This window comes from Acinetobacter sp. GG2 (assembly GCF_000292385.1).
Taxonomy (GTDB): Bacteria; Pseudomonadota; Gammaproteobacteria; order Pseudomonadales; family Moraxellaceae; genus Acinetobacter; species Acinetobacter seifertii.
The window spans coordinates 1-57,671 of sequence record NZ_ALOW01000038.1 but is presented as its reverse complement, the minus strand read 5'-3'; the positions used below and the strand labels follow the sequence as shown (position 1 = coordinate 57,671).

At 38.5% G+C, this 57,671-nt stretch carries 53 protein-coding genes, 3 tRNA genes and 3 pseudogenes (1 of these 59 running past the window's edge); 33 read left to right on the top strand and 26 right to left on the bottom strand.

The window, feature by feature from the left end; all coding sequences use genetic code 11:
• Both B554_RS0113525 and B554_RS0113520 read right to left on the bottom strand, forming a co-directional pair.
• A protein-coding gene (locus B554_RS0113525; protein WP_019458473.1) for an aldo/keto reductase crosses the window boundary here: on the bottom strand, nt 1–915 show its 5' portion. 87 nt of this gene lie to the left of the window's left edge; 915 of the gene's 1,002 nt are visible here — the first part of the coding sequence; its start codon is at nt 913–915; the stop codon falls past the left edge of the window.
• Nucleotides 916–1,027: 112 nt separating this feature from the next.
• Nucleotides 1,028–1,930, bottom strand: coding sequence for a helix-turn-helix domain-containing protein (locus B554_RS0113520; RefSeq protein ID WP_000447715.1), 903 nt, complete (start codon nt 1,928–1,930; stop codon nt 1,028–1,030).
• A 769-nt stretch (nt 1,931–2,699) separates the two neighbouring features.
• Between B554_RS0113520 and B554_RS0113510 the strand changes: the two genes are divergently transcribed.
• On the top strand, nt 2,700–3,251 hold the full coding sequence (locus B554_RS0113510; protein WP_019458471.1) for a TetR/AcrR family transcriptional regulator: 552 nt from the start codon (nt 2,700–2,702) through the stop codon (nt 3,249–3,251).
• Nucleotides 3,252–3,331: 80 nt separating this feature from the next.
• On the opposite strand, the gene B554_RS0113505 is transcribed toward B554_RS0113510, so the two are convergent.
• The gene (locus tag B554_RS0113505; protein ID WP_019458470.1) at nt 3,332–5,662 is read right to left on the bottom strand and encodes a tetratricopeptide repeat protein; all 2,331 of its coding nucleotides are present in this window, start codon (nt 5,660–5,662) and stop codon (nt 3,332–3,334) included.
• A 174-nt stretch (nt 5,663–5,836) separates the two neighbouring features.
• On the opposite strand from B554_RS0113505, the gene B554_RS0113500 reads away from it, so the two are divergent.
• A complete protein-coding gene (locus tag B554_RS0113500) occupies nt 5,837–6,718 on the top strand; it encodes a hypothetical protein (RefSeq protein WP_019458469.1) in 882 nt (293 codons plus the stop codon).
• Nucleotides 6,719–6,784: 66 nt separating this feature from the next.
• On the opposite strand, the gene B554_RS0113495 is transcribed toward B554_RS0113500, so the two are convergent.
• Both B554_RS0113495 and B554_RS0113490 read right to left on the bottom strand, forming a co-directional pair.
• Nucleotides 6,785–7,003: a DUF6500 family protein gene (locus B554_RS0113495; RefSeq protein WP_019458468.1), complete on the bottom strand. Its 219-nt coding sequence runs from the start codon at nt 7,001–7,003 to the stop codon at nt 6,785–6,787.
• Between the two features lie 27 nt (nt 7,004–7,030).
• Nucleotides 7,031–7,366, bottom strand: coding sequence for a winged helix-turn-helix transcriptional regulator (locus B554_RS0113490; protein WP_005300806.1), 336 nt, complete (start codon nt 7,364–7,366; stop codon nt 7,031–7,033).
• 116 nt (nt 7,367–7,482) lie between these two features.
• On the opposite strand from B554_RS0113490, the gene B554_RS0113485 reads away from it, so the two are divergent.
• From B554_RS0113485 to B554_RS0113475, 3 genes and pseudogenes are all read left to right on the top strand, one after another.
• Nucleotides 7,483–8,040, top strand: coding sequence for an NAD(P)H-dependent oxidoreductase (locus B554_RS0113485; protein WP_019458467.1), 558 nt, complete (start codon nt 7,483–7,485; stop codon nt 8,038–8,040).
• Between the two features lie 141 nt (nt 8,041–8,181).
• A pseudogene (locus tag B554_RS0113480) lies at nt 8,182–8,961 on the top strand (hypothetical protein).
• Between the two features lie 52 nt (nt 8,962–9,013).
• Nucleotides 9,014–9,586, top strand: coding sequence for a hypothetical protein (locus tag B554_RS0113475; protein ID WP_019458465.1), 573 nt, complete (start codon nt 9,014–9,016; stop codon nt 9,584–9,586).
• Nucleotides 9,587–9,651: 65 nt separating this feature from the next.
• Here B554_RS0113475 and B554_RS0113470 read toward each other — a convergent pair.
• Nucleotides 9,652–9,741: transfer RNA gene (locus B554_RS0113470), tRNA-Ser, on the bottom strand.
• A gap of 117 nt (nt 9,742–9,858) precedes the next feature.
• Between B554_RS0113470 and B554_RS0113465 the strand changes: the two genes are divergently transcribed.
• Entirely contained in the window at nt 9,859–11,736 is a 1,878-nt protein-coding gene (locus B554_RS0113465) for a potassium transporter Kup (RefSeq protein WP_004705082.1), read from the top strand.
• A 55-nt stretch (nt 11,737–11,791) separates the two neighbouring features.
• Here B554_RS0113465 and B554_RS0113460 read toward each other — a convergent pair whose 3' ends face one another.
• Entirely contained in the window at nt 11,792–12,211 is a 420-nt protein-coding gene (locus tag B554_RS0113460; protein ID WP_004705086.1) for a hypothetical protein, read from the bottom strand.
• 255 nt (nt 12,212–12,466) lie between these two features.
• Between B554_RS0113460 and B554_RS0113455 the strand changes: the two genes are divergently transcribed.
• From B554_RS0113455 to B554_RS0113445, 3 genes are all read left to right on the top strand, one after another.
• Entirely contained in the window at nt 12,467–13,549 is a 1,083-nt protein-coding gene (locus tag B554_RS0113455) for a DNA/RNA non-specific endonuclease (protein ID WP_019458464.1), read from the top strand.
• 98 nt (nt 13,550–13,647) lie between these two features.
• Nucleotides 13,648–14,247 (top strand): LysE family translocator, encoded by a 600-nt coding sequence (locus B554_RS0113450; protein WP_019458463.1) that lies wholly within the window; start codon nt 13,648–13,650, stop codon nt 14,245–14,247.
• A gap of 44 nt (nt 14,248–14,291) precedes the next feature.
• Nucleotides 14,292–14,534: a hypothetical protein gene (locus tag B554_RS0113445; RefSeq protein ID WP_000476056.1), complete on the top strand. Its 243-nt coding sequence runs from the start codon at nt 14,292–14,294 to the stop codon at nt 14,532–14,534.
• A 222-nt stretch (nt 14,535–14,756) separates the two neighbouring features.
• Here B554_RS0113445 and aqpZ read toward each other — a convergent pair whose 3' ends face one another.
• Entirely contained in the window at nt 14,757–15,446 is a 690-nt protein-coding gene (aqpZ, locus tag B554_RS0113440) for an aquaporin Z (RefSeq protein ID WP_004705093.1), read from the bottom strand.
• 132 nt (nt 15,447–15,578) lie between these two features.
• On the bottom strand, nt 15,579–16,583 hold the full coding sequence (locus B554_RS0113435; RefSeq protein ID WP_019458462.1) for an AraC family transcriptional regulator: 1,005 nt from the start codon (nt 16,581–16,583) through the stop codon (nt 15,579–15,581).
• Nucleotides 16,584–16,692: 109 nt separating this feature from the next.
• Between B554_RS0113435 and B554_RS0113430 the strand changes: the two genes are divergently transcribed.
• Nucleotides 16,693–17,331 carry a hypothetical protein gene (locus tag B554_RS0113430; protein ID WP_019458461.1) on the top strand — a complete coding sequence of 213 codons (639 nt, stop codon included), beginning with the start codon at nt 16,693–16,695 and terminating at the stop codon, nt 17,329–17,331.
• A 41-nt stretch (nt 17,332–17,372) separates the two neighbouring features.
• Here the strand turns inward: B554_RS0113430 and hisF are convergent, their stop codons facing one another.
• Nucleotides 17,373–18,131 (bottom strand): imidazole glycerol phosphate synthase subunit HisF, encoded by a 759-nt coding sequence (gene hisF, locus B554_RS0113425; protein ID WP_000880078.1) that lies wholly within the window; start codon nt 18,129–18,131, stop codon nt 17,373–17,375.
• A gap of 112 nt (nt 18,132–18,243) precedes the next feature.
• Here hisF and B554_RS0113420 point away from each other — a divergent pair, with 112 nt between their 5' ends.
• The 4 genes from B554_RS0113420 to B554_RS0113405 are packed head-to-tail and all read left to right on the top strand — an operon-like array spanning nt 18,244 to nt 20,573.
• Complete coding sequence (locus tag B554_RS0113420; RefSeq protein WP_019458460.1) at nt 18,244–19,194, top strand: homoserine kinase; 951 nt, start codon at nt 18,244–18,246, stop codon at nt 19,192–19,194.
• A gap of 11 nt (nt 19,195–19,205) precedes the next feature.
• Nucleotides 19,206–19,835, top strand: a complete 630-nt coding sequence (locus B554_RS0113415) for a DUF1294 domain-containing protein (protein WP_019458459.1) — start codon at nt 19,206–19,208, stop codon at nt 19,833–19,835.
• Between the two features lie 36 nt (nt 19,836–19,871).
• Nucleotides 19,872–20,264 (top strand): DUF4870 family protein, encoded by a 393-nt coding sequence (locus tag B554_RS0113410; protein ID WP_019458458.1) that lies wholly within the window; start codon nt 19,872–19,874, stop codon nt 20,262–20,264.
• Between the two features lie 3 nt (nt 20,265–20,267).
• Nucleotides 20,268–20,573, top strand: a complete 306-nt coding sequence (locus B554_RS0113405; RefSeq protein WP_019458457.1) for an antibiotic biosynthesis monooxygenase family protein — start codon at nt 20,268–20,270, stop codon at nt 20,571–20,573.
• A 35-nt stretch (nt 20,574–20,608) separates the two neighbouring features.
• On the opposite strand, the gene B554_RS0113400 is transcribed toward B554_RS0113405, so the two are convergent.
• Entirely contained in the window at nt 20,609–21,511 is a 903-nt protein-coding gene (locus B554_RS0113400; RefSeq protein WP_025465220.1) for a DMT family transporter, read from the bottom strand.
• Between the two features lie 98 nt (nt 21,512–21,609).
• Here B554_RS0113400 and B554_RS0113395 point away from each other — a divergent pair, with 98 nt between their 5' ends.
• Together B554_RS0113395 and B554_RS0113390 are read left to right on the top strand one after the other, a co-directional pair.
• Complete coding sequence (locus B554_RS0113395) at nt 21,610–22,161, top strand: helix-turn-helix domain-containing protein (protein WP_025465219.1); 552 nt, start codon at nt 21,610–21,612, stop codon at nt 22,159–22,161.
• Nucleotides 22,162–22,344: 183 nt separating this feature from the next.
• Entirely contained in the window at nt 22,345–24,036 is a 1,692-nt protein-coding gene (locus tag B554_RS0113390) for an ATP-binding cassette domain-containing protein (RefSeq protein WP_019458454.1), read from the top strand.
• Nucleotides 24,037–24,091: 55 nt separating this feature from the next.
• On the opposite strand, the gene hisA is transcribed toward B554_RS0113390, so the two are convergent.
• From hisA to hisB, 5 genes are all read right to left on the bottom strand, one after another.
• Entirely contained in the window at nt 24,092–24,823 is a 732-nt protein-coding gene (gene hisA / locus B554_RS0113385; RefSeq protein ID WP_002052186.1) for a 1-(5-phosphoribosyl)-5-[(5-phosphoribosylamino)methylideneamino]imidazole-4-carboxamide isomerase, read from the bottom strand.
• 94 nt (nt 24,824–24,917) lie between these two features.
• A complete protein-coding gene (locus B554_RS0113380) occupies nt 24,918–25,559 on the bottom strand; it encodes a 3'-5' exonuclease (RefSeq protein WP_019458453.1) in 642 nt (213 codons plus the stop codon).
• An 84-nt stretch (nt 25,560–25,643) separates the two neighbouring features.
• Nucleotides 25,644–26,192: a DUF805 domain-containing protein gene (locus B554_RS0113375; RefSeq protein WP_019458452.1), complete on the bottom strand. Its 549-nt coding sequence runs from the start codon at nt 26,190–26,192 to the stop codon at nt 25,644–25,646.
• A gap of 152 nt (nt 26,193–26,344) precedes the next feature.
• A complete protein-coding gene (gene hisH, locus B554_RS0113370) occupies nt 26,345–26,962 on the bottom strand; it encodes an imidazole glycerol phosphate synthase subunit HisH (protein ID WP_004705110.1) in 618 nt (205 codons plus the stop codon).
• On the bottom strand, nt 26,962–27,555 hold the full coding sequence (gene hisB, locus B554_RS0113365; protein ID WP_002116767.1) for an imidazoleglycerol-phosphate dehydratase HisB: 594 nt from the start codon (nt 27,553–27,555) through the stop codon (nt 26,962–26,964). The genes hisH and hisB overlap by 1 nt, the downstream gene beginning before the upstream one ends.
• Nucleotides 27,556–27,658: 103 nt before the next feature.
• Here hisB and B554_RS0113360 point away from each other — a divergent pair, with 103 nt between their 5' ends.
• From B554_RS0113360 to B554_RS0113350, 3 genes are all read left to right on the top strand, one after another.
• Nucleotides 27,659–28,042 carry a GNAT family N-acetyltransferase gene (locus tag B554_RS0113360; protein ID WP_019458451.1) on the top strand — a complete coding sequence of 128 codons (384 nt, stop codon included), beginning with the start codon at nt 27,659–27,661 and terminating at the stop codon, nt 28,040–28,042.
• Between the two features lie 105 nt (nt 28,043–28,147).
• Nucleotides 28,148–28,223 (top strand) — tRNA-Phe (locus tag B554_RS0113355).
• A gap of 126 nt (nt 28,224–28,349) precedes the next feature.
• Nucleotides 28,350–28,425: transfer RNA gene (locus B554_RS0113350), tRNA-Phe, on the top strand.
• A gap of 171 nt (nt 28,426–28,596) precedes the next feature.
• Here B554_RS0113350 and B554_RS0113345 read toward each other — a convergent pair.
• The 5 genes and pseudogenes from B554_RS0113345 to ompR all read right to left on the bottom strand — a co-directional run bounded on the left by B554_RS0113345 (nt 28,597) and on the right by ompR (nt 33,102).
• Nucleotides 28,597–29,028 (bottom strand): GNAT family acetyltransferase, encoded by a 432-nt coding sequence (locus B554_RS0113345; RefSeq protein WP_019458450.1) that lies wholly within the window; start codon nt 29,026–29,028, stop codon nt 28,597–28,599.
• Between the two features lie 129 nt (nt 29,029–29,157).
• Complete coding sequence (locus tag B554_RS0113340) at nt 29,158–30,672, bottom strand: acetyl-CoA hydrolase/transferase family protein (protein WP_019458449.1); 1,515 nt, start codon at nt 30,670–30,672, stop codon at nt 29,158–29,160.
• A gap of 35 nt (nt 30,673–30,707) precedes the next feature.
• Nucleotides 30,708–30,800, bottom strand: a pseudogene (locus B554_RS19280) (hypothetical protein); the annotation flags it as partial.
• Between the two features lie 62 nt (nt 30,801–30,862).
• Nucleotides 30,863–32,320, bottom strand: coding sequence for an ATP-binding protein (locus tag B554_RS0113335; protein ID WP_019458448.1), 1,458 nt, complete (start codon nt 32,318–32,320; stop codon nt 30,863–30,865).
• 17 nt (nt 32,321–32,337) lie between these two features.
• On the bottom strand, nt 32,338–33,102 hold the full coding sequence (gene ompR / locus B554_RS0113330) for a two-component system response regulator OmpR (RefSeq protein WP_000060753.1): 765 nt from the start codon (nt 33,100–33,102) through the stop codon (nt 32,338–32,340).
• Nucleotides 33,103–33,761: 659 nt separating this feature from the next.
• Between ompR and B554_RS0113325 the strand changes: the two genes are divergently transcribed.
• The 3 genes from B554_RS0113325 to B554_RS0113315 all read left to right on the top strand — a co-directional run bounded on the left by B554_RS0113325 (nt 33,762) and on the right by B554_RS0113315 (nt 39,358).
• Nucleotides 33,762–36,113, top strand: a complete 2,352-nt coding sequence (locus tag B554_RS0113325; protein WP_019458447.1) for a Tex family protein — start codon at nt 33,762–33,764, stop codon at nt 36,111–36,113.
• Nucleotides 36,114–36,190: 77 nt separating this feature from the next.
• Nucleotides 36,191–36,832 (top strand): hypothetical protein, encoded by a 642-nt coding sequence (locus tag B554_RS18325; protein WP_019458446.1) that lies wholly within the window; start codon nt 36,191–36,193, stop codon nt 36,830–36,832.
• Nucleotides 36,833–37,168: 336 nt separating this feature from the next.
• Nucleotides 37,169–39,358, top strand: a complete 2,190-nt coding sequence (locus B554_RS0113315; RefSeq protein ID WP_019458445.1) for a bifunctional SulP family inorganic anion transporter/carbonic anhydrase — start codon at nt 37,169–37,171, stop codon at nt 39,356–39,358.
• Nucleotides 39,359–39,427: 69 nt separating this feature from the next.
• Here B554_RS0113315 and B554_RS0113310 read toward each other — a convergent pair whose 3' ends face one another.
• Together B554_RS0113310 and B554_RS0113305 are read right to left on the bottom strand one after the other, a co-directional pair.
• Nucleotides 39,428–40,318: an SDR family NAD(P)-dependent oxidoreductase gene (locus B554_RS0113310; protein ID WP_004705127.1), complete on the bottom strand. Its 891-nt coding sequence runs from the start codon at nt 40,316–40,318 to the stop codon at nt 39,428–39,430.
• Nucleotides 40,319–40,591: 273 nt separating this feature from the next.
• Nucleotides 40,592–41,875 (bottom strand): O-acetylhomoserine aminocarboxypropyltransferase/cysteine synthase family protein, encoded by a 1,284-nt coding sequence (locus B554_RS0113305; protein ID WP_019458444.1) that lies wholly within the window; start codon nt 41,873–41,875, stop codon nt 40,592–40,594.
• Nucleotides 41,876–42,130: 255 nt separating this feature from the next.
• On the opposite strand from B554_RS0113305, the gene B554_RS0113300 reads away from it, so the two are divergent.
• Together B554_RS0113300 and ettA are read left to right on the top strand one after the other, a co-directional pair.
• Complete coding sequence (locus tag B554_RS0113300) at nt 42,131–43,852, top strand: thiamine pyrophosphate-dependent enzyme (protein ID WP_019458443.1); 1,722 nt, start codon at nt 42,131–42,133, stop codon at nt 43,850–43,852.
• 220 nt (nt 43,853–44,072) lie between these two features.
• Nucleotides 44,073–45,734 carry an energy-dependent translational throttle protein EttA gene (gene ettA, locus B554_RS0113295; RefSeq protein ID WP_004705132.1) on the top strand — a complete coding sequence of 554 codons (1,662 nt, stop codon included), beginning with the start codon at nt 44,073–44,075 and terminating at the stop codon, nt 45,732–45,734.
• Nucleotides 45,735–45,776: 42 nt separating this feature from the next.
• Here ettA and B554_RS0113290 read toward each other — a convergent pair whose 3' ends face one another.
• Nucleotides 45,777–46,157, bottom strand: a complete 381-nt coding sequence (locus B554_RS0113290) for a tetratricopeptide repeat protein (protein ID WP_019458442.1) — start codon at nt 46,155–46,157, stop codon at nt 45,777–45,779.
• Nucleotides 46,158–46,526: 369 nt separating this feature from the next.
• Nucleotides 46,527–46,641, bottom strand: a pseudogene (locus tag B554_RS19160) (hypothetical protein); the annotation flags it as partial.
• 278 nt (nt 46,642–46,919) lie between these two features.
• Between B554_RS19160 and B554_RS0113280 the strand changes: the two are divergent.
• From B554_RS0113280 to B554_RS0113240, 8 genes are all read left to right on the top strand, one after another.
• Complete coding sequence (locus B554_RS0113280; RefSeq protein WP_025465217.1) at nt 46,920–47,318, top strand: cation efflux protein, CzcI-like; 399 nt, start codon at nt 46,920–46,922, stop codon at nt 47,316–47,318.
• Between the two features lie 230 nt (nt 47,319–47,548).
• Complete coding sequence (locus B554_RS0113270; protein WP_019458439.1) at nt 47,549–48,166, top strand: methyltransferase family protein; 618 nt, start codon at nt 47,549–47,551, stop codon at nt 48,164–48,166.
• Nucleotides 48,167–48,304: 138 nt separating this feature from the next.
• Nucleotides 48,305–48,478, top strand: a complete 174-nt coding sequence (locus B554_RS18715; RefSeq protein ID WP_019458438.1) for a hypothetical protein — start codon at nt 48,305–48,307, stop codon at nt 48,476–48,478.
• A gap of 197 nt (nt 48,479–48,675) precedes the next feature.
• Nucleotides 48,676–49,071, top strand: coding sequence for a cation efflux protein, CzcI-like (locus B554_RS0113260; protein WP_025465216.1), 396 nt, complete (start codon nt 48,676–48,678; stop codon nt 49,069–49,071).
• A gap of 57 nt (nt 49,072–49,128) precedes the next feature.
• Nucleotides 49,129–50,538 (top strand): TolC family protein, encoded by a 1,410-nt coding sequence (locus B554_RS0113255; protein ID WP_019458436.1) that lies wholly within the window; start codon nt 49,129–49,131, stop codon nt 50,536–50,538.
• Complete coding sequence (locus B554_RS0113250; protein ID WP_019458435.1) at nt 50,538–51,746, top strand: efflux RND transporter periplasmic adaptor subunit; 1,209 nt, start codon at nt 50,538–50,540, stop codon at nt 51,744–51,746. The genes B554_RS0113255 and B554_RS0113250 overlap by 1 nt, the downstream gene beginning before the upstream one ends.
• Nucleotides 51,736–54,894: an efflux RND transporter permease subunit gene (locus tag B554_RS0113245; RefSeq protein WP_019458434.1), complete on the top strand. Its 3,159-nt coding sequence runs from the start codon at nt 51,736–51,738 to the stop codon at nt 54,892–54,894. Before B554_RS0113250 ends, B554_RS0113245 begins: the two co-directional genes overlap by 11 nt.
• 130 nt (nt 54,895–55,024) lie before the next feature.
• Complete coding sequence (locus B554_RS0113240; protein WP_004705149.1) at nt 55,025–55,981, top strand: cation diffusion facilitator family transporter; 957 nt, start codon at nt 55,025–55,027, stop codon at nt 55,979–55,981.
• A gap of 18 nt (nt 55,982–55,999) precedes the next feature.
• Here B554_RS0113240 and B554_RS0113235 read toward each other — a convergent pair whose 3' ends face one another.
• A complete protein-coding gene (locus B554_RS0113235; RefSeq protein ID WP_019458433.1) occupies nt 56,000–56,338 on the bottom strand; it encodes a membrane protein in 339 nt (112 codons plus the stop codon).
• A 273-nt stretch (nt 56,339–56,611) separates the two neighbouring features.
• Between B554_RS0113235 and B554_RS0113230 the strand changes: the two genes are divergently transcribed.
• The gene (locus tag B554_RS0113230) at nt 56,612–57,559 is read left to right on the top strand and encodes a hypothetical protein (protein WP_019458432.1); all 948 of its coding nucleotides are present in this window, start codon (nt 56,612–56,614) and stop codon (nt 57,557–57,559) included.
• The last annotated feature ends 112 nt before the right edge of the window (nt 57,560–57,671 follow it).

The window sequence follows — 57,671 nt, the reverse complement described above, 5'->3', positions numbered from 1 at the left end:
ATCTGCCGCTGTTAAATGAAGGTCTACAGCACCCGCATTTTCTACAAGGCGCTCGATTTTACGCGTACCCGGAATTGGAATAATGTCGTCACCTTGCGCCAAAATCCAAGCCAAAGCCAATTGAGCCGCAGTCGCATTTTTGCTTTGGGCAAACTCGCTAAATGCTTGCGCCAAGCTTTGGTTATTTTTCCAGTTATCACCTTGATAACGTGGCAACTGACGACGGAAATCGTTTTCGTCTAGGCTGCCCACATCAAGTGTATTGGTAATTAAACCACGTGATAGCGGTGAATACGGCACAAGGCTAATCCCTAACTCGCGAATGGTCTGTAAATGAGTTTGCTCAAACTCACGAGTAAGTAGCGAGTATTCATGTTGAGCCGCTGCAATCGGGTGAATTGCATGCGCTTTACGAATGGTTTCCGCCGACGCTTCACTGAGTCCTAGGTAACGAACTTTACCTTGTTTCACTAAGTCCGCCATTGCACCAATGGTGTCTTCAACTGGAATGTTTGGGTCAATGCGGTGTGCATAATACAAATCGATCACGTCTGTATTTAAGCGTTTTAAACTGTTTTCGACCGCAACTTTAATCCACTCTGGAGAACCGTCGATATAAGACTCTAAAGAGTTTTGTGGGTTAAGGTTGTCTTCTTTATAACGGAAGCCAAATTTGGTCGCCAAGAACACTTTGTCGCGGTTTTTTTCTAAAACTTTTGAGAGCAAAACTTCGTTTGCGCCGTTGCCGTACATGTCGGCGGTATCCCAAAAGTTAATGCCGAGGTCTAATGCTTTTTCTAGAGTGGCAATGCTTTGTGTGTCGTCTGAGGCACCATAGGCAAAGCTCATTCCCATGCAACCTAAACCAAGTGCTGATACTTTTTCGCCTGTTTGTCCTAAAGTTCTATATTTCATTTTTCACACTCTTTTTTGCAAAATCACTTGAGTAGAAAAACTATAAAATGCTTTGGCTCAAACTGACGTATAACATTCAAACCAATAATTATAAAATTCAAACAATCTGTTTTTAGGCTACACAGTCTTCGCGGAACTTTTTAGGCGAAAAGCCGGTATTTTTCTTAAAAAAGTTGGTGAAATACGCTGAATATTCAAATCCTAAGCTATAGGCAATTTCGGAAATATTCCAACTGGTATGTTGTAGTAGCGCTTTGGCTTCTTGCGTAATGCGCGAACTAATATGCTCAGAGGTGGTTTTACCTGTAGCTTCTTTTACAGCGCGGTTTAAATGGTTTACATGCACCGACAGACCATAGGCATAGTCGTTTGCAGTTTTGAGTTTAAGCTGAAAATGGGGCGAGTCGATGGGGAACTGGCGCTCTAATAACTCAAAGAATAAATGGCAAATCCGAACCGCAGCATTACTATGTTTTTCAAACTGTTGGGTCGGTTGCATTTTCATGGCTTCATGCACAATCAGGTGCAAATAATTTCTTAAAACGTTGTATTTATGAATATAGTCTGAATTTATTTCATTCATCATCTTTTTGAAAATAAACGAAATTTCTTCAACTTGTTGGTCGTTTAAAAAATATAGCGGGTCGCCGTCGACTTTAAACAGCGGTGAGTCTTTTAAAAAACTTTGTCTAGATTCTTGGTTTACAAACTCTTCGGTAAATAGACAAAACCAGCCTGCCTGTTCGGGCGAATTAATTTCCCATGCATAGGGCACCATTGGGTTTGAAAACAGTAAAGCAGGGCGGTCGACTCGTATCCAGCGGTTGGCGTAATGAAGTTCACCTGTGCCTAAAACCAGTGAAATTTTATAATAATCGCGGCGGCTATAAGGCGTGAGAAACGAGCAGGCATCGCGTTGGAACACGTTAAAATGTCCAAACGAGGTTGATGGAACCGAGTAATCGCTATCTCTGGTTAAAGAAAAGCGGCGATAAAAATCATGTATGGTTTCCATGTCTTTGCCTGCATGCGTTATCAATTTATTTAAAGTTATAAAATTCAAACTTTATTTACTGTAGCTTTTATTTGTAGCGCGATCAATCGGGTCATTTAAACAGTTTTGAAAATGAACGGTAAATTAATAATGAAATAAGCAGATAAACTAAACTTTAAGAAAATATATTCTTAAATCACTAGGCCAATGAAAAATAAAAATAATCTTTATAAATGAATAGCCAATATCACATTGACACTTAAAAACACGCGGATTATCCTTTGCCTGCTGGCCACATTGCCAGTCGGTTTTAGCAGACCGATGCATATAGCACATCAGATTTATTCCTTCTGAGGGAAAGATCTGTGTGTTAAAACCACCGTTCCCCTGACGTTATGGCAGGGCGGAAGGGGGACACCTTCGGGTGTGCTGGTTCTATATGCCCAGTCTGCTAACCCCTTTTCGTTCTGCCACCATCTTTTAGCAGAGATTGGCAGAAATTTTATGCATATAGGAGTTCGCTCATGCGTACTATTTCATCTCTCTCATTGGCAACCTTTGCCAAAATCTTTGACTCTATACCCAACTGGTCTTTAAAACGGTTTAACCGACTCTAGGTTTTAAGCCATAGGTCATTACGACTAAAAAATCATAGCAACAATAAAACCCGAGATAGGCGAGCACACCATTTATGTGCGGCTTTCGCATGCCTGTATTTAGCGCTCAATTTAAGAGTGACGGCATTTCTATCTCGTTTATTTACAACAAAAAATTATTTTAAGCGGTATACATGAAAAATTTAGACGCTTCACGTAAAGCATTACACGTGATTGATACGGCAACAGATTTATTTAAACAATATGGCTTTAATAAGGTCGGGGTAGACCAAATTATTGCCGAATCTCAAATAAATAAAGGCACCTTTTACAACTACTTTCACTCCAAAGAAAGATTTATTGAAAAGTGTTTGCTCACGCAAAAAGAGCAGTTACAAGACAAAGTGAGTGTGGTGAGTGAGTTTTACCAAAATGCAGATTTGTCCGATCAACTCAGGCAAATTTACCTTTTACATGCTGACTTAAAAAGCGCGTATTACCTGTTGTTTAAGGCGATTTTTGAAATTAAAAAACTTTATCCAAATGCCTACCAAACCGCACTCAGATATAGGCGGTGGCTTAAAAATGAAATTTTCTGCTTGCTCATGGAAACCAAAAAAACAGTTTCCTATGCAGAAGCGGAAATATTTGTATTTATGATGGATGGCACAATTCTGGGGCTGTTAAGTTCAGATGAAGAAAGGGAACGAGATGCTTTGCTTGAGTATTTTTTAAAAAGGGTTTGATAGGGGAAAGGCCTAGCTTTAGGCCTTTTTTTAAGCAAATAATAAGAAAATTTTTAATTTTAAAAAATTTCTGTATAAATTTATTTTTGAAGCCTTAACCAATTACTTAACTCGTCTGCTCGACGCTTTTCAGATGATATAGATGAGCTTTGTTTAATTCGTTTTAAGAAATACTCAGATTTTTTCATATAAGGTCCTAAAGAAGCATGTTTATATTTTTCTGGAATGCTTACAAACAGATTTCGCATTTCCTCTAGTAAATCAAGACATAGCTCAATGTTATTACTTCGCCAAGCTTTTTCAGAAGTTCTATATAAATATTGAACTTTTTGAATAAAGTATTGTTTTTTTGCATAATCATCAAGATTTTCAAAATCAATGAATGTAAATAATCTATTTGCTTCATCAAAATCTTTTTGATACAGATTGGCACGTATTAAGGTAAGAATTATATCAGGAGAAGACTTATCTAGTTCATAAGCTTTTTCTAGAATTTCTAAAGCCTGTTCTGAATTATCTTCATCCAATAAAAATCTGCCATACCAAAAGTAAATCATAGCTGTTTTTGGCGCTAGTTGAATAGCTAACTCATAGCAGTTTATAGCTTCTTGAATATTTTCCTGTTGCTGGTAAAAATACGCATATATTCTATGTATTTCAAAATAGTCAGGTGAGAGAGTTTTTAACTCATCTAAAATTTGTTGAGCTCTTTCAAATTTATTATTTCTGATAAGTTTTACTACGACATTTAACTGTTCAGCAACAACGACATCTTTCTTGTCTCTTATTTTTATTGAGTTTCCTCGATAAACATTAAGCGCCTTTTGATTATAATCATCTGAATCTGATTGTAATTTACTTATACTTTTACGAATATCCTCTCTTAATCTTTTAGATGGTGGATATTTTATAGCTAAGAATTTTTTAGCTAAATCGGATAGTTCATAACTAGATTTAGATGTCCCCATTACAGGTTTTACTTTCTGCTCAAGCATATTAGTTGTTAATAGTTGATTTATACATCCTTGAAGTTTCAATGCATCATAATTACTAAACAATTGTAATTCTGGTAACTCTCTTGCTCCTTGGGCACATAACATAATTTGAGTTAATTTTTTTGTATCATCACTCAGATATTCATAAACATTAGACATACAGAATTCTAGAAATGATTTAGAATTTTGTAGTATTTCTTCAGGCATTTTTCCTGACTGAACACAACTAACAAACCATTTAATATAACTTGGATTAAGGTTCATCCTTTGTACATAATTTTCTAAAGTTGCCTCAGGTAAAGTCTTTAGAACATCAATACCGCGAATTATTGCTAAGCTCCGTAGAAATCTCGTAGCATTTTTTTTATCAATACCGTTTAGCTTTATAGGATGTTCGTATGCTCCAAGACCTATACGAGATGTGAAAATAACTTTACTTCCAAATCCAACAGACTGTACTAAACCCCTTATATTATCATCTAAAATAGTTTCTAAGTTATCAATAAAAAGGGCAATTTTAAAGTTTTCTAAATAATCTTGTATTTCATCTAGTGATTCCTGAAGATTATTGGTTTCTATTCCACTTAATTCTTTAGTAATTTTTTTTAAAATCCCTAAAGAAGAATTTATAGCACCTTTAATTTCTTTTATCTCAATAAGTGAAATTTTCGTAGTTTTTGAAGAAACCCATATTACTGTATCAAAAGGGCTATTAGGATCGTCCAGAAGATCATAAGCTAATTTTAATGCTAAGGCAGTTTTACCAATTCCACCTTCTCCAATTACCGAAATGACTGAAACATTTGGACGATAGCAAAGTTTTCTTAGAGCCTCTTCATCTTTTTCACGGCCAATTAGGCCCGTTTCATCGTAATCTGGAAAAGGTAAATAATGATTTACATGATTATTTTTTTCATCTGGAATTTTATATTTACTAAATACATAGCTTTCATCTTGGTCAATTTGCTTTTTTAGTTGTTTTAGCCCAGACCAAATATTTAATTTATCATCTTCAATTAGCTTTATACAAAGGTCAAAAATATAGTGATAATCACTAAAGCTAATAGGTCGTGAATGCATGACCGCATTTCGTATAGGTATTACTTTTTCTAGGTAAGAGTAGTTTTCATTTATTATATTAATAATATTTTGATTAATACGCGATTTATTTTTCTGTATAATTTGTAGTAAATCACCATAGTCAAAATAATCTACAATATCTCTAAACATTAGATCTCCTACGGAGAAACCTATATCCGTTTTTAATCTTTGAATAGCTCTATCTTTAGCTTCAATTGGCAAGTTTAAGTTATCAATTATCTCTTCGGAAATGTGATCTAGTATATTGTTTTTTAGTGATATTTCCAGTTGAGATATATACGCGTAAGCAGTTATTCTATATAAAGAGTTTTGCATTTATAAACACATTTAAGAAGTCGGTAAATTAATTCATTATAATATCTTAATAAGTAGGTAGATATCACCACTTAATACTAAATGACAAGTACACGGAACTATTTAGAAAAGAATTGGATGTTATTGTAAGTTGGGGAAATAGCAAAGTAGAGTTTAATTTATGGAAAAACAGTAATGACGGCAAAATTTAGACAATATTTCCTAATCTTTATTTTGGGATTTTTGCTTTCCGCTTGTCAGCCAACCGCGAAGAATGATGAAAATTTGACTTTGAATCAGCAGGCCTACACCTTGCATATGGGTGAAAAAGGTATCCAAGATTTTTCAAAGTATAGTGATGGTAATGTCGATAATCACCCAGCTGGCGTTAGCTTTAGAGAACTTCAATTTTCTCCTCCTAACTTAGGAAAATTAACCATAGAGAATGGGCCTAACAGTTTATTAATTGAACATGTTTTTTCAGTATTAGGAACTCAATATGACAAAAATGAAGGGATTCAAGTTTTAGATATCGATGCGGGTCTCACAAAAGAAGAATTTGCGACTCCAGAGCAAGCTTATCAAAGCTATGTAGCTTTAATGAAACGTATTAATCAGGCTGGCTGGAAAAACTATTTCTTTACAGATGCTCCGCGTATCGCTAAAGAAGATAATATTAAGCATCTATCGAAAAGTCGTGATGTTATTGATCCAAGCTATATTTTTAGTTTTGAAGAATGGAAAAATATAATAAATAATATTCCTACAAAATCATTAGGATATCGTCTATATGCTAGTGGAGTTATTTTAGATATAAGTTTAAAAAGAACAGCTAAAAATGAGCGGAATGAAGAGCAATATATGCTTAGATTTAGCTTTCAGAGTGTTCGTTACAATGAAAGAGACTCAATTCCTGACTCTGATAAAATGACACCTAGTGAATTCGAGCAAGCATTTAAAAAGAGATTAATTGAAAATAAAAAATATCGGGAAAAGGAAGAGAGAAAAGCCAAGGCTGAGGGCTATCATATCGATGAAGAATATACAGATCCTGATGTTTGGTCATATGTTAAGTAAATTTTTTGAAATAATAAAAAGGCTTAAATTATTTAAATTTAAGCCTTTTTTAACTAGCTTTAACTTTTACTGCTCACTTAAAACCAACTGTTTAATCTTAATGGCCTTCTCGAAGTGATCTAGCTTATGCTCCATAATCCACCAATGCGCTGCTTCCATGAGTAGCTCAGGGTTATCATTCTTATTTTTAAAAAAAGCATAAAAAGACAGACCAACATTGTCTCCCTTTTTTTCAATTTTATCGTCGCATCCCTTAATAAAAATTTCTCTTAATTCATTTCTCATAATTAGTATCACTTCAAGTCTATAAAACTAAGACGGCTTATTTTGCTCGCCCCATTGGCACATCATATCTAATAAAGGAATTAAAGATTGCCCTTTTTCTGAAAGACGATACTCAACTTTTGGCGGAATTTGAGGATATTCCTTGCGAGTAATCAGCCCATCTCTTTCCAATTCTTTAAGTGTATTACTGAGTGTTCTAAATGAAATGTTGCCAATACAGCGTTGCATCTCATTAAAACGCATGACATTTTTTTCGTACAGCCAATACATGATAATCATTTTATATTTGCCATTAATCAAAGAAAGGGTATAGCCAAAACCCGTATCTTCTAATGGTGTATATGAAGGAATGCACTCAGTCATTTTTAAAATCTACACTATCTTTTAGTATAGTATATAACATAAATTACCGTACTTATATTTAGGAAAGCACACTTCTATAATCGATTTATCTACTTTCCGATAAGAGTGTTTTCATAATGAAAAAGACATTAGTCATTGTTACCCATCCTCACATAGACCAATCTGTTGTAAATAAAAGATGGGTAGAAGAACTAGAAAAACACCCAGAGCAATTTACGGTTCACCAAATTTATCAAGCCTATCCAGACGGGGTGATTGATGTTGCCAAAGAGCAAGCACTAGTCGAAGAACACGAAAATTTAGTATTTCAATTTCCAGTGTATTGGTTTAACTGCCCACCACTTTTGAAGCAATGGATTGATGAGGTTGTGACTTATGGTTGGGGGTATGGTTCAACAGGTGACAAACTTAAAAATAAAAAGTTTATGTTGGCTTTGTCTGCGGGTGTGCAAGAAAAAGTTTATTCAGAGTATGGTGGATATAACCTTTCTTTAGAGCAAATTTTTACTCCATTTAAGCTAACAGCTTTATATGTTGGGGCAGACTATCAACCGCTTCATGCATTTTATGGTATAGACACAAATCCATCAGAAGATGACGATGTGCCGACTCAACAAGACATAGCGGATAATGCGGTTCAGTATGTTCAGAAGTTATTAGCGTTGTCTGAGTAAGTTTTAAGAGGAGGCCTGAACGTGAGAGTTTGGGCTTCTTATATAGAAGATTTTTAAAAAATTACATTAAGGTTTTAAGTTAAATATACAATTTATTTATGATATAAATGTCTGCTAAATATAGATTAAATTTAAAAATTCATGACTATTCTTGATATTAAAGAAAAAGAAAACTCCCTTATAACTGACGATGCTCATGAATTAATATGCTATGCAACAATCAGTGAAATAAACTCATGGAACGATGTCGTTAACTTATATTCAGAAATTAAGCATAAGCATTTACCTAAAAAAGTATTATTACTTTTAGAAGATATTCGGCAATGTGAATACACATCCATGCATGCTTCAATGGGAGATGGTCTTTATTTTGATACTACAGAATTCGTTGAAGATGACAGTGCAGCAAGTTGGGAAAATACTCGACCATTAGAGCTTCAATATCATATTGAACAATTATTAAAGCCAGAAAATTATATAGACTTTAATAACTTGCCTAAAAAACTTAGCTATAGCGATGAAGATCAAGCAACTCTGCTACAGATTAATGCTGAACCCGACAAAATTTTAGATGCCGTTATTCAAGTAAAGTTAGTCAATAGTCCAACTGAAACTCAAAAATTTGCAGCATGCCTCAATGGATATTTTAGTTGTGATTTGAACCCTTTTGAATCTTTTAGCTTGATTGAGCATTTAGATCGAAACTATGGCTTAGAGTATGTGGGTTTAGGGGCAAGCTTATTATTCTTTATGAAAACACCAAAATTTGATGCAAATAAAACGCCTCAATTGCTTAATTAGTTGAGCAACTTTTATCAATTCAATCAAACAACGCATCACCAGCTAGAACAGCATTTATCTCATCATGAATATCTTATTTTGCCTTATGTAGAGTCATTAGAAGTGTTCGATTTGGATTAAGTTAATTCGAGATAACCAATATTTATTTTTTAAAACTTGATGAGATTAAAGTATGAAAAAACTACTCAGTTTAAGTGCATTAGTATTAGTAACTACATTAACAGGGTGTGCAGTTAATTTACCTTATAACAATCGTCTAAACTATACGTCTATTTCAGAATTATCTGCTCTTCCGAAAGTGCAAGATACGGTGTATATCAAATGGAATCCTGATACTTTCCCTCAACGTATTGATATTCAAGGTTCGGATGGTTTTGTAGGAGGCGGTACTAGAACACGTATTCCTACAGGCGTAGCTCTATCGAGTCGTATAGAAGAAGCGATTGCTCAGATAGCAAAACTATCATCAAATGGAAGTCCATTAACAATTACGGTCGAAAAAGCCAGATCTGGCTTTGAATACACTGCTGGTATTTTAAATAGGGCACCAGCCATAGACGTAGCTGATGTAACTCTAGTTGCTACCTTTGAATATAAGGGGCAGAAATGGACAAATACATTTAACTCTAAGCTAAAAGATCCAAAAATGGGCGGCTCATCTCAAACAGGTTTGTTAGATAAAGCATGGGATGATATTGCTGTACAAGTCGCTAAGGATGTTTCTAAACATTTAGCTATTAACTAATCTTTTAATTTTTATTAAAAATAAAAAAGACCTAAATCAAAACGATTAGGTCTTTTTTTGAATTCTGGCGGTGAGAGAGGGATTCGAACCCTCGATACGCGCAAACGTATACACACTTTCCAGGCGTGCTCCTTAAGCCACTCGGACACCTCACCAAGGCGTGCGATAGTAACTAAAAAATCAGGTTCTGCCAAGATTTAAGACGAGCATTACAGAAAAAAAATAATAGAGGTGATAAGATTGCGCTAAAAATCTATTGGTTTAATTACACAATGCAAAATACGGCCAAAAAAGCGACCTTGCCTGCCACGGCTTTGGCAGCTCTTGGGGTGGTCTTTGGAGACATCGGAACGAGTCCGCTCTATGCCTTGAAAGAGTCCTTCCATGCTGCCCATGGTTTGGGAATTCAGCCTGAAAACGTATTAGGAATTTTATCCATTATTTTTTGGTGCTTAATGCTGATTATCAGCATCAAGTATGTCGCAATTGTCATGCGTGCAGACAACAATGGCGAAGGCGGTATCATGGCCTTACTCGCATTGAATTTGCGTAAAGCAAAAATTGCCGACAACAAAAAAATCTACATGATTGCCATTGGCTTTATTGGGGCATCACTGTTCTTTGGTGACGGTATTATTACCCCAGCAATTTCGGTATTGTCTGCGGTCGAAGGGTTGTCTATTGCAACCAACGTTTTTGACCCGTTCATTATGCCAATTGCAATTGCCATTATCATTACACTGTTTTTAGTGCAAAAACATGGTACTGCGTTTGTAGGCAAGTTCTTTGGTCCAATTACGCTTGTGTGGTTCATCTCTTTAGGCGCATTAGGCCTTCATAGCGTTATTCAAACACCAATTGTACTCGGCATGTTTAGCCCGCATTGGGCAATTCAGTTTATCTATCATCATCCAGTCATGACCTTTTTTGTGATGGGTGCTGTGGTGTTAACCGTGACAGGTGGTGAAGCACTTTATGCCGACATGGGACATTTTGGACCAGTTCCGATTCGTCTTGCGTGGTTCTTTGTGGTGTTGCCATGCTTGGTTTTAAATTATGCAGGACAGGGCGCATTGTTACTTCGTGACCCTGCGGCAATTGAAAACCCGTTCTATTTGTTGGTTCCACAGTGGGCACTTTACCCAATGATTATTATGGCGACTATGGCAACAGTGATTGCCTCTCAAGCTGTAATTTCAGGGGTGTTTTCTCTTGCTCGCCAAGCGATTCAATTGGGTTATTTACCACGTTTAAGTATTAAACATACCTCTGAGTCTGAAGAAGGTCAGATCTATGTACCGTTCTTAAACTGGTTACTTTTAATCGCAATTATTATCTTAATTCTGATTTTCAAAACCAGCTCAAACTTGGCAAGTGCTTATGGTTTAGCAGTGACCTTAACCATGCTGTGTGACACGATTTTGGTTTCCATCTTTATCTACTCGGCGTGGAAATGGAGCTGGCCAAAAGTGGTGTTACTGATTATTCCATTCTTCATTTTAGAATCGGTTTTAGTCGCAGCAACTTCACTTAAAGTGCTATCAGGTGGTTGGGTGCCGTTGCTCATTGGTGGTATTGCGGTCACTATCTTAATGACATGGAAACGTGGTCGTGAGCTTACCTTTGCTAAACTCGAACATGACACGTTGTCTTTAGACTTGTTTGTGAAAAGTATTGGTAATAGCGTGCACTGGGTACCGGGTGATGCCGTGTTTATGACAGGTACACCAAACGTTGTACCTCATGCCATGTTGCATAACATCAAGCACAACAAAGTACTGCATCAGCGTAATATTCTGGTCACTGTGGTGATTGAAGATGTACCTTTCGTTGCACCAGAAGAACGTATTACGACAGAAGCTTTAGCTGAACATTTCTACCGTATTAAAATTTTCTATGGTTTTAAAGATGAAATGAATGTGCCAAAAGCACTCATGAAAGCTTATGAGCAGTTAGGTCTTGAATACGACTTAATGCATATCAGCTTCTTTATTTCGCGTGATCGTATTGTTCACTCGGTGGGTGATGGTATGTCGCCGTGGAGAGAAAAGCTGTTTATTTCGATGCAGCGTAATACCAGTCCGGTGAGTGACTTCTACCAAATTCCAACCAACCGTGTGGTGGAGTTAGGTAGTCAAATCGAAATATAAAATTTGATGTAATAAAAAAACCAAGACATAAGTCTTGGTTTTTTTATGGCTCCGATTATTGAGCTTGTGCCATTGGCGCATCTGCTGGTAAAGCACCATCTTTTGCCATTGGGTCCGCAGACTGGTTTGGGTCGGCTGGTGGCGGTGGAGTATTTGGGTCTTGTGGCGCTGGAGCAGCCATATCGCCGCCCGCTGGAGGTGCTGGTGGTGCATCTGCTGGAGGAGCAGGAGGTACATCAGCTGGAATAGGAGCACCCGTAGGGGCTGCACCTGTTGGCGGAGCAGAAACAGGTTGTACTTTCCCACTATTCACTAAATCACTAATAGAGCCAGGCTGGCCATTGACGGTTGTAGTGACTTTTACTTTAGACAAACTTTCTAAAGTTTCACCTGGTTGGACCGCAGGTTCAGCTAGGGCTGCCATACTGCACAGTCCAGCAATTACGCCAATACCAATAATCTTTGAATGGATCATTAAATGGACTCCGTTTATATTTTTATCCAAATTTGTGGAGCTAACCATGTCATAAGGCATGAGGGCTTTTCAATGAAAGATACGCAATTAACCCAATTCAATAGTGAAAGTTCCTCACAATCCCAACAGATTGTTACGTAAGGGGAAATGGAGTTACAAAAAAGATGACCATGTTTTAACCATTTGAAAGATAAGCGATATACTTAAAAAAGCAGGATTGTTAAGCTGCGTGTGGACAGTGGTATTGATAGAAACATGGCAAGCAAAAAAAGTAGTTCAGGCATCTTCGGTGATTTTTCTTTAAGTGAGCATTTTGGCAAAATTGTACTTGCCGGAGTGGCAGCAGGAAGCTTTGCCATCGCTTTTGGCGGTGAAAAAATTTCACAATGGTTTTCGCCTTTAAGTACTAACTCGACTTGTCTAAATCAGTTTTATCGTGAAGTTCCACCTGCCCTAAATAAAGAAAGTTTAAAAAAAGACAGTTATGCGCTGTGTTTTAATGGCTTCAATGTTCTGTACTCGGGTATGTCTAAAACGCCGTTATGGTCAGCTGAATATCTAAGTCCAGACCGTTTAAGCACTAAAATTAAACGTGAAGATAACTTCCATGAAGAAACGCGTGTTCCTGAGCGTCACCGTTCATTGTTAAGCGATTATCGTGGCTCAGGCTATGACCGTGGGCACATGTCTCCAAATGGTGATATGCCAACTAAAGACTCGCAGTACGATAGCTTCTCGCTCAGTAATATGGTTCCGCAGGCCCCTAAAAATAATCAGGAAGTTTGGCGTAAGCTTGAAGACGCTACACGTGCTGTTGTTACTAAGCAAAAGCAAGATGCCTATATCGTGACGGGACCAATTTTTGAAGGTCAACGACTCAAAACGATTGGGCGTGGTGTTATTGTTCCAAGCGCCGTATATAAAGCTGTTTATTATCCTAAAACGGGTGCAATTGGCGCTTACTATGCACCAAATAACAACTCGCAGCAGGTCAAAGTTGTGAGTGTTTGTTATTTGGAAGAAAAGTTAGGAATTAACTTATTTCCTCAACTTACCGAACAACAAAAACGTAATGTTTATCGTCTGCCATTAACATCTAGCCAAGTTAAGCCAAATCAGAAATTAGATTATTTGCACTGGGATGGAGAAAGTCAGTGTGAACAAGATTTAACTAAAGATCAGATTCACGCATTACAAGATCAGTTTAAAAAGCAAAAAAGTACGTCTTCTGAACCTATGGAATCAAAAGTTCCAAGTATTGATGAAGAAACTAGAAAGGCGATTGTGAAACAATTAGTAGAAGCCTTGGTGAACTATTTCTTGCAAATCATTAAATAACTCGCATGTAAACATTGTTGCACAGTTCTTATTCAATACAATAAGATGAGAATACAGATCTGTCTGTTTATCCATTTATTCGAATAAGGACAATAACAATGTTTGCCTCGATGTTTCTTTTTTCTTTTGCTATGTCTATTACCCCGGGTCCCGTCAATACCGTCATTTTATCGACCAGCTTAAATCATGGTTTAAAAAGATCAGTTCCGTATATTTCAGGCGCTACCATTGGTTTTACTTTGCTTTTGATTTTTATGGCGTTTGGCCTGCAAAGTGTATTAACTCAATTTCCAGTTGTCTTAAAAATTCTTGCGATTTGTGGAACGCTCTTTGTTTGTTATATCGGGATTAAAATTATTCTTTCTGCTGCAAATATTTCTATTTCAAGTGATCCTGTCGAACAGATCATTATTCCCAATTTTAAAGATGGGTTCTTGTTACAGTGGCTTAACCCTAAAGCGTGGTTAGCTTGTGTATCGGGTATAACCATGTTTACCAGCATTGAAAACCCGCAGGCGTTGCCGATTTTTATCGTTATTTATTTTTTCACCTGTTATGTGTGTTTGTTCTTTTGGGGATTCTGTGGTGATAAATTTTCAGTGGTGCTAAACGAAGGTAACCGTTTGAAATATTTTAATATCTTGATGGGCGCTTTTTTAATTTTATCGGCACTTTTAATTTTGATTGATTTTTTTTAAATTGATCGTATTACACTGTGAAGATATAACAACGAGACACACTTATGTTTAAGCCATTTGAAAAGGGTACAGAGTCTTCTTCAATTGAAGATTTAACATTAGAAAATGATGTCGATTGCGTGAGCATTTATGGCAATTTGCAAATTACTAAAGACAAAGTAGGCTTAGAGCAGGCAAAGGCACTACAGAGCTTTTTAAACGATGTGGTTGCAGCTTTGGAAAAAGAAGAATTGCCTGAGAAAATTGAACGTCCAGCTGAACAAGAAGTGAATAATCCGTTTTTATAATTTATGCATTCTATGTGTGATGTTGAGCATAGTCATGCTGCCATACAGTCTTTAATACCATGTTAGGTCTTATCGAGTTTGTATAGACATTTCTTACTTTTGAAAGCCCAAAAGTAAACAAAAGGCTTTGTTGAACAGAGGGCACTTCCGTGTACCCCTGCTCAACAGGTGACATCCATGTCACCCACCGCGATAGCAGATTAAGGCTATAGATATAAAGAATTAATCTTTATCTCCAGCAACCACTTTATAAATAATCGCACCAATCACAGCACCTAAAATCGGCGCTACCCAGAACAACCACAATTGACTTAAAGCACCAGTTTGAGCAAAGAATGCAACACCTGTACTACGTGCAGGGTTCACCGAAGTATTTGTCACTGGAATACTGATTAAGTGAATAAGTGTTAATGCAAGACCAATCGCAATAGGCGCAAAACCAGCAGGTGCACGACCATGTGTTGATCCTAAAATAACAATTAAGAAGAATGCAGTAAGGACCACTTCAATAATAAAAGCAGAACCTAAACCAAATTTATTTGGTGATAAATCACCAAAACCATTTGAAGCAAAGCCGCCTACACCAGTGAAGCCAGCTTGTCCTTGAGCAATAATATAAAGAACAAATGCAGCAGCAGTCGCGCCGACTACTTGTGCAACGATGTAAGGAATTAAATCTTTAATATCAAAACGACCGCCGACCCAAAGACCGACACTCACCGCGGGATTAAAATGTCCACCAGAAATATGCCCTAAAGCATAAGCACCAGTGAGTACGGTTAAACCAAAGGCAAGGGCTACACCTGCAAAGCCAATACCAAGTTCCGGGAAAGCTGCGGCTAATACAGCGCTACCACAACCACCAAAGACTAGCCAAAACGTACCTAAGAATTCAGCAAAATATTTATTCATTGTGATTACTCATCTATTGATCTATTTTTTAATTAGTGTGAAATATGTCACAAAAAATTAAGCATGTGACTATATGAAATTTTTGTTTTCAGTGTTGTTTTAATCAAGAAAAGATTTGTAAGTTTTGGTTGGTTATTCTTTGTCTAAAAAATGATCTCTCCATTGTTGTGGTGTTTGATTGGTCCAATGTTTAAAAGCTCTTTGAAAAGCACTTTGTTCTGAGTAACAAAGTAAAAGGGCAATTTCTTGTAAACTTAAATGAGGGTCTTTTAAATATTCGGTTGCCAGCATAAAGCGAATTTGTTGTACACGCTCTTGAAAGGTGGTGTTTTGTTGTTGTAAATGGCGTTGGAGCTGCCGAACTGAAAGTCCTAACTGTGTTGCAATATATTCAATTTGATATTGACCCTTTTGTAAGCCAGTTAAAATGGAGTGCTGTAAGCGCTGATCGAGTTGGGTTGAATTTGGTAATTGCTCTAACAAAGCTTGTGCTTGCTGAACCAATAGCTGCTGTAATGTATGGTCGGCGCTGCTAAGCGGCTTATGAATTTCTGTAATTGGAATGAGTAACTCAGTACGTGGCTGGCTAAAACGAACGGGACATTGAAAGTACTGCTCGTAAACTCTGATATTTTTAGGGGCAGTATTTAAGAAACGTACCTCATGTAAATGTACATCTTCATGAGACATAAAAAGACGTAAGAACTGAATGACCAGCGCAATCGCGATTTCATCGGTCAGCTGAGTGGGGTGTAGCTCAGTCGCTTCCCAGCGAATAGAAGCATATTGTCCCTGTAGCTCAACCACTAAAGGGCTACCGTCATAAATTAGGCGGTGAAAGTCATGATAACGAATTAAGGCTTCCCCTAAGTTATCGCAAGAGAGAGCAAGGTAGGCAATAATTCCTAAATGTTTGGGTTGCACATATTTGGCAATTTCTAGACCTAATCCCGGCTTGGGGTCGAGTTTATAAATCACTTCTAACAAGTCGCGCCAAACGACGTAATCAAAGCGTTCCAGATTTTGAATGTGTTCTAATTGTTCAGGAATCACTAACTCATTTGCTTCACAATAAGCTTTTAATAGATGTCCCAGCCCTCCATACACCGAGCCTGTATAATTTTTTAGTTGTGGCATCCGTGACCACCTCTTTCTTGTCGTGATTTGTCAATGAAACCATAAATTCTGGTCAATACCTAGCATAACGAATTTTATATGCTGAATAAAAAGAAAAAGGAGTTAGGTGATGTTAAAAGGTTTTATTGCAGGAATTGCGGTTGCAAATGCATTTGAATGGGTGGCACACAAATATATTTTGCATGGTGTGCACCGTGCTGGAAAACCGCGCTATAGCCCAGTGCCCAGAAGCATGGAGTCACATTGGGCACATCATCGTGAAGTCCGTAAACAGCAATTTCATGATGATTGCTATGTGGAAGGCGTTGGAAACTGGCGAACTAAAAATGAGTTAATTTCTCTTGCCGTAGTGGCAACAGTTTCAAGTGCTATTTTCTATCCATTTTCAAAAGGTATGGCACTTGCAGCTTGGTACAGTGCTGGTAATTATTATTATATTCATCGCCGTGCACATTTAGAGCCTGACTGGGCAAAGCGTAAAATTCCGTGGCATTACGACCACCACATGAACTCTAATCAAGATGCTAATTGGTGTGTGACTAAGCCTTGGTTTGATTATGTGATGGGAACACGTGTGGTGTCTTCGGCAGATTTAAAAGAACAAAACCCTTTGGGTATACGATTACCGACTGCACTTGCTAAACCACTGTCTCAAGTAGTAGAAAAAATCTTCCCTGCAAAATGGGTCGAGAAAAAAGAAAAGCCTCAACTGGTTAACGACATAAATTCGGTTGATGGTGCTGCATAAAAAAATAAAGGGGCATATCGCCCCATTTACTATCAATGCGCTTACAAGCGCATTTCGATGCCTTGTTCAGCTAAATATTGTTTAGCTTCTGGAATCGTATATTGGCCAAAGTGGAAAATACTTGCAGCCAATACCGCATCTGCACCACCTTGTAAAATACCGTCTGCAAGGTGTTGTAAGTTACCTACACCGCCTGAGGCAATCGTTGGAATGGTCACGCGGTCATTAATGGCACGCATTAAGGCGATGTCATAACCCGCTTTAGTACCGTCGGCATCCATACTGGTAATAAGTAACTCGCCCGCACCATAGTCAGCCATTTTCACAGCCCATTCAATGGCATCAATACCTGTTGGTTTACGACCACCGTGAGTAAAGATTTCCCATTTGTTGTCACCAGTTTTTTTGGCATCAATTGCAACCACGATACATTGCGCGCCAAAGTGCTGAGATGCTTCTTGAACAAATTCAGGGTTAAATACGGCAGCCGAGTTAATACTCACTTTGTCTGCACCTGCATTTAATAACGCACGAATATCTTCAACCTTACGGACACCACCACCGACAGTTAATGGCACAAATACAGTCTCGGCCATACGTTCAACAGTACGGTAAGTGGTATCGCGTCCATGATGTGTAGCGGTAATGTCTAAGAAAGTAATTTCGTCTGCACCTTGTTCGTTATAGCGACGTGCCACTTCAACAGGGTCGCCAGCATCACGAATATCGAGGAATTGAACGCCTTTAACTACGCGTCCGTTATCAACGTCTAGGCAAGGAATAATACGTTTAGCAAGCATAGCTTTTTCCAAAAATAATCGCCGTTGGTGAAAGTTCCTACACAGGCGCTACACCTTCATGGAGGGAAGAGGTATTCTATCAAACTTCACAGATGTTTTTTGCAGGTTTTCCATGTCGGTTTATACCCCGTTGAGTTTAGATGAAGTTCGCACCTTTGCTGCACCTTATGGATTAGAGGTGTTGGAGCTGAACCCAATTCAGGGAGGTATTCAAAACACCAATTATTTTTTGGTTGATGTAAACCGCAAACAGTATGTACTTACCGTGTTTGAAGAGTTAGATGCACAGGGGGCAGGTGAACTTATTCCTGTACTTGAACAATTGGGGACTCATGATGTACCCGTTGCTGTACCGTTAAAACATAGCGGGCAAGCGGTTCACGTGATTGCAGACAAGCCTGCACAGATTGCACCACGTCTCATGGGTCAGCATCCCATGCAAACCACAGTAGCACAAGTTGCAGCAATTGCAGATGCACAGGCGAAACTGCATGTGGCTTTACAAGACTTTCCACTTGAACGTGAATATAGACGTGATCATCAATACTGGACAGGCGTTGCAGAGCAGCTTAAACCAAATATGACTCAAGATGACCAAGCTTTACTTGAGCAGGTCTATCAAGCGTTTAATGCGAAAACAGCACAGTATTCAAACCGACCAACAGGTTTTATTCATTCAGATTTGTTCCGCGACAATACGTTGTTCGAAGGTGAACAACTACAAGGCATTTTAGATTTTTACGAACTAAATCAAGATGAACTATTGTTTGATATTGCGATTACTATCAATGATTTTTGTACCGAATATCCACAAGCACATTTAAACTCAGAGAAAGTAGCAGCTTACTTAGCGGCATACCAAAAGGTTCGTGTGCTTACTTCAGATGAACTTGCATGTTTAGATGTATTCTTAGCAATGGCAGCATGTCGCTTTTGGTCAATGCGTTTGCAAGTTGCTCAAAAAAATAAAGAAGAAGGACGTACTGGCGACGACATTTTGCAAAAAGACCCGCAAGAAATGCGAGCAATGATGCAAGACCGTTTAAGCCATGTAAAAGCATAAAAGGAATAGAGATGCGAGATCAGGGGCGTTTAGTCGAATGGTTCGACGAAAAAGGTTATGGCTTTATTCAGCCGGATGATGCTGAAAAAGAGCGAGTCTTTTTGCATATCAAAGATTTTGCACGCCCCGGACCTCGGCCAATTATTGGTTGTGCACTAGAGTATTTGGTCATTTTAGATGAGCGAGGTCGCTTCCGTGCCCAGCAAGTCACTTATTTGAAGGCATCACAAACGCGTAAAGCTTCAAAGTCAGCAAAAACAGAATCTTCATTTCAGGCAAAACCATGGTCTGCCATGCAAATGGGCATCGTATTTTATTTTGTTCTAATGGGCATTATGAGTTTTATCCATGTTCTGCCAGCTTATACCTTATTGTTTATCTTAATGATGAATGTCTTAAGTTATTGGCTATATTCACAAGATAAAGAAGCCGCACAACTAGGCAATCGCCGTGTTCCTGAACAGACTTTACATATTGTGAGCTTTTTAGGCGGTTGGCCAGCTGCATGGTGGGCACAACAAAAACTGAGACATAAAACACAAAAACAACCATTTCGTAAGATTTATTTTTGTACCATATTCCTTCATTTACTTTTGATTTTGTGGCTAATTTCTCCTTTAAACGTTTTGCGGGGATCATAAAAGTAAATTGTTTTATTAAACTTGAGAGGTATAAAAATGAATAGTTCTATCGACCAAGATCCGAATCGTACTTTAACACTTATTTTGTATGTACTTTATATTGTTGCCATTTTTACGGGCGGCTTACTTGCGATTATTGCTTTAATTATTAACTACGTAAAACGTTCCGATGTACAAGGTTCAATTTTTGCGAGTCACTTTACTTGGCAAATCAGAACATTCTGGTGGTATCTCGCTTGGAATATTATTGCCTTTTTACCGTTTATTTTCTTGTTTTTTACAGGTGAAAATACCGATTTATTTGCAGGTGTTGCGATCTCATCGACCGTATTCTGTGTGGGCGTGATTACAGCAGCATGGATCTGGATCGTATATCGTGCAATTCGCGGTTTAATTGCATTAAACGACAATCGTCCGATGTATCAATAAATCATGATTATTGAACATGTGCATTTGAGTATAAAGTCTGGGCAAAGTGAAGCATTTCTTAAAGCATTCGAGCAGGCAAAACATATTGTTTTTCCAATGGAGGGCTTCAATGCTGTCCAACTCATTAGACATGCAACTGACCCACATCATTATATTTTAATGATCTCTTGGGATGAGATTGAGCATCATACCGAAGGGTTTAGAAAGTCTGAGGCTTATCAGGAATGGAAAGCATTGCTCCATCCTTTTTATGATCCAATGCCGACAGTTGAGTACTACGAGCCCTGCATTTTATTAAAGAAAAAATAATAGATATAAAAAAAGAGAGCGTTAAGCTCTCTTTTTTATTCTCGAATTCTTTTAGTTTTTTTAATGGGTAACTTAAGTTTTAACTCACTGACTAAAACACCTAACACCACTAAAGCACCGCCAAAAAGAGCAATAACTGGTAATCGCTCACCTGCGATTCGGCCAATAACTCCTGCCCAAACAGGCTCTCCTGCATAAATAATCGCAGCACGTGAAGGATCAACCATACGCTGAGCCCAATTCATCACAAATTGAATCAGTGCACTTGCTAAACCTAATGTAACAGCAAGGAGTACAAGCGGCCATGAAAATGCTGGAATCGTATGCTCGCCCACCACAGGCATAACTGCAAACGAAAGTAGAGACGCGACAGCAAGTTGAATAATGGTTACACGGCGCAAATTTACCTTTCCAGCAAAGTAACTAATAAAAATAATTTCTAAAGCAATCGCAACTGAGCCAAGTACTGTTAAAAGCTGCCCAAAACTTAATGAAATTTGCTCAAAACCATTACCTGTTAATAAAACAAGACCAGCAAAGGCCAAAGCTGCTCCCACCCAAGTCATGACATGTGGCGTCTTTCTAAAGATGAGCCACATTAGAATAGGTACAAGCGGAACATAGAGTGCTGTTAAAAAAGCCGATTCACTACTCGGAATGGTTTGCAGGCCAATCGTTTGAGTTCCATAACCACCTACAATCACTACACCAATTGCGGTACCAGCACCTAAGTCTTTTAAGGTAACGCCTTTCATGCTCTTGAATGAAATAAGCAATAACGTTAGCGCTGCTACAGCAAATCGGCAGCCTACAAAAAACATAGGCGATGTAAAATTCAGTGCATATTGCACTGTAAGAAATGTTCCACCCCAAATCATAGTAATCAAAACGAGTGCTAACTGAGGGGCTTTGCTTGAACTCAAAGAAATTGGTGGCATACTCAAAATTAAAATAAATTGTGCAATATACTGCACATATTGCGCTATTCTTCAATTTTGTGCAATATATTGCTCAAATTTTCTTTACTACCTATTCTATGAGCCAGTCGAGTACCGTTTTACAGCACGTAGGCACAAATATCCGTTCACTAAGAGATGAGCGTGGTTTAAGCCAACAGGAATTGGCAGATCAGGCAGGTGTAAGTAGACGTACCATTGCTGCTTTAGAAACAGGACAAGTCAATATCAGCTTGGCTAAACTCGACGCGATTGCGATAGTGTTAGGGGTAGACTTTAGAACGATTGTGAGCGCACCCGAGCATAAAGAACAAGCCTTGGTTAATGTACTTGCTTGGCAGGGTGAAAAAGAGGAAAGCAAAGCAACATTACTGGCTTCAGTTCCGTCTCATAGCCAAGTTGAGCTTTGGACGTGGTCATTGGCAGTAGGGGAGTCTTATATTGCTGAAGCAGACCCAGAAGGGTGGCAAGAACTGATTTATGTATTAGAAGGTGAGCTAACGATACAATTTGCGGATAGCTCAAAAACCATAGCTGCTGGCTCTTCAATTATATATGCCAGTTCAGTGACTTACACTTATATTAATAGTGGTAATCAAGTGCTTAAATTTATTCGTAATGTGGTGTATTAACTTTAAAATCTTTTTTAAAACTATATGAAGTATTCGGTTTTATATCGTGCATTTATCTTATTTAAAAAGTTGTAAGTTTAGTTTTAAACAAAAAACATGAAGAACAATAAATAAGACAAGTTATGATATTTCGTGTGTAATGAAATTATTTTTAAATCGTTTTAACAGAAAAAAGATAGAGAAATGAAGTTTTTATTAAGTTCACAAGATATTCAGAACTATAAATTTATATGGAATATTTCTAAAGAAAACTATAAGAAACAAAGAAGTAGTATGTTTCTTATGTTTTTATTAGTGGTATTTGCAGCATTTTTTACGACTTTATTACCATACTTGCTAAAAATTATTATCGATTATTCTGCACACGAATATAACTTTTTACTCAATATTCAACTCCCATTTAATTTTTTATATCTACTTGTAGTTGCCTACGCGACCGCATGGTTAGTCAATGAGTTATGCCATTGGACGCAAAATATTTTTGGGGCTTATTTGATGGTCGATTTCAAAGGATCATTAATTTCTGCAGGCTTAAAAAATTATTTAAATCTTAAAAAAGATGCACAAGATCAAATCGAGGCTGGAACAGTAATGAGTGATCTTGAAAGAGGAAGTACTGCTTTTGGTGAGATTAATTTAACGTTAACTTTTTATTTAGGACCAATTATTTTCCAATTGGTAATGATTTTTGCGGTTTTGTTTACGACCATTAGTTTACTTTTCAGTATTAGCTTTTTATTGGTCGCTATTATTATTTTTATCGTTTCCTTTCATATAAATAAAAGAAGTAGTTCACTATTCGATGCCATGTATGAAAAAGACAATTTAGTGAATAGTCATTTAATACATCAAATATCTAACTCCTATGAAATTAAAGTAAAAAATGCAGTGCCGTTTCAGTTGTCGAAATTTAATGACACTCTAAATTTATATATCACAACGGCAAAAGATAGGAATAAGAAAATAGGATTATTGATGATTTCTCAGTTGTTTATGATCTTTTTATTCTTACTTATTTTTATGTTATTTACTGTATTTCTTTCAACTGACAAGCAATTGACAGCTGGGGCTTTTGTATTGATAAGTACTTATATTATTCAACTCACCAATCCATTTTTGGCTGTTTCCCAAAGTTTGATGCGGTTAAATGGCAACTTTGTGGCTTTAGCAAAATACCGACAGTATTTTAATCTCAAGAAAGAGCAATATACGTCGTCTACCATTCAACATTCCGAAGTCATATTTCAATTTATAAATGCCAAATTTTCGTTAGGAAAAAGAGCAGTAGACCATTTTAATTTAACAATTTTGGCTAATAAAACGTATGTCGTGATTGGGCAAACAGGGCTAGGTAAAACTTCTCTGATGAATTATTTAATGGGGGTATATCAGATTCAGTCAGGGCAGCTTTTTTATAAAAATATCGATATTAGTCATAATTTTTCTAAGCATATTTTTGATGAAGTGGTCTATGTTGCCCAACAACATGTGATTTTTCCTTATTCTTTAAGAGATAATTTGGTTTATAACTCTCAGCATATATACGAAGATTCTTACTTACTTCAGATGCTTGATCAGTTTAAGCTGTTACATATTTTGAAAAAGCATCAGTTAACGCTCGATGATGATCTCACTGAAATTTATAAGAATTTTTCAGGGGGAGAAAAGCAAAGAATTTGTATCCTTCGGGGTCTTTTAGCACGCCCACAACTCATCATATTAGATGAACCGACCGCAGCTTTAGACCTAGATACTGCAAAAGATATACTTGCATATATTCAGCAAGTTGTTCCGTCCGTGATTATGATTACGCATTCACCCTATGCAATGGAACTGGCAGATGAGGTGATCGATTTAGAAAAACTATTAAATTAGAAATGATTAAAATAAAAAAAGAGCCTAAACAGGCTCTTTTTTTACATCTTAAAAATTAAAGACGGTTTTCATCTAACAAAAGCTGAGCTTCACGAAGGTTTAGAGTGCCTTCATAAATTGCACGACCTGTGATTGCACCTAAAATGCCTGGTTTGCCTTTTAAGTTACGAACGTCATCAAGGTTAGTTACGCCACCTGAAGCAATCACTGGTAAGCCAGAGTATTGAGCCAAGTTGACAGTTTGCTCAACGTTTACACCTTGCATCATGCCATCACGTGCAATGTCTGTATAAACAATGCTAGACACACCAGCATCTGCAAAGCGTTTTGCTAAGTCGGTTGCTTTTACGTCAGTAACATTAGCCCAACCGTCAGTTGCAACCATACCATTCATGGCATCAATACCAACAATGATGTGACCTGCAAAGCGCTTACAAGCTTCTTCTACAAATTCTGGCTCTTGAACTGCTTTAGTCCCGATAATGACAAAAGTCACACCAGCTTCTAAGTAATGTTCAATCGTTTCTAATGAACGAATACCACCACCAATTTGAATTGGTAATTCTGGCTGAGCTTTAGCAATCGCTTCAACAACAGGTTTATGGATAGGCGTACCTGCGAAAGCACCATTCAAATCGACCAAATGCAAACGACGTGCGCCTTCATTTACCCAATGCTGGGCAGTTGCAACCGGATCGTCAGAGAAAACGGTATCGTCTTCCATACGCCCTTGTTTTAAACGCACACATTTACCATCTTTCAGGTCAATTGCTGGAATGATTAGCATGCTTTCGCTCCTTGCTTCATCATGTTTATGAAATTGTGCACATCTTAGCAAAGTATTGATCAATCGCTAAGCCTTAGAAAAGACTTTTATAACTTTACGCGTGAAGTGCGGTTTGAATCGTTTGTGAAATGTGAGCCGGTAATAAGTTTTGTTTACGAAGCTCTAAAAATACCAGTAGAGCTGCATACGCATCGGCAGAGGCATAACTGATTTGCTGTGGTGTTAGTGGCTTTTGCGCCCAATTTGATGTTCCGACTTTCTTTGACTTTGAAAGATACTGTCCAAACAACAGTGCTACGGCTTTTTGTACACCCATTTGTTGAGTAAAACCAAGGTGACTAAAACCTTTAGCAAGGTCAACGCAGCTTTCAAGCTCTATGCCTTTTTTATGAAAAATGTGCTTATCATTTTTAAGACCAAAGCCGACTTTAATTTGCTGAAGGTTTGACAAAATAGGCTGCAAAAACTTTAAAGTTGATGAGTTTACATGAAATAAATAGGCTTTATGTTCTGTGGCAAGCTGAATCAGATGTGGACCCGTCGAGACCTCACCTACTTTAAATGTCGGTTTAGATTCTGAATCAAAACCTAAAAAGATCGCTGCTTTTAGTTCTTCTGCAATAGTTTTGCATTGCTCAATATTTTCAATCACTACAATATTTTGGTGGTTAAGATTTTTAAAAGGTGGGAGCTGTTGAATAGAGGCTTTATCGAGGAGGGGAAGGGTTTCGGACATATTTAACAGCGTACAAATAAATTGAGCTATTCCCTTTATATATGAATAAAGCCTAGAGAACTAGGCTTTACGAAACTTTAAAAATTATTGAGACTGAGATGGAGACCCAATGATAACGCTTTCGCTTTTTTCAACATAGCCTTCATAGGTAGGAGCCATGATTGTGGCAACAATAGCAAAAATTACTGCAAGTGGAATAAGCGCAATATAGATCCAACCTAAAACACGTTCCCAGCTTGGCGTTGGACGCTTTGGTCCATAATCATTAGGGCCTTCAGTTCCTTTTGCACAGAATAAATAAATGGCAAGGCCAATGTTCACGACTGGTACGAGCATGAGTAAAGATAACCAACCTGTATTATTACGGTCATGCAAACGGCGAATAGTAAATACGAAGCTAATATAAATACCACCGATATAGAGAATGGCAATAGCGACGATGCCCGGCGCAGTAAAACTAGGGGTGCCCTCATTTTGTGTAAGACCGAAAGTAAAAATAATAAGTAGAACAACAGCAGCGAGGGTTAGGGTAAATAGGAAGGTCCAAGCAGCATATGAGAGTCGTCCAAAACGACCATTCGCCTTAAAGGGTGAATCCTGCTGAAGTGGTTGATTTTCAAAAGGTGAATTCATTTTGTTTATCCTGTTCATTTGGTTTTATTTAAAAGTATGAATATTCAATATTTTGTTGAATAAAATATCATTCTATAAATGATTGCTTATTATTATAAATAAAAAAAAAGATCAGGCCATCTAGACCTGATCTGTTTAAAGCTTTCGTGAAATTAAATATTCCATTCCACAAAGTTTTTAAGTAACTGCAATCCAGCAGTATGGCTTTTCTCTGGATGGAATTGAGTCGCAAATAAATTATCTTTGTGAATTGCTGTGCAGAAGTTCACGCCATATTCGCATGTTGCAGCCACAAGCTTTTCATCTTTCGGTTCAACATAGTAGCTGTGTACAAAGTAGAAGCGAGCATCTTGTTCAATGTTGTTCCACATTGGATGGCTTGGGTCCATTTGGTGAACTTGGTTCCAGCCCATGTGTGGGACTTTCAAGCCTTCCATTTGAGGGAAGTGCTTTACTACACCGTCAAAAATACCTAGTGCGTCTACACCGCCATTTTCTTCAGAACTTTGCAGTAATGCTTGCATGCCTACACAAATCGCAAGAACTGGTTTATTAAAAGCAGCTTTGCGTACGACTTCATCAATACCTGCTTCACGCATGCCTTGCATACAGTCACGCATTGCCCCAACACCCGGGAAAACAATTTTGTCGGCTTGTGCAATTAATTTTGGGTCGTTAGTTACATCGACTGTAGCGCCCACATGCTCAAGTGCTTTAGCTGCTGAGTGTAGATTGCCCATGCCATAATCAAGTAACGCGATACGTGTCATTAGAGGCTACCTTTTGTCGATGCAATCGTGTTTTCAGCACGTGGATCAACTTCACATGCCATACGTAAAGCACGAGCTAGTGCTTTAAATACACTCTCGATTTGATGATGGCTGTTTTTACCTTTCAAGTTATCGATATGTAAGGTCATAAGCGCATGGTTTACGAAACCTTGGAAAAACTCGGAAAATAAATCCACATCAAAAGTACCAATACGTGCGCGAGTAAATGGAATATCCATAAATAAACCCGGACGACCAGATAAATCTACGACAACACGAGATAAAGCTTCGTCTAATGGTGCATAAAAGTGACCATAGCGTTTTAAACCTTTTTTATCACCTAAAGCTTGTGCAAAAGCTTGTCCAAGCGTGATACCGCAGTCTTCTACGGTATGATGATCATCAATCTCGAGGTCTCCATCACAATGAATATCGATATCAAATAAGCCATGTCGCTTGATTTGATCAATCATATGGTCTAAAAATGGAACTCCGGTGTTTAGTGTGCCTTGACCAGTACCATCGAGATTTAAGCGAACTCGAATTTTGGTTTCATTGGTATTTCTAACCACTTCACTGATACGTTGCGTCATGGACACGTTCCTCAAAAAAACGTCAAAAATGATTGGATGTTAACGACAATTTCGCTGTGACGAATTCGTGACAGCATCATAGTTTGCTCAGGAGGGTTAATCAATGCCTATTACCGTACATGCTTATAGTTCTCTAGATAATTCAGAGATTCGTGATCAGCTTGAGCGTTTGTATGATACAAGTCCGGAGTTTGGTGACGGGCACGATGCGATTGAACAACTTGAACAAGATTTACAACAGTATACCACGCTATACACTGCCGAATTTAACACCAAAATTATAGGTGCAATTTGGTCTTCAGGACAAGGTGAAAGCAAGGTTCTTGAATATATTGTTGTGCATCCTGCTAACCGTGGTCGTGGTGTCGCTGAGCGCTTAGTTGAAGAAGCTTGCCGTATAGAAGAATCAAATGGCGTTAAAATTTTTGAACCGGGATGTGGGGCTATCCATCGTTGTTTAGCACATATTGGTAAACTACATACCTAAAAGCCTATTTTTACTGTAACTGTGATTTAAAAATAATCACTTGTTACAAAAAATGCGGAAGTTACTTGACGTTAACTAATAAACATTGTTTAATACGCCCACTTCGGCGTGATAGCTCAGTAGGTAGAGCAACGGATTGAAAATCCGTGTGTCCCCAGTTCGATCCTGGGTCTCGCCACCATTATTTGTGTTTTCAATCCCTGATCCCATCAGGGATTTTTTTTAAGTATAAAAAATATCCATTTAAATCAGAAACTCAGGATAATTGTTGACTATTGTTCTGAGATGCGGCTTAATACAGGCCATCGGCGTGATAGCTCAGTAGGTAGAGCAACGGATTGAAAATCCGTGTGTCCCCAGTTCGATCCTGGGTCTCGCCACCATATTCGAAAAAGCCCCATACTTTAAAGTATGGGGCTTTTTTCATGTCTGCTGATTTAATAAAAAATATGAAGATCGCGCCTGTGTATAAATCTCATTTTATCCACAAGCAAATAGGGTTATCCCCAATATTACCTTCACTTTCTAAAAATAGCTCAACTGAAAACTTGTCTCTACTCGTGAGGATTATCATTAATGAGTCGTTTGCCTAAACACACGGCTTCTACTTCGTCGTAACCGAGCTGTTCGTAAAAGTTCAATACATTCAAATTATCTTTACGCACCAATAATTGAAGTTTTGGGCAACCGCGAGCGATGAGGCGCTTCTCAAGTTGCTGTACAAGCGCTGTAGCGATGCCTAAGCGTTGTTGGTGGGGATGAACAGCCAAATAGTTAATCCAGCCTCTATGACCGTCGTAACCGCCCATGAGCGTGCCAATCAGTTGCTCATCCTTAATAGCAACTAAAAATAAATCATCTTGTTGTGAAACTTTTCTGAAAATATCTGTTTCAGGACTATTCCAAGGGCGGGTGAGACCGCAGCTTTCCCATAAATTAACGACATCATCCAGATCTGCATTTGTAAATTGGCGAATAATGAACATGTGGATTTCTACTTTTTGTTTTGATGTGCTGAAAAGATAAAATAAAAATATGAGCTTGAGCAGTAGTTTTGAATAATTTAAACAAATAAAAAAGCACCCCCAAAGGAGTGCTTAAATTAAAAATATTGCTTACGCTGATTTTGCAATAGATGCCGCTTGGAGCATTTGACCTGTTTCTTCGAAGTTTGCATGCCAAGACAATGCTTCACGAAGTAAATGAGGGGTATGACCACCTTTAGCACATGCACGATCAAAGTAGTCGTTCAATGCATCACGGTAAAGCGGATGTACACAGTTATCAATAATAGCGCGAGCACGTTCACGAGGCGCTAAACCACGTAAGTCTGCTAAACCTTGCTCTGTTACTAAAATATCAACGTCGTGTTCACTGTGGTCAACGTGACTCACCATTGGCACGATAGAAGAAATATCGCCGCCTTTAGCAATTGATTTGGTCACGAAAATAGCCAAGTGCGCATTACGAGCGAAGTCACCCGAACCACCAATACCGTTCATCATTTTCGTACCACATACGTGAGTTGAGTTCACGTTACCGTAAATATCAAACTCAAGCGCAGTGTTAATGCCGATAATCCCTAAACGACGTACAAGCTCAGGATGGTTAGAAATCTCTTGTGGGCGAAGCACTAATTTGTCTTTGTAAGCTTCGATATTGCCAAAAACTTTTTCGCCACATTTAGCTGAAAGGGTAATTGAGCTACCAGAAGCAAACTTCATTTTGCCTGCATCAATGAGTTCAAAAGTACAGTCTTGTAGAACTTCTGAGTACATGATGAGGTCTTCAAAATCAGAATCTTTTAAACCTGTTAATACAGCGTTAGCAATTGAACCAATCCCTGCTTGTAATGGACCAAGGTTCTTTGGTAAACGGCCTTCAGCAACTTCTTTATTAAAGAAAGCAATGAGGTGGTTTGCAATGCCTTGAGTCTCATCATCTGGAGGAGTGACTGTTGATGGTGAGTCATGTGTGTCGTTAAAGACAATACCAACAATTTTTGCAGGATCAATTTGAATTGCAGTTGTACCAATGCGCTCATCCACTTTTGTTAATGGAATTGGCGTACGAGTTGGACGGTAAGTCGGAATATAGATGTCGTGCAAACCTTCAAAGCTTTCGCTTAAAGATGTGTTGATTTCAACAATTACTTTTTCTGCAAAAATTGCGAAACTTGCAGAGTTACCTACAGAAGTTGTTGGGATAATGCCACCATCTTCAGTAATTGCAATTGCTTCAATTACTGCAACGTCTGGACGTTTAAGCTGCTGGTTACGCATTTGTTCAACAGTTTCTGACAAGTGTTGATCAATAAACATGACTTCGCCGTTGTTAATTGCGCGGCGTAAAGTGTTGTCTACCTGAAAAGGCATGCGACGAGATAAAACACCTGCTTCCGTGAGTTGTTTGTCTAAGTCATTACCTAAGCTAGCACCCGTAATTAACGTGATTTTTAACGGATTTTTCTTTGCATGCTCTACAAGTGCCTGTGGAACAGCTTTAGCTTCACCGGCACGAGTAAAACCACTCATACCAACGGTCATTCCATTTTCGATGAATTGCGCAGCTTGTTCAGCACTGATGACCTTGTCATGAAGAGAAGCTAGGCGAATACGACTTAAAGACATTGGACATCCTCAATATTGTCAAAACATACGGGATTTTAGCTATGAAAAAATGAAAAGTGCATAGGTGTTAGGCTAAGGTCTAATTTTTAAAATAAATGTGGGTATAATTTATTTTTATGATTTATATTTTATTGATTTTAAATATTTTTTAAAAATTTAAAATAGCACTTTAAATGATCATTCGATCAAATTAAAAGCGCTCACTTAAAGTTTGTTTAATTTTTTCTAGCGGATTTGTCGTGGTGTTTTCTTCAGCCGCTGGTTTTGGGATAGGTAACGAAATAATAACTTCTAAGCCACCTTGTTCACGGTTGTGAATTTGGATCTCACCTTGGTGAATATCGACAATACGTTTAACAATTGCAAGACCTAAACCGCTACCCTGAATTGTTCTAGCAGCGTTACCTCTAACGAAAGGTTGCATTAATTCTTCAATTTGGTCTTCGGGAATGCCTTCACCATTGTCGGCAACCGTAATCAAAATATGTTCATTTTCAACTTTTGCACTGAGTTCGATTGGCTCTGCACCATAACGCTTTGCGTTATTAATTAGGTTGGCAATGAGACGTTTTAATGAGAGGCTACGTGCAGGAATAATCGGTACATCTTGCATTTCGAAACGAATATCAAGCGGTTTAAACTGAACAATTAATTCTTGCAATAACATATTGATATTGGTGTCTTTTAATTCTTCATCTGAACCGTCGCGCATATATGAGATGAACTGATTTAAAATCGCATCCATATCATCTACGTCATACACCAAGCCTTCACGAAAAAACTCATCAGGCAACATTTCTGCCGTTAAACGAATACGTGTAAGGGGCGTGCGCAAATCATGTGAAATACCGGCCAACATAATCCGTCGTTCACGCTCGGTTTGATCAAGGGTATATACCATGCGATTAAAGGCTTGGTTTACTTGGCGAATTTCTAGTGGACCATGATTGGTATCTAGGTAAGGCGCTGTTCCTGACTTGCTATATTCATTGGCAGCATTTTGCAAACGACGCAAAGGGCGGTTCATTTGTCGAACCAAAATCAAAATAATGATGGCTGAGGCTAAAGGAACACCCACGACCCAACCAATTAATAGTTCAGGGCTATAGTTTGCATATGTTTTTAGAGGTTCACGGACCCAATTACCATGCATTTCAGGAGTTTGAATCCAAATACGAGGGCTTGGTTTAAATTGGAAGTAAACCGTAACGTCCTTAGTGCCAATCTCATTGGCTAGTTTCTGCTCAACGTGATTAGTAAAAAACTCGGCAATAACTTTATCGCGGACACTAGGATATTCTTTAGGATCGGTTATGTATTCAATACCAACCCGATTACGTAACCAGGTATCGATATCAACTTCGTTATTACCATGTAAAATACGAATATTAGGGTTATTGACCAGTTCTAGTTCAACAGCCAGATAACGGGCATGTTGTTGAATTTCTGGTAAATAGAGAGTGCGCCAAAAAAACCACAATGACATAAACAGGCTAAAGAACACCACCAGCAGTACCAAAATAGTGGTACGCATGGCAGCAGAACGTGGCTTAATCTTGTCGAGAAAACGTTCCCACCTCGTCCGTTTACGCTCTGAGTACGTAACGTAATCGGTAAAGTTTTGTGGTGGAATTGGCTCTAAAGTCACTCTATTTTATCTCAAACTTATTCAGCACCGTCTGGAACAAACACATAACCCACGCCCCACACAGTTTGGATGTAGCGCGCACGTGCTGGATTATCTTCAATCAGACGACGTAGACGAGATACCTGAACATCAATAGAACGTTCCATTGCACCCCATTCACGACCACGAGCCAAGTTCATGAGTTTGTCACGTGTTAATGGTTCGCGTGGATGCTGTACCAAAGCCTTCAATACCGCAAACTCACCTGTAGTCAATGTAACGATTTGACCTTCACGAGTAAGCGTACGTGTAGATAGATCTAAAGACCATGGGCCGAAACTAACTACTTCAACTTGTTGGCTTGGAGCACCTGGAACTTCACGAACTTGACGACGTAATACTGCGCGAATACGTGCTAGAAGCTCATTAGGGTTAAATGGTTTTGGTAAATAGTCATCTGCACCAGCTTCTAGACCAGCAATACGATCAGAGTCACTACCACGAGCAGTTAACATGATAATAGGAGTATCAATGTTTGACTGACGTAAGCGTCGGCAAATACTTAAACCATCTTCAACGGGTAACATGAAATCGAGAACGATAAGAGAAAATAACTCACGTTGTAATAAACGATCCATTTGCGAAGCGTCGTGGGCAGTTTTTACAACAAAGCCTTTATCTTCTAAAAAGCGTTGCAAGAGGGTACGTAAACGCACATCGTCATCGACTACTAAAATGCGCTCGACACGATCCGTTTCGTTATGTACGGTTTCAGGATGTTCAGCAGGTACAACTAAACTCATGATGTACTCCCTTTTAAAGTCATAATTTATATATTATTGGGGCGCTCAGGCTTATTGCCAGCAAGCCCTCAGTATAATGCCGATGTTCTTGTTAAGACTATGTATCAATTTGCTCAAAATTACAATTTTCGTAGGTGCTTGAAACCAAAAAACAACATCTTATGCCCATAATTTAGCAAAGGCCGCGATAAAAAACCAAATATTCAATCATTCGCCAGATTTTTATCGATTAAATTTTAATAAACATTTGTTTCAAATAAATTATTTAAAAAAATTCCCTTCATTTATTCTTTAGTTTTTACAAGCATTGTTAGATATTTTATTGATGAGTGGTTCAAAATTTATATATAAAAAGAAGAAAAATGAAGTTTTTATACCTTCTAGCCATGTATCAATATGTTCATTTTCTCGTAATTTGTATTAAAAAATTTAATTGGATGCTAGAAGAGTTGCTACAACTCCTATCTTTAAATAAAGTTTGACTTGAAAAGTAGAATGACAAATAGATCAAGTTTTAAAAGAGTTTTTTTAAGATAAGAATGTGAAAAATTCATAGTCAATACAAAAAAACGTTTTGAATACGCAAACAAGTGTGGATTTTATGGGCTTGGTCTTTATAATCATTGCTTTTAAACTTTATCCTTGTGGGATCAAACACGATGACTGACTTAGTTCAGCAGTTGGCAAGTGAGCTTGCCGTACGTCCAAACCAAGTAGAAGCTGCCATCCGCTTAATTGACGAAGGTGCCAGTGTTCCATTTATTGCCCGTTACCGTAAAGAAGTAACACAAGGTTTAGATGATACGCAGTTACGCCAATTAGATACTCGTTTAGCGTATTTACGTGATTTATATGAGCGCCGTGAAAAGGTCATTCAGTCATTGCAAGAACAGAATAAATTGAATGATGACTTATTGGCGCGGGTGAATGCAGCCGAAACAAAAAATGCTTTAGAAGAAATTTATGCTCCGTACCGTCCTAAGCGTACGAGTAAGTCTTTCAAGGCGAAAGAAGCGGGTCTAGGACCAATCGCTGAAAAAATTATTGCAGAACAAATTGACCCAACAGAAGCATTGGCTGGTTTTAGTCATGAAGAATATCCAGATGTTGAAAGTCAGTTAGATGCAATTCAGCATATTCTGATTGATGACTGGGCACAAAACATTGCGCTGACTACAGAATTAAAAGCAACTTTTGCAAAAACAGCAGTATTAAAAAGTACAGTTGCTTCTGAAGAAAAGAAAGAAGTCGGTAAAAAGTTCCGCGATTACTTTGAATTCTCTGAAGGCTTAAACAAACTACCTTCTCATCGTTTATTGGCAATGTTACGTGGCCGTCAAGAAAACGTACTTGGTTTAAAAGTAGATGGTGAAGATGATGCACCTTTGGCACGTATTGAAACTGAATACAACCTTGATCAAGTTCAGCCACAAACTCGCCAAGATTTCTTAAAGCAAACTGCAAAATTATTCTGGTTAGGTAAAGTTCGTCCTCAAATCGAGCATTCATTGCTAACAGAAAAACGTCTTGCTGCTGAAGCAGAAGCAATGCAGGTATTTGCTGAAAACCTTCGTCATTTATTGTTATCTGCCCCAGCAGGTAGCCGTACAACTTTGGGTGTTGACCCTGGTATCCGTACAGGTGTGAAACTGGCTGTCGTAAGTGATGCAGGTGATGTACTTGCTCATAGCACGATTTACCCATTTGCGCCTAAAGAAGATAAAGAAGGTTCAATTGCTGAATTGGCTCGTTTGTGTCGTGAATATAACGTAGAGCTTATTGCGATTGGTAACGGTACTGCGAGCCGTGAAACAGAAGCTGTAGTTGCTGAAATGATGGCTGCAAATACAGACCTTAAATTAACACGTGTGACTGTAAGCGAAGCAGGTGCATCTGTTTACTCTGCAAGTGAGCTTGCTTCGGCAGAACTTCCAGAGCTTGATGTTTCAATTCGTGGAGCAGTTTCTATTGCTCGCCGTTTACAAGACCCACTTGCTGAGCTTGTGAAGATCGACCCGAAATCTATTGGTGTAGGTCAATATCAACACGATGTAAATCAAACTGGTTTGGCAAAAACACTTGATGCGGTAGTTGAAGACTGTGTGAATGCTGTTGGTGTTGATGTAAATACTGCTTCACCAGCAATCTTGGCTTATATAGCAGGTTTAAACAAAGCAATTGCTCAGCAAATCGTTGAATACCGTAAAGAGCATGGTCGTTTTGATAACCGTCAAGCGTTGAAAAGCGTACCTCGTTTAGGCGAGCGCACTTTTGAACAAGCGGCTGGCTTCTTGCGTATCCAAAATGGCTCTGAACCTTTAGATGCTTCTGCTGTTCACCCTGAAAGTTATGGTCTTGTTGAGAAAATTGTTGCGGCGAAAGCGACGACAGTTAAAGACATTATTGGTAATACCGAAATCATTCGCCAAGTAAAAGCTGATGAATTTGTTGATGACAAATTTGGTTTGCCAACAGTTCAAGACGTATTAGCTGAACTTGAAAAACCAGGCCGTGACCCGCGTCCAGAGTTCCGTACTGCTAAATTCCGCGAAGATATCACTGAAGTGGGTCAATTGACTGAAGGCATGCAGCTTGAAGGTGTAATTACCAATGTCACAAACTTTGGTGCCTTTGTTGATATTGGTGTACATCAAGACGGTTTAGTTCATATCTCTGAATTAGCAAATGAGTTTGTTTCTGATCCGCATAAAGTAGTTAAACCGGGTCAGATTGTACAAGTACGTGTGATGCAAGTTGATGCTGAGCGTAACCGTGTGAACTTGAGTATGCGCGCAGAAGGTGCAGCTCCTGTTAAAGCACAGCGTCCACCGCGTCGTGAGCAAAATAACGATCAGCGTTCTGAGCGTAAGCCACAAGGTAAGCGCCCTCAACAGCCGCGTAAAGATCAGGTTGAGCGTCCACAACGTAGCAAGCAAGAAAAACCACAAGAGCAAAAAATTGGTGGTTTTGGTGCATTGTTACTACAAGCAGGAATTAAAGGTTCTAAATAAACTACTGGGTTAAAAATTTGATTAAAGAAGCCTATCTCGATAGGCTTCTTTTTTATGTGGAAATAATAGGATAAGTAATGATTAAATATAAAAAAATTCGTGGAGAAAAAAGACGTATTAGAAAAATTAAACAGTGGATTGATGATCATCTTGACCTTGATATTGCATATTTAAAGCGATATCAGTGTGAATATGTAAAGTTTTGGGTAGACCCATGGGATAGGTTATCTCTGACAAATAGTCAGTATCCACAGCCTCAAGGTATATATAAGGAATTATTTTTTAATGGTTTGCTCCAAATATACATGTCATGGAAAAAACAATTAGATTTCTTAAATCAACCTTATTATTTAAAAATATGGTTATTTGAAAATGATTTGAAGCGGTCACAGGTTGTTTGCGCGATTGGTGAAAAAATTGAACATTATCAACATCTTTTTGAAAAACCATTAGATGAAACTTCTTTAAGTATAGTCGAGTGGCAAGAAATGAACGATATGATGAAGAAAGTCAATTGGGAGAAGAAAATAGAAATAACGTTATATGAGAAAGATTGGCTTGGTAGTCCTGATGACTATAAGACTCAAAAAAATTATGAAGATACAAAAAAATGGTTTAATAACAATGTAATTGAGAAATATCGAGAAGTAAAAAGAATTGATGGGGATGAATATTATATTGTTGAAACAGATAATGTTTGGATAGGCTATATTTTATAAATCTAAAATAAAAATTATCTAATAAAAATTAATGTACTTAAGCAGTTTCGTATCTTATTCAACTTTCCAAATCTATAAATTGTTGTACCAGTTATATTTACGAATAGTTAATCATGAGTATTTATTAAAAAATTGCAGTGGTAAAGATGAGGTGAATCTTAAGATCAACAAAAACGGTGTGAAATCTACAATCAACTATACAACGTTATAGCATAACTCAACTTTAACCCTTTCCCGATGTCAGACAATATCGATAAAGCCTTGAAGTAAGTTCCTCACTTTCAGGCAGTTACATTAAAAATTGATTGTTTTTTTATATTATAAATGGTTGTTTTTATGCCGGCTTTAGAACTGAAAAATAGATTTCATTTAAACGATCTCCTTTCGGGAGTAGTCGTATTTCTCGTGGCCTTACCCTTATGTTTGGGTATCGCCTTAGCCTCAGGCGCTCCAATCATTTCTGGCATTATTGCCGGAATTGTTGGTGGAATTATTGTTGGCCTGCTGAGTGGTTCTCACATCAGTGTCTCTGGCCCAGCAGCAGGATTGACTGCGGTCATCCTTGTACAGTTAGATCAATTAGGCGGCAATTATGCCGCCTTTTTATTGTGTATTGTATTTGCAGGAATTTTACAAATTTTATTTGGAATATTTAAGTTAGGTTTCTTTGCCAACTTCATTCCAAACAATGTCATTTTAGGATTATTGGCTGCTATTGGGGCCATTCTTATTGTGACGCAGCTGCCGTATTTATTTGGGTTGACTGACTTTTCATGGGAAAAAGTTTGGACTGCCACACCCGATACTTTTCTTCAGCATTTCGATGCGGGTGCGGCGTTTATTGGGCTACTGAGTTTATTTCTAATTTTAGCTTGGGATAGCAGTCCACTTAAAAAGTTAGCCATACCTTCGGCTTTAATTGCTGTGGTCATTGCAGCAGTTTTAAATTTTGTTTTGATGAATATTGGCTCGCCTTGGACTGTGCAAAGCAATAATTTGATTCAACTACCAAACATATTACAAGCGCCGCAAGAGGTATTAGTTTTTCCAGACTTTAGCTATCTGGCTGAACCATTAATTTATACCGGAGCAATTACACTCGCGATTGTGGCGTCTTTAGAGACATTACTAAACTTAGAAGCCGCAGACAAACTTGACCCTCAAAAGCGTTCATCTCCACCTAATCGTGAACTGTGGGCACAAGGTGCGGGTAATATTGTTTCAGGTTTAATTGGCGGAATGCCAGTGACTTCGGTCATTGTCCGTAGTTCTGTAAATGCAAATACAGGCGCACGTAGTAAATATTCAACGATCATTCACGGCATATTATTGCTACTAGCAGTTTTATTCTTTGTTCAACTCATGAACATGATTCCATTGTCTGCACTCGCAGCGATTTTAATTGTGACTGGTTTTAAACTGACTCATCCAAAGCTATTTAAACAGCTTTATCAAAAAGGCTGGAAACAGTTTTTACCTTTCATTATCACCCTTGTTGCAATCTTGCTGACAGACTTATTAACCGGAATTTTGGTGGGTCTATTTACCAGTAGTGCGTTTATTTTATATGGCAACTTCAATAAAGGCGTTCGTGTTTATAAAGAAAAGCATTTACACGGAATCGTGACCCGTATTGAGCTTCCATCACAAGTGACTTTTCTTAATCGTTCAGCGCTCATTTCTGCATTGGAACATGTTCATAAAGATCAGCAGTTGATTATTGATGCGACTCAATGCGATTCGATTGATCCAGATATTTATCAGGTCATTCAAGATTATCAAAATGAAACGGCAGTTAAGCGTCAGGTTGACTTGAAGCTTATAGGATTTAAACAGCACTATGAAGAAGTAGATGATGCAGTTCTTGATATCTATATTAGTACTAGAGATTTACAGCGTAAATTAAGTCCGCAGCAGGTGGTTACTTTACTTAAAGAAGGTAATGAACGCTTCGTAAAAAATGAACGTTTACAACGTGATATTTACCGTCAAATCCGTGTCACCGCAGATGAAGGTCAACACCCGATTGCTGCTGTTTTGGGATGTATGGATTCTCGTGCACCCACTGAAATGATTTTTGATGTGGGTATTGGTGATCTATTTAGTTTAAGGATTGCCGGTAATATCGCAGGTCAAAAAGTACTAGGTTCACTTGAGTTTGCCTGTCAGGCCAAAGGTTCTAAAGTCATTTTAGTTTTAGGTCATACCGACTGCGGAGCAGTGACCAGTGCATGTCAGCTACGCTTACAGCAAAAACAAGTCTCTGATGTCAAAGAAATGCCGCATATTCAATATGTGCTTGGACCACTCATGCGTTCGGTAGAAAGCGTATATGACATTATGCAACCGCGTGAGTTAAACAAAGCTTTTATTAATCAGGTGACAGCCATGAATGTTCACTACAACATCCAATATATTATTAATAACAGTAAAGTACTTAAAGACTTGCTAGACCGTGGTGAGATTGCAATTATTGGTGCGATTTACGATGTTAAAACAGGGCATGTTGAATTTTTAGATGCGTAAACAAGCCTAAATAAAAAAGCGCTTCTTAAGAAGCGCTTTTTTATTTTTAACTCATCTTAATATGCCAAATTACCAATGCTCACCTGGGAAAATTCGTGCATAAGCTTTTTGTGCCCAGTTCAATTTCTCAGCTTTTTGACCTTTTGCTGCATCAGAACTTGGGAACAGGCGGAAACCAATCGACATAAACATGTTGTTGATGCCCGGCGCGACTGAATATGTCATAGATGCCAAACGACCTAAGTTCGTCGCAATACGTTTCGGACGTTTCACAATTGCATAAGCAATTAAGTCAGCTGCTTGTTCAGGTGAAAGGGTTGGTACGTATTTATAAATTTTGGTTGGTGCGATCATTGGGGTACGCACTAAAGGCATATAAATTGATGTGATCGCAATTTTATGCGCATGAACTTCGGCAGAAAGACAGCGACTAAATGCATCAAGCGCAGCTTTAGAAGCGACATAAGCAGAGAAGCGTGTTGCATTTGCTAATACGCCGATTGAACTAATATTAATAATTTGACCGTCTTTACGTTGAATCATGTGAGGCAAAATATTAAGCACCATTCGTACAGCGCCAAAGTAGTTTAATTGCATGGTACGTTCAAAGTCATGGAAACGATCATAAGACTCATGAACAGCACGACGAATAGAGCGACCTGCGTTATTGATTAAAATATCAATATGATCAACAGAAGCTAAAATATCTTTAGAAACCTGATCAATCATGTCCATGTCGTTAAGATCACATGGGAAAATTGATGCCTGACCGCCACGGCTTTCAATATCTGCTTTCACTTCTTCTAATGTTTCTTGAGTACGGGCAACCAGTAAAACATGCGCACCAGCGTCAGCAAGTTTGTTCGAAACCGTTAAACCGATTCCACTTGAGGCACCTGTCACTAAAATGACTTTACCTTGTACCTTTTCTTGGAACAGAGCTTCTAATTTTTTATTCACAGCATTTTACCTAAGTAGGGGCAGGGGCTATTTATTCCGGTATGTAATTTTTATTTTTTACAACCGTTGGTTCATCCTGATGAACTCCTAAATATTGCCCTATCTTAATAGATGTATAAAAATTGTCTAGTATGTAAATATATGAAATTTAACAATTTATTTAGAGTAAAAACTCTAAATTATTACCCTAATCCATTAATTATTGTGAAGGGTTAAATCAAATGAAAATAAAAAAGCCTCTATATTCCAGAGGCTTATTTATTAGTTTAAAAATTATACAGATGAAAGTGCTTGTTCTAAGTCGGCAATCAGGTCATCAACATGTTCAATACCGATAGAAAGACGAACCATATCTTCACTTACGCCGGCAGCTTTTAATTCTTGTTCATTGAGCTGGCGGTGAGTTGTGGTTGCAGGATGACACGCCAGACTTTTCGCATCACCAATATTCACAAGACGAGTAAATAGCTGTAGTGCGTCAATGAAGCGAGTACCCCCTTCACGACCATCTTGAACACCAAAGGATAAAATTGCAGAAGGTTTACCCTTTAAATATTTTTGCGCAAGTTGGTGTTGTGGATGATCTTTTAAGCCTGCGTAATTGACCCATTTTACTTTTGGATGATTTTGCAAATATTCCGCGACTTTCTGTGCATTTTCAGTATGGCGTTCCATCCTTAAATTAAGCGTTTCTAGACCCTGTAAAATTAAGAAAACACTGAGCGGGCTAATCGCAGCCCCTGTATTGCGTAATGGCACTACACGAGCTCGTGCTATATAGGCAGCCTCACCTAAAGCTTCGACATAATTAACCCCGTGATAACTTGGGTCTGGTGTATTCAAAACCTTAAAACGCTCTGGATATTTACCCCAAGGAAATTTGCCGCTATCGACAATTGCACCGCCAATACTATTACCATGGCCACCAATATATTTAGTAAGCGAATGGATAACGATATCAGCCCCATATTGAAATGGTTTTAATAAAGCAGGGGTGGCAACTGTGTTATCGACAACGACAGGTACACCATATTCATGGGCGATTTTTGAAATTGCTTCTAGATCAATGATATTGCCGAGCGGGTTACCAATTGACTCAACAAAAACAAGTTTAGTTTTATCATCAATTAAATTACGCAAGCTTTCAGGTTTTTGATAATCAAAAAAGCGAACTTCAATTCCTTGTTTTGGTAGTGTATGGGCAAATAAATTATATGTACCGCCATATAAAGTTGAGACAGAAGCAATATTATCTCCAGCTTCAGTAATGGTCTGAATGGCATAAGTAATGGCTGCCATTCCAGATGCTAAAGCTAAAGCACCAATGCCTCCTTCGAGTGCAGCAAGGCGTTGCTCAAGTACAGCAGTGGTGGGGTTCATAATACGAGTATAAATATTACCTTGTACTTTTAAGTCGAAAAGGTCTGCACCATGCTGTGTGTTATCAAATGCATAAGAGGTAGTTTGATAAATAGGAACCGCGACAGCTTTGGTTGTTGCTTCAGGAGTGTAGCCTGCGTGAATGGCTAAGGTTTCGTCTCGGTATGTATGTGACATTGTTATCATCGAAGTGGTCAAAGAATAATCCAGATTTTTTAGCATACTCTTTATGCATGATTTAGATATTTTTATGTAAAGTTCAGCAGTTTTAGGCATAAAAGAACTTAGTTTAATTTTTCCAGATCACTAAATTGAATTTACATGATGTTGAGAGAACGCCACAAAAACTTACTGGCAGTCTGAACCTTGCAAGAACACTATAAAAAGCAAAAGTAATTCAATTCATGATAAAAAAGCTGGAGAAGTGAAGTAATGAGTACTCAAAAAGTATCTGACATTATCATTGAGGTGCTGGAGCAAGCAGATGTTCAACGTTGCTACGGTATTGTGGGTGATACCTTAAACCATGTCACCGACTCCATGTCTAAGAGTAAAATTGAATGGATTCATGTGCGCCACGAAGAGGTTGGTGGCTTTGCAGCAGGTACGGATGCTTTACTCAGTGGTCACTTAACGGCATGTGCAGGATCTTGTGGGCCAGGGAGTCTGCACTTTATTAATGGTTTGTATGAATCGCATCGTAATCGTGCCCCAGTCATTTTGATTGCAAGCCAGATTTCCACCGAGATGGCCGGATTTATCGACTTTCCACAATATGTCGATTTTAAATCGGTTTATGCCAAAAATTCGGTTTTCTGTGAAGAAATAACCCAACCTTCACAAGCCAGACATATTATGAGTATGGCTTGTCAGGCTGCACTGACCAAGCGTGGTGTCGCCGTAGTCATTGTTCCTGCGAATATCAGTGAAGCGTCAGCTGAAGCAGGTCTACCTTTTGTACCACGCCAAACAGATCCCGATATTTTGCCGAGTAAATCTGAGCTCAAACAGATTGTTGATCTGATTTCACAGCATCAAAAAATTGGAATTTATGCAGGGGCAGGATGTGAGGGTGCGCATGACCAACTGGTGGCTTTTGCAGAGAAGTTAAAAGCTCCCGTAGCACATACTTCCCGTGCCAAAGATTTTGTCGAATATGACAATCCATACAATATGGGTATGACAGGTATTTTTGGTAATAAAGCGGGTTATCACACCCTTATGGATTGTGATTTACTAATTTTACTGGGTGCCGATTTTGCATGGGCACAGTACTATCCAAGTCATGCCAGAATCTTGCAAATTGATATTGATCCGACTCATTTGGGGCGACGCCATCCAATTACATTGGGTGCCGTGGGTAAAATTTCATCGACGCTCGATGCTTTATTGCCACTACTTGAAACACGTCATGAGCGTGACTTTCTAGATCATTGTCTTGCGCTGAAACATCAGAGTGATGAAACACGTCATAACGAAGAACGGGTAGGTAAAGATGGGCTGATCCATCCACAATATCTAGTTTCGCTACTTAACCGCTATGCAGATCAGGATGCAATTTTCTTCGGAGATGGTGGTTCACCGATGGTATGGGTATTAAGACATATTGACGTCAATGGTAAACGTCGAACCTTTACCAGCTTATTACATGGCACTATGGCCAATGCCATGCCACAAGCACTTGGAGCACAAAAAGCATTCCCGAATCGCCAGATTATTGCATTGTGCGGAGATGGTGGCTTAGCCATGTTACTGGGAGACCTGCTCACTACAATTCAGGAAAAATTACCCATCAAGATTGTGGTATTTAACAATAGTTCGTTGAATTTTGTAGAGCTTGAACAAAAAGTTGAAGGGTTGCTTGACCATTATACTGATTTGCTCAATCCTGATTTTGGTCAACTTGCCAATGTTATTGGGTTACATGGGCAAACAATAAAGCATGGCGACGGATTGGAGCAGGCAGTTGAGAGTTTTTTAAAACATGATGGCCCAGCTTTACTCGATGTTCATACCAATCCGATGGAACTGGTAATGCCGCCAGATCCTAACCTGAATCAGGTTTCATCAACCTCACTCTATGCAATTAAAGCATTAATGTCGGGTCGGGTAGATGATGTTAAAAACTTATTAGTCAATAATTTCATTAAATAAATCTATGTAAATCAGTTCAACTCTCCGCATTCTGATAAGTGAAAAATGCATGATTCAAGGTCATGCATTTTTTATATCAGGAAACAATTTTGACGACATTTATCAGTCATAAAAACCGATTAAACTCAATCACGCCTTATTTTTTTGCCGCGTTCAGCATATAATAGCTACTATTTTTCGCTCATTGCGATCTGTTGGTTTTTCAATTGAGGAGTCCTGCGTGGCCCAATATATTTATACGATGAACCGAGTGTCTAAGATGGTTCCGCCAAAGCGCGAAATCTTAAAAGACATCTCTTTATCATTTTTCCCGGGTGCCAAAATTGGTGTTCTCGGTTTGAACGGTGCGGGTAAATCTACCTTGCTTCGTATTATGGCTGGCGTAGATAAAGATTTCTCAGGTGAAGCTCGTGCACAACCTGGAATTAAAATCGGCTATTTAGAGCAAGAGCCGCCACTTGATCCAACTAAAGACGTTCGTGGTAACGTTGAAGATGGCGTACGTGAAGCTTTAGATGCTTTAGAACGTCTAGATCAGGTATTTGCAGAATATGCAGACCCAGATGCAGATTTTGATGCGCTTGCAAAAGAGCAGGAAAAATTAGAATCAATTATCCATGCTTGGGATGCGCACAACCTAAATAACCAGCTTGAAATCGCGGCAGATGCCTTGAACCTTCCAGCTTGGGATGCAGATGTAACATTACTTTCAGGTGGTGAACGTCGTCGTGTAGCGCTTTGTCGTTTATTGCTTTCTAAGCCGGACATGCTTCTTCTTGACGAACCGACGAACCATTTGGATGCAGAGTCTGTATCTTGGTTAGAGCGTTTCTTGAAAGATTTCCCTGGCACAATCGTTGCGATTACGCATGACCGTTATTTCCTTGATAACGTTGCCGAGTGGATCTTGGAGCTTGACCGTGGGCATGGTATTCCTTACCAAGGTAACTACTCTTCTTGGTTAGAACAGAAAAATGCTCGTTTAGAACAAGAGCAGAAACAAGAAGAATCTTTTGCTAAAGCATTGAAAAAAGAACTTGAATGGGTTCGTTCAAATGCGAAGGGTCAGCAAAAGAAAAACAAAGCACGTATGGAACGTTTTGAAGAGCTTAACTCTAAAGAATTCCAACAACGTAATGAAACGTCTGAAATCTATATTCCACCTGGCCCGCGTTTGGGTAATAAAGTTGTGGAAGTGGAAGGCATCAGCAAATCATTCGATGGTCGCTTGTTGTACGAAAACTTAACGTTTACCGTACCTCCAACAGCTATTGTGGGTATCGTTGGTCCAAACGGTGCGGGTAAAACCACTTTATTCCGTATGATGACTGGCGAACAGCAACCGGATACAGGTACTGTGACTTTAGGTGAGTCGGTTAAAGTGGCTTACGTAGGTCAGATTCGTGACACCTTGGATAACAATAAAACGGTTTGGGAAGAAGTTTCTGGCGGTTTAGATATCCTAAAAATTGGTGATTACGAAATCGCATCACGTGCTTATATTGGTCGCTTTAACTTTAAAGGCCAAGATCAGCAAAAACGTGTAGGTGAATTGTCTGGTGGTGAACGTAACCGTTTACAACTTGCGAAGATCTTACAGATGGGCGCAAACGTGATCTTACTGGATGAGCCATCGAACGACTTGGATATTGAAACTTTACGTGCGCTTGAGGATGCAATTCTTGTGTTCCCAGGCACGGTAATGGTGGTATCGCATGACCGTTGGTTCCTTGACCGTATTGCAACGCACATCTTGTCATTTGAGAACGAACAGCCAGAATTCTACACTGGTAACTATGCAGAATATGAAGCTTACCGTCAGTCACGTTTAGGCGAAGATGCATCTCAAAAACGTACGAAATACAAAAAGATTACGGGTTAATTATCCGTAAATGAAAAACCAGCCTAAGGGCTGGTTTTTTTATTAGAAGGCGAGTTTACTAAAGGCTTCTTGTAGGCAGCGTTCAGCGTCGGGATGACCTTGGCTTGCTGCTTTGTTTAACCACTTTTCAGCTTCAGTGTAGTTTTTATCTAAACCAAATTGACCGTTTAAATAGCCAATACCCAGTTTAAAGGAAGCATCGGCGTTACCTCTTAAAGCTGCACGAAGATAACACCACATTGCATTGCGGTCATTTGGGGTAATATCTAACCAATTTTGCATACGCTCATGATCTTGTAGGGCTAACTCTTCAAAACGTAAGCCTTGCTCAATTTCATCCTCAGCTTGCGAATGCATATCGGTGGGTAAGTTTTCAAAGGCAAACAAGTGATTAAGCCCATGTTTGATTGTTTTCATATCCATGATAGTCTCCCCTTGTTCCTCAATTTGATTGAATTGACTCACACTTTTAAGCTAGTCCCTTATACAGAAATCTTATGTTTTATTTTGTAAATGTGATATAGCGCATTTGGATGAAAAATGATGAGGTTTTAGCTTACATAAAAGTTACACGTGTTTTTACGCTTAGCGAAATTACAATAGAAATAGCGGTGTTCCTAAGTAAAGCTAGAATTTTTAAAATTAGAAAATAAGTTTAATGAAGTTAAAAAAATTTTTAAGAAAATTTATAAATATCAAACAAAAGAAATTTTTTTAAACAAAACCAGTTTAAGAACGAGTTGTTCACTATTAAGGAAATTTCTACTTAGTAAAGTCACCTCTTAAATCTGATCATATAAGAGAGGGTGCTACTGTGACTACATAAATGCCATTGCTAAAGAATAAAGTGCCATACGTGTTACACGTTTAAACGTATTTCATCTTTTTGCTGTAATGCGATCTTAAAGTTTTTAAATTATCCGCTCGGCTTTTAAGGTATTAGTGGTTTGCTAAACTTACTGTTTTGCAACTAATTGATGTGAAAGGATATAAAAGCGGCATTTATAATTTTTACAATTAGGCAGTATTTTTTCAAATCCTAATTTTTAGATTTTTAGCCACGAAAGAAAATTTAGGAACAATTTGATTTACAAGAACTGAACCTATAAATCAAGATTCTGTAATTTTATTACATGTAGATTGCCTGCTATAGTGACTTTGTGCAATTTACGTCATGGTGTACCGTTGGCACGTTCTACAGTTTTTATGTCCGTCTTGTTTAGTTTGTTTATATTCCAAAGCTTATGGAATGTGGCAGCAGCATTTTGTGTGCATGAAAATAGGGGAACAGCATTACAACATTTTGGTCATCATGCAGATTTAAATGTGTATCAATCTTCAGACCATATGCAGACTGAACATGTTGGTATTGTAGAAAATTCTGATAATGCTCCACTAAGTTGGCAAGATCATCATGATCATTTACCTTCATGTTTTCATGTAGTCATGACTGATAACGCCAAACAGGCTCAAGAACCTGTTGTATATGTACATGAGCGTTCACAAGTCTATTACTGGTCTAATTTTTATCAGTCTCCGTATCTTGGAGACTTAAATCCCCCTCCTGTTTTAACCCCGCTATAGGTGGGGTAGCCGAAAAATAACCCACTAGAAATTTATTTATTTCAAAGGGTTAATTGTATGTGTAAACAAGGTACGGTAGTCCTCTATGTGGATTACTCATTTAGATATTCACGTCTTTATTCTAATCAAAAGGCAGAATATAAGTTTCCATCAAATTTTTCTGAAGAACAGAAATATCATCTAAACAAAACAGTTACCTTGTCTCTGAGTATTCACAGTGATGGGGGATTATGGAAATGAATATTTTATTTTCCCCCCGTGTTCGAACTGTGAGTTCCAGAGTTATTGGTTTTGTTTTGGCTATTATTCTCGCTTTAAGTTTCAGCAAATGGCATTTTCAGGCGGCATTTGTAGAACATATCTTATGGGTTTTTGGATGGCTATTTGTTGGTATCGGAGTAATGGGAAGAATATGGTGCAGTCTTTACATTTCCGGATTTAAAAATGCCAAGTTAGTGACTGACGGCCCATATTCTTTGTGTAGGAATCCCCTATATCTGTTTAGCTATTTGGGAGGACTCGGAATCATGTTGATTACTGAGACTTTCATTTTTCCCATATTATTCACGCTGTATTTCTTCTGTTATTACCATTATGTCATAAGCCAAGAAGAAGCTTTTTTAAGTGAAAAATATGGAACAGCATATACAGATTATGTAAAGACAATTCCCCGTTTTTTACCCAGTTTCCAGAATTTTAAAGAACCAGATTTTTATCAAGTCTCACCAAAGCACTTTCGTATTTTTTTGACTCAAGTCGTTTGGTTTATCTGGATTGCTGCGTTGGTCCAACTTTTTGATGAGCTGCGATCGCATGGTGTTCTTCCTTCATTATTTAGTTGGTTCTAGTAAAAAGTGAAATGTGCATGCTTTTCAAAGAATCGGAAGATTGTACTGAATTGATGAATCGAGGCATGCAAAAAAATTATATGTATTTAAGGATTAACTCCTTCAATACATTCGGAATATTTAGATTAGGTGATTATGATGTTAATTAAATTAAATATAAAATCGGCTTTGATGGTTCTATTTCTTTCAACGAGTTTGGCTCATGCTGATGGAGGATTAATATTCCTCGAAAAGAATATTAAGTCTCAGCAAGAAACAAAAGCTAAAACAGAAAAAAGTAAGAATCATCATTTAACATGTAAACGTAAATAATTTTTATTTTTGCAGAAAGCTAATTATTTAATAATTAGCTTTCTAGCTATAAAGATAAACATTTTTAATGGCTTATTTATCTTTAATCCAAGTTATTCGGTATTGTTTCTATGTTGGCCTTCAGAGATGTAATTTTATTACATGCGATGAGCCTGCTATAGTGCCCTTGTTCAACTTTTTAGTTTAATGGTGTGCTGTTGCCACGTTCTGCACTTTTCATGTCCGTCTTGTTCTGTTTGCTCATATTCCAAAGTTTATGGAATGTGGCAGCGGCATTCTGCGCCCATGAAAATCAGGAAAAAGCATTGCATCATTTTGGTCATCATGCAGCGTTGAATTATGAAATTTCACAGCATAGCCATACTGAAAAGACTGACGTCGCAGGGACCACTCACAAAGCTCCTTTGAACTTGTCTGATCATCATGATCATTTACCTTCATGTTTTCATGTTGTGATTGTAGAAGCGCAAGAAAAAATTGTTTCACCGTTAATGCGATCATCTGAGCTCAAACAACAATACTATTGGTCCAATTCTTATAAGTCCCCTCATATCTCTAAACAAGATCCGCCTCCTGTTTTAACCCTGCTATAGGTGGGGTAGCCGAAAATTAGCCCACCAGAAATATTATTTATTTCATAGGGTTATTTTATGTCTATTTTTTTATACGAAAAACGTTTCGTTAGTCTGAGTTCATCTTGGGTACTTAAATCATTAGTTGTTGCTGTTGCACTTTCAGCTAGTGTGATAACAACTGCTGCTAGTTCAAATCAAAATCTTGCTGAGAACACTCAAGCGCAGCGCGTACAGAATGTTTTAACGTTCGACCAAGTACTTGATCAGGTTAAGCAGTTTCAGACTCAAACAGGAATTTGGCAAGCTCAACAAGATATTGCAGACAGTAATATCAAGCAGAGCCAGCTATGGGAAAATCCTACTGTTTCAGTACAGCAAACGGGTTTTAACTCTGGAAAAGATCAGGAGCTTGAACTTGGTATCTCCCAAAAGCTAGATATTTTTGGTGTACGCTCCGCGGCAAAAAAACTAGCAACTGTCCAGCAAAATCAAGTTGAGTTAAATCAGGTTTTATATGAGGCTCAGCTGAAGCTGGCTGTTAAATATTTATGGTCACAAGTATCAATTTTAGAGCTTCAACATGAGGTTGCAAAAGCTCAGTTAAGAACAAGTCAAAACTTTCTTGATGCTACGCGTTTACGCTTTCAAGCAGGCAGTATTGCTCAGGTTGATTTAGACCGGACTTTAATGACGCATGTTGAAAATCAGCGTTTATATCAAGAAGTTGAATTATCACTGAGTAGTGCCAAACGAAAACTGGCGAACTTATGGGGTGAGACGGAAGATAACTTCACGTTACGTCCAGATATCAAAAGTGCGTGGCCTTTAAAAAATGAAGGTGATATCGATCAATACTTAAAACAGAATTTGTTAGAACAGTCCATGCGGCTTCAAGCAATACAGCAAAATTCTGAAATTAATTATTTAAAAGCAAAAAATCGCCCTACGCCTACGGTAAATATGGGTGTGGTTCGTAGTAAAACTGCAGATACAAATAGTACTGAAAATCAGATTCGAGTAGGTATTGCAGTTCCCTTAAACATTTTTAATCGTCAACAATATGCCTTGAAAATTGCTCAAAGCAAACTTGACTTAATTGCCCAGCAGCAAAGTTTTTATAAAAAGCAAAGCTTAGATTCTATACGCACCTTACAGTACGAGTTGGCTGGTTTAAAGCAGCAATATAACTTGATGAATGAACAGCAGATTCCTTTATCAGAAACGGTACAGGAGAAAATGTTGCTTGGTTTCAAAGTCGGTAAATTTGCAATTACTGATGTTCAGCAATCTACCTTGCAATTACAAGAACAACGGTTGAAAAAAGTTCAACTACTTAAATCTGCTTGGCAAAAAGCAATCGAGGCAGAAAGTTTAGCTCTCGGGATCGATCCTAATATGGTGATGGCTGGAGATGCATTAAATCAAATTAATCAAAATTTATGGCAAGACACTTATAAGTTGCCGACAGTTGGAGGGGCAGAGTAATGTCAGTTAAAAAAATGAAAAACCAATGGCTTATTGCTATTTTGCTCCTGATAGTCTGTCTTGTTATAAGTGCTTGGTTATTTTTCTCAGGGAAAAAACAGCCTAATACTGAGAAAAGTGAAGAAGGACATACAGAAGGTGAAGCAGGCCATAGTGAGTCTGAAAAAGAGGAAGGAAGTTTAAATCTGACTTCTAAGCAACTGGTTGAATATGGTGTGAAGTTAGAGCAAGTAGGGCGTGGGGAGGTTGAGCAGAGCCTCTCTTATCCTGCCAAACTTGTCGTAAATACAGACCAGCAAGCACATGTCTCTTCTACTTTTTCTGCACGAGTGGATAGTGTAAATGTTGCGCTGGGACAACAAGTTGAAAAGGGTCAGGCGCTTGCGACTTTATTTGTACCAGATTTGGTCGATCAACAAGCTAACTTAAGCATGGCACAAGAAGCACTCACATTAGCTCAGCAAGATTATCAACGTGAAAAGCAATTGTGGGAACAAGGTGTTTCAGCACGTCAAGATTATCAGCGTGCTTACAATGCTTATCGTCAGGCACAAATTCAGGTACAAGCTGCAAATAGCCGTTTAAGTGCCTTGGGAGCGAATCGTTCAAGTAGCGGTCGATATGTTTTAACGGCGCCTTTAAGTGGTGTAATTAGTAATAAAGATATCGTTATTGGTGAGCAAATTGGCCCTGAAAAACAATTATTTGTGATTGATCGCCTAGATCAGCTATGGGTTGAGTTTGTGTTACCAAGTACAAATACCAATATTCAGCCTAATCAGGAAATTGAATTTAAATCACTGCAAACGAACAATATTTTCAAAGCGCAGGTACAAAGTTTAACTTCAGAAGCGGATAGTCAAACTGGTCGATTACAGGTTCGTGCCAAGGTGCTGACACCTTCAAAAGAATTACGTCCTAACTTAATGGTCAACGTGTTACTGAAACAAAATAATGCAGCGACGGTATTACGGGTTAACAAGGCAGCGGTACAACAGATTGATGGGAAGAATGTGGTCTTTGTTGCAAAACAGGAGAAAGACAAAATTCATTTCGCTCCAGTTGCCGTAGAGTTAGGCAATTATTCTTCAGATGCAGAATGGGTCGAGGTTAAATCCGGAATTACTGAAAAACAACAATATGTAACTCAAGGTAGTTTCTTGCTCAAGTCCGAACTAGAAAAAGGGGAGGCTGAGCATGGACATTAATAAACCTGATTTGCCAGAGGCTGAAGGTTTGTTTGATCGGATCATTCAGTTTTCAATTAAAAATGCTATCTGGGTCATGATGTTTGTCATTGCTTGGATTGGTGTCGGAATTTATAGCTACCAAAAACTTTCAATTGATGCCGTGCCGGATATCACCAATGTACAGGTACAAATCAATAGTCAGGCAAATGGTTTTACAGCACCAGAAGTTGAGCAAAGGATTACTTATCCGATTGAAAATGCCATGTCCGGCATTCCAAATCTGGAGCAGACGCGTTCAATTTCCAGATATGGTCTTTCTCAGGTCACGATTATCTTTAAAGATGGTACCGACATTTACTGGGCAAGACAGTTAATTAACCAGCGTTTACAAGAAGCTAAGAGTGCTTTACCCGATAGCATTGACCCACAAATGTCTCCAATTTCAACTGGACTGGGTGAGATTTATCAATGGGTGGTAAAAGCAGAGCCAAATGCCAAAAAAGCAGATGGTTCAGCCTATAGCGCGATGGATCTACGTGAAATTCAAGACTGGATTATTCGTCCTCAGTTACAACGCGTACAAGGGGTAGCCGAGGTTAATAGTATTGGTGGATATAACAAAACCTATGTGGTTTCACCAGATCTGACGCGGTTACAGCAGTTGCAGATTCCACTCACTGACTTACAGGATGCGCTTCAAAATAACAATGAAAACCGCGGTGCTGGATTTATTGAAGAGAATGGTCAGCAACTCACAGTTCGTGTTCCGGGTATGCTGACGTCGATACAAGACATTCAGAATGTTACGGTCGCAACTAAAAACGGTTTACCTATACGGGTTGCTGATGTGGCTTCAGTATCGATTGGTCATGACTTGCGTACTGGTGGTGCTACCTATAATGGACAGGAAACTGTTTTAGGTATCGCCATGATGATGATGGGTGAAAACAGTAAAACCATTGCTAAAGCGATTGATCAGAAAGTTCAAGAAATTCAAAAATCACTCCCACAGGGTGTTGTGATTGAAACAGTCTATGATCGTAGTAGTCTCGTAGATAAAGCGATTAAAACGGTAGCCAAAAATTTGATTGAAGGGGCGATTTTAGTCATTGTTATCCTTTTCATTTTTTTAGGAAACTTTCGCGCTGCTTTAATCACCGCTTGTATTATTCCCTTGGCAATGCTTTTTACCTTAACGGGTATGGCAGAACAAAAAATCAGTGCTAACCTCATGAGCTTAGGAGCTTTAGACTTCGGGATCATTGTGGATGGGGCAGTTGTTATTGTTGAAAACTGTATTCGGCGTTTAGCTGAAGCACAGCATTTAAAAGGTCGTTTATTAACACGTTCAGAACGTTTTACAGAGGTCTTCCTTGCAGCTAAACAGGCACGACGCCCACTAATATTTGGTCAGATCATCATTATGGTCGTGTACCTACCAATTTTTGCTCTGACAGGCGTAGAAGCAAAAATGTTCCATCCTATGGCAATGACCGTTGTCCTAGCGCTATTGGGAGCAATTATTTTATCTGTGACCTTTGTGCCGGCAGCTGTCGCTTTGTTTGTTACGGGTGAAGTGAAGGAAAAAGAAAGCCGTTGGATGATGACCTTGAAAAAAGGTTATGCAGGCTTACTCGATAAAGCATATGCCTTCCGATATGTTGTTGTCACAGCAGCGGTCAGCATCTTGATTTTAACAAGTGCAGTTGCAACAAGAGTAGGAAGTGAGTTCGCGCCTCAGTTAAGTGAAGGTGATTTTGCATTGCAACTCATGCGTGCACCGAGTACTGGTATCGAGGAATCACTTAAGATTCAGGAGAATGTGGAAAAGCAGTTATTGAAAGCTTTTCCCGAAATTAAAGCCATTTTTGCAAGAACAGGAACGGCCGAGGTTGCTACGGATGTGATGCCTCCTAATATTTCTGATGGTATCGTGCTATTAAAACCACACGATCAGTGGCCAAACCCTAAAGAAACAATAGATGAATTGCGTGCCAGAATGCTGCAATTCGTGAACCAGATTCCTGGTAATAACAGTGAATTCTCACAACCAATTGAACTACGTTTTAATGAGCTTATTTCAGGTGTACGTAGTGATATTGGCGTGAAAGTTTTTGGGGACGATATGCAGGTCCTCAATCAGGAAGCAGAGAAAATAGCTCAACAATTACGTAGTATTCAAGGTGCTAGTGAAGTCAAAGTTGAACAGACTGACGGTTTGCCATTACTGAATGTAGATGTTGATCACGCATTGGCTGCCCAATACGGATTATCAGTTAAATCGATTCAGGATATTGTCGCTGCCAGCATTGGTGGGCAGAGTGTAGGACAAATTTTACAGGGTGATAGACGTTTCGATTTTGTGATCCGCCTACAGGAAAACATGCGTACACCTCAACAGCTCGCACAATTACCAATTCGCTTACCAAATGGAGGTCTGATTCAGTTACAAGACGTCGCAAAGGTTGAGAATATTTTAGGTCTTGCTCAAGTAAGTCGTGAAAATGGTAAACGCCGTGTTGTTGTGACAGCAAATGTGCGTGATCGGGACCTTGGGTCTTTTGTACAAGAAATGCAAGGCAAGCTATCACAGCAAAAGCTACCTAGTGGTTATTGGTTAGGCTATGGCGGACAGTTTGAAAATCTTGCTTCTGCTACTGCAAGAATGCAAATCGTCGTACCTATGGCACTCATCATGATCTTTGTGTTGCTGATGGCTGTATTTAGCAATTTTAAAGATAGCTTACTGGTATTTAGTGGTGTTCCTTTCGCTTTATCCGGTGGACTAGTAGCTTTATGGTTGAGGGATATTCCACTTTCCATGTCTGCTGGGGTCGGGTTCATCGCTTTATCGGGTGTTGCTGTATTGAATGGTCTGGTCATGCTCACATTTATTAAAGAGCTAAGAACAACTTTAGATGTTCATGCGGCAACTTGGAAAGGAGCGGTATTACGATTACGTCCAGTATTAATGACAGCATTCGTAGCTTCACTTGGTTTCATTCCGATGGCCTTAGCGACAGGAACCGGAGCAGAAGTACAACGACCTTTGGCAACGGTTGTAATTGGTGGCATTATTTCATCTACGATATTAACTTTGGTTTTATTACCAGTGATTTACCGATGGATGAATGAAAGCAAAGCAAAAAGCGCTGAGCATTCATAATGTCATCGTTTTGAGATATCTTTTTTGATGACAGCGTCAATTCAAAAAAGTGTTTGAAAGAGGTAAAAGTAAAATGTATCTATCGTTACTTTTACCTCTCCATAAAGATAAATAATAAGGAGTCCGCAAAATGGGTGGACAACATGGTCATGATCATAGTCATGCTGTAGTGACTGAAGGTAATGCTAAGAAATTAATGATTGCTTTGGCACTGACTTCAACATTTTTAATTGTTGAAGTCGTAGCTGGTTTAATCACGCAAAGTTTGGCATTACTCTCCGATGCCGCGCATATGTTTACTGATGCTGCTGCTCTGGCAATTGCTTTGGTTGCAATTCAGATTGCGAAGCGCCCAGCCGATAATAAACGTACTTTTGGTTATCAGCGCTTTGAAATTCTGGCTGCATTATTTAATGCGCTTATGCTTTTCGTGGTGGCGATTTATATTTTATATGAAGCTTATATCCGCTTCTCTAAGCCACCTGAAATTCAAAGTGTGGGCATGCTCATTGTAGCAACCATTGGTTTGGTGATTAACCTCATCTCAATGAAAATCCTTATGTCGAGTGCCAATAACAGCTTAAATGTGAAAGGTGCTTATTTAGAGGTTTTGAGTGATGCGCTAGGCTCGGTTGGCGTTATTATTGGTGCAGTTGTTATTTATTTCACCAACTGGTACTGGGTCGATACGATTATTGCGGTATTGATTGGTTTTTGGGTATTACCAAGAACATGGGTTTTACTTAAACAAAGTATCAATATTTTGCTCGAAGGTGTACCCGAAGAAGTCGATATCGAAAAGTTACGTGCTGATTTACTGTCTTTAAATGGTGTTGAAAGTATTCACCAACTCAAGGTATGGGCAATTACTTCTAAAAACATCCATTTAACCGTGCATTTATTTGCACCTGACGCTGACCGTACTAAGCTCTATCAAGATGCTGTTGAAATGCTTTCCCATGAGCATGGTATTGGCGAAGTGACATTGCAAATTGAAGATGATGCCGAGATCAATTGCCAGCATATTGCTCAACATGCTTCACATGAACATGATGAGACTGACAAAGAACATTCACATCAGCACTAAGCTGATGTGAATACTTTTTTAAATTTCCCATTCGTGATTGCAGTCACGACATTTCCAGTATTTTTGTGACTGCATAAATGCTTGCATAGACAATTTAAAGTCCGGCAGATCACGCCAGAACATAAAACCTGCCCCTAAAGTCACAACAAAAACAACGACCGTTGCAATTTGTAGAGAAGTGCCTGCACCATTGCCAAAAATCCACATAAAAATACTAATCACTACCAAAAGTAATAGTACAAAAATGGCAGGAACTAAAATCACTAAGCTCTTAGGCACAATAGGCTTGGCACTGTTAACACCTTGGCTTACAGGCATAATTTTAACACTTTGACATTGAGGGCAACGATATTGCATGACAGCTCCACATTAAATTTGAATCTATTCTAACGGAAATGCAGAGAAAGGAAAAAATTTGTAGGGCTTTAGAAAAGTGATGTGAAAAAGAGATATAAAATACTTTTTTGAAACAAGCATATATAAAAAAATGATGATTTATGCGTACACATAAAAGTTAAAATAATACTGTAGAGCATGCTAATCTAGATAAAAACCAAGTGTGTTCAACACTGGAAATGAGCTGAAAAGCTGATTAATAGGATGCGAAAGAAATATAAAAAGGAGAGGGACTTGGGTCAAGAAGATGACAATAAGTCGGAGCCTATAACGACATCAACAGTTTCAGGGGCCCCTGACCCTATAAAACTGTCATTCTCACGCCGATTGCTGCATAAGACCTTGCAACATGCTCATGATGCAGTTGGCTTTGCTAGTGATACGACACGTAATCTTGCAGAGGTAGCAGATGCAGCTTTAGATGCTTTAGACCATGTAACAACTCATACAAAGCGAGGGGTTGTTGGCATGACCAATCTGGCAGCTGGAACTGTTAGAGACATGGTGTCTGAAACGAGCGAAACTGCACGGCAAGTTGCCTTAATCATGGCACGTACCTTTTTAGGTAAAAGTACGCTGAATTTATATTTGCCTGAAATGCTGTTAAACAGTCAAATTCGTAAACGAATAGATCGTTCAGAAATTGATGATATTAAAGTTCAATGTGGCAATGATCGATTTCAGGTTGAAATAGATGGACACTATCACCGTTTCATATATCGGCTTAGTTTAGATTTCCGTGTGTTGGAATGTCGAATTGGGCAAGAAAAATTTTTACGCTTACGCCAAATGGATGAAAGTTTAGATGTGCAAATTCGTCATGGGGGAACTTTGTCGAATTGGGCTGTGCGTCGAATTGGACGAGTTGGTTTTGAAGTGATTAACATGTTGCCTATACCATCACTGATTAATCATTTGATTCGTGATATTCCAGGCATTCAGCGTGATGGTCACCGTATGTGGTTTATTGACCTTGAACAGGCCGGATTTATTGACTTCATTAATAACCGTTCATGGATGGTCGAGAAGCTTTTAAACTTAACCGACTTTAGTATTTTACCGGGACTTAATATTTTGAGAGAAAGCCGTGAGCTTGTACAGCAATTGGTAGATCAGTTCGAAATAAAAGGTTTGCGAGTTCAATCAGGTCGTCTTGAAGTCCAAGTTGGAATCGCGAATTAAATTAAAATTATGGAAAGCTGGTTGATGATCAGCTTTCTTATTGTCTAGATAAGAAAAAAACCACTGTCATTATGCAGTGGCTTTTTAGAATTTGGCGTCCCTACGGGGATTC

Bases quoted from the DNA above. Each gene is read 5' to 3' on its own strand.
- B554_RS0113520 (WP_000447715.1), bottom strand. From the start codon at position 1,930: ATGGAAACCATACATGATTTTTATCGCCGCTTTTCTTTAACCAGAGAT.
- B554_RS0113510 (WP_019458471.1), top strand. From the start codon at position 2,700: ATGAAAAATTTAGACGCTTCACGTAAAGCATTACACGTGATTGATACG.
- B554_RS0113505 (WP_019458470.1), bottom strand. From the start codon at position 5,662: ATGCAAAACTCTTTATATAGAATAACTGCTTACGCGTATATATCTCAA.
- B554_RS0113500 (WP_019458469.1), top strand. From the start codon at position 5,837: ATGACGGCAAAATTTAGACAATATTTCCTAATCTTTATTTTGGGATTT.
- B554_RS0113495 (WP_019458468.1), bottom strand. From the start codon at position 7,003: ATGAGAAATGAATTAAGAGAAATTTTTATTAAGGGATGCGACGATAAA.
- B554_RS0113490 (WP_005300806.1), bottom strand. From the start codon at position 7,366: ATGACTGAGTGCATTCCTTCATATACACCATTAGAAGATACGGGTTTT.
- B554_RS0113485 (WP_019458467.1), top strand. From the start codon at position 7,483: ATGAAAAAGACATTAGTCATTGTTACCCATCCTCACATAGACCAATCT.
- B554_RS0113475 (WP_019458465.1), top strand. From the start codon at position 9,014: ATGAAAAAACTACTCAGTTTAAGTGCATTAGTATTAGTAACTACATTA.
- B554_RS0113465 (WP_004705082.1), top strand. From the start codon at position 9,859: ATGCAAAATACGGCCAAAAAAGCGACCTTGCCTGCCACGGCTTTGGCA.
- B554_RS0113460 (WP_004705086.1), bottom strand. From the start codon at position 12,211: ATGATCCATTCAAAGATTATTGGTATTGGCGTAATTGCTGGACTGTGC.
- B554_RS0113455 (WP_019458464.1), top strand. From the start codon at position 12,467: ATGGCAAGCAAAAAAAGTAGTTCAGGCATCTTCGGTGATTTTTCTTTA.
- B554_RS0113450 (WP_019458463.1), top strand. From the start codon at position 13,648: ATGTTTGCCTCGATGTTTCTTTTTTCTTTTGCTATGTCTATTACCCCG.
- B554_RS0113445 (WP_000476056.1), top strand. From the start codon at position 14,292: ATGTTTAAGCCATTTGAAAAGGGTACAGAGTCTTCTTCAATTGAAGAT.
- aqpZ (WP_004705093.1), bottom strand. From the start codon at position 15,446: ATGAATAAATATTTTGCTGAATTCTTAGGTACGTTTTGGCTAGTCTTT.
- B554_RS0113435 (WP_019458462.1), bottom strand. From the start codon at position 16,583: ATGCCACAACTAAAAAATTATACAGGCTCGGTGTATGGAGGGCTGGGA.
- B554_RS0113430 (WP_019458461.1), top strand. From the start codon at position 16,693: ATGTTAAAAGGTTTTATTGCAGGAATTGCGGTTGCAAATGCATTTGAA.
- hisF (WP_000880078.1), bottom strand. From the start codon at position 18,131: ATGCTTGCTAAACGTATTATTCCTTGCCTAGACGTTGATAACGGACGC.
- B554_RS0113420 (WP_019458460.1), top strand. From the start codon at position 18,244: ATGTCGGTTTATACCCCGTTGAGTTTAGATGAAGTTCGCACCTTTGCT.
- B554_RS0113415 (WP_019458459.1), top strand. From the start codon at position 19,206: ATGCGAGATCAGGGGCGTTTAGTCGAATGGTTCGACGAAAAAGGTTAT.
- B554_RS0113410 (WP_019458458.1), top strand. From the start codon at position 19,872: ATGAATAGTTCTATCGACCAAGATCCGAATCGTACTTTAACACTTATT.
- B554_RS0113405 (WP_019458457.1), top strand. From the start codon at position 20,268: ATGATTATTGAACATGTGCATTTGAGTATAAAGTCTGGGCAAAGTGAA.
- B554_RS0113400 (WP_025465220.1), bottom strand. From the start codon at position 21,511: ATGCCACCAATTTCTTTGAGTTCAAGCAAAGCCCCTCAGTTAGCACTC.
- B554_RS0113395 (WP_025465219.1), top strand. From the start codon at position 21,610: ATGAGCCAGTCGAGTACCGTTTTACAGCACGTAGGCACAAATATCCGT.
- B554_RS0113390 (WP_019458454.1), top strand. From the start codon at position 22,345: ATGAAGTTTTTATTAAGTTCACAAGATATTCAGAACTATAAATTTATA.
- hisA (WP_002052186.1), bottom strand. From the start codon at position 24,823: ATGCTAATCATTCCAGCAATTGACCTGAAAGATGGTAAATGTGTGCGT.
- B554_RS0113380 (WP_019458453.1), bottom strand. From the start codon at position 25,559: ATGTCCGAAACCCTTCCCCTCCTCGATAAAGCCTCTATTCAACAGCTC.
- B554_RS0113375 (WP_019458452.1), bottom strand. From the start codon at position 26,192: ATGAATTCACCTTTTGAAAATCAACCACTTCAGCAGGATTCACCCTTT.
- hisH (WP_004705110.1), bottom strand. From the start codon at position 26,962: ATGACACGTATCGCGTTACTTGATTATGGCATGGGCAATCTACACTCA.
- hisB (WP_002116767.1), bottom strand. From the start codon at position 27,555: ATGACGCAACGTATCAGTGAAGTGGTTAGAAATACCAATGAAACCAAA.
- B554_RS0113360 (WP_019458451.1), top strand. From the start codon at position 27,659: ATGCCTATTACCGTACATGCTTATAGTTCTCTAGATAATTCAGAGATT.
- B554_RS0113345 (WP_019458450.1), bottom strand. From the start codon at position 29,028: ATGTTCATTATTCGCCAATTTACAAATGCAGATCTGGATGATGTCGTT.
- B554_RS0113340 (WP_019458449.1), bottom strand. From the start codon at position 30,672: ATGTCTTTAAGTCGTATTCGCCTAGCTTCTCTTCATGACAAGGTCATC.
- ompR (WP_000060753.1), bottom strand. From the start codon at position 33,102: ATGAGTTTAGTTGTACCTGCTGAACATCCTGAAACCGTACATAACGAA.
- B554_RS0113325 (WP_019458447.1), top strand. From the start codon at position 33,762: ATGACTGACTTAGTTCAGCAGTTGGCAAGTGAGCTTGCCGTACGTCCA.
- B554_RS18325 (WP_019458446.1), top strand. From the start codon at position 36,191: ATGATTAAATATAAAAAAATTCGTGGAGAAAAAAGACGTATTAGAAAA.
- B554_RS0113315 (WP_019458445.1), top strand. From the start codon at position 37,169: ATGCCGGCTTTAGAACTGAAAAATAGATTTCATTTAAACGATCTCCTT.
- B554_RS0113305 (WP_019458444.1), bottom strand. From the start codon at position 41,875: ATGTCACATACATACCGAGACGAAACCTTAGCCATTCACGCAGGCTAC.
- B554_RS0113300 (WP_019458443.1), top strand. From the start codon at position 42,131: ATGAGTACTCAAAAAGTATCTGACATTATCATTGAGGTGCTGGAGCAA.
- B554_RS0113290 (WP_019458442.1), bottom strand. From the start codon at position 46,157: ATGGATATGAAAACAATCAAACATGGGCTTAATCACTTGTTTGCCTTT.
- B554_RS0113270 (WP_019458439.1), top strand. From the start codon at position 47,549: ATGGAAATGAATATTTTATTTTCCCCCCGTGTTCGAACTGTGAGTTCC.
- B554_RS18715 (WP_019458438.1), top strand. From the start codon at position 48,305: ATGTTAATTAAATTAAATATAAAATCGGCTTTGATGGTTCTATTTCTT.
- B554_RS0113255 (WP_019458436.1), top strand. From the start codon at position 49,129: ATGTCTATTTTTTTATACGAAAAACGTTTCGTTAGTCTGAGTTCATCT.
- B554_RS0113250 (WP_019458435.1), top strand. From the start codon at position 50,538: ATGTCAGTTAAAAAAATGAAAAACCAATGGCTTATTGCTATTTTGCTC.
- B554_RS0113245 (WP_019458434.1), top strand. From the start codon at position 51,736: ATGGACATTAATAAACCTGATTTGCCAGAGGCTGAAGGTTTGTTTGAT.
- B554_RS0113240 (WP_004705149.1), top strand. From the start codon at position 55,025: ATGGGTGGACAACATGGTCATGATCATAGTCATGCTGTAGTGACTGAA.
- B554_RS0113235 (WP_019458433.1), bottom strand. From the start codon at position 56,338: ATGCAATATCGTTGCCCTCAATGTCAAAGTGTTAAAATTATGCCTGTA.